The 56,158-nt window shown below is 68.0% G+C and carries 55 protein-coding genes (2 of these 55 cut by a window edge); 41 read left to right on the top strand and 14 right to left on the bottom strand.

Annotated features, from left to right (window positions below; all coding sequences use genetic code 11):
• Positions 1-5, bottom strand: the beginning of a protein-coding gene (leuD, locus tag ACE37B_RS16865) for a 3-isopropylmalate dehydratase small subunit (protein WP_409924499.1). Its footprint begins 580 nt before the window's first position; the window shows 5 of its 585 coding nt (coding positions 1-5); the start codon lies at positions 3-5; its stop codon lies beyond the left edge, outside the window.
• A complete protein-coding gene (leuC, locus tag ACE37B_RS16860) occupies positions 2-1,420 on the bottom strand; it encodes a 3-isopropylmalate dehydratase large subunit (protein WP_409924498.1) in 1,419 nt (472 codons plus the stop codon). Before leuC ends, leuD begins: the two co-directional genes overlap by 4 nt.
• A 57-nt stretch (positions 1,421-1,477) precedes the next feature.
• Between leuC and ACE37B_RS16855 the strand changes: the two genes are divergently transcribed.
• Together ACE37B_RS16855 and ACE37B_RS16850 are read left to right on the top strand one after the other, a co-directional pair.
• On the top strand, positions 1,478-2,119 hold the full coding sequence (locus tag ACE37B_RS16855) for an IclR family transcriptional regulator (RefSeq protein ID WP_409924497.1): 642 nt from the start codon (positions 1,478-1,480) through the stop codon (positions 2,117-2,119).
• 126 nt (positions 2,120-2,245) lie between these two features.
• Positions 2,246-3,088, top strand: a complete 843-nt coding sequence (locus ACE37B_RS16850; protein WP_409921328.1) for an IS5 family transposase — start codon at positions 2,246-2,248, stop codon at positions 3,086-3,088.
• Positions 3,089-3,113: 25 nt separating this feature from the next.
• Here ACE37B_RS16850 and ACE37B_RS16845 read toward each other — a convergent pair whose 3' ends face one another.
• From ACE37B_RS16845 to ACE37B_RS16830, 4 genes are read right to left on the bottom strand one after another with little or no spacing between them, the layout of a single operon-like run.
• Positions 3,114-3,878, bottom strand: coding sequence for an HpcH/HpaI aldolase family protein (locus ACE37B_RS16845; protein ID WP_409924496.1), 765 nt, complete (start codon positions 3,876-3,878; stop codon positions 3,114-3,116).
• Positions 3,875-4,300 carry a nuclear transport factor 2 family protein gene (locus tag ACE37B_RS16840; protein ID WP_409924495.1) on the bottom strand — a complete coding sequence of 142 codons (426 nt, stop codon included), beginning with the start codon at positions 4,298-4,300 and terminating at the stop codon, positions 3,875-3,877. Before ACE37B_RS16840 ends, ACE37B_RS16845 begins: the two co-directional genes overlap by 4 nt.
• A gap of 4 nt (positions 4,301-4,304) precedes the next feature.
• Positions 4,305-4,796 carry a VOC family protein gene (locus ACE37B_RS16835; protein WP_409924494.1) on the bottom strand — a complete coding sequence of 164 codons (492 nt, stop codon included), beginning with the start codon at positions 4,794-4,796 and terminating at the stop codon, positions 4,305-4,307.
• A 1-nt stretch (position 4,797) separates the two neighbouring features.
• Entirely contained in the window at positions 4,798-5,289 is a 492-nt protein-coding gene (locus ACE37B_RS16830; RefSeq protein WP_409924493.1) for a VOC family protein, read from the bottom strand.
• A gap of 152 nt (positions 5,290-5,441) precedes the next feature.
• Between ACE37B_RS16830 and ACE37B_RS16825 the strand changes: the two genes are divergently transcribed.
• The 10 genes from ACE37B_RS16825 to ACE37B_RS16780 all read left to right on the top strand — a co-directional run bounded on the left by ACE37B_RS16825 (position 5,442) and on the right by ACE37B_RS16780 (position 17,181).
• A complete protein-coding gene (locus ACE37B_RS16825; RefSeq protein ID WP_409924492.1) occupies positions 5,442-6,176 on the top strand; it encodes a FadR/GntR family transcriptional regulator in 735 nt (244 codons plus the stop codon).
• Between the two features lie 102 nt (positions 6,177-6,278).
• Positions 6,279-6,797, top strand: a complete 519-nt coding sequence (locus ACE37B_RS16820; RefSeq protein WP_409924491.1) for a VOC family protein — start codon at positions 6,279-6,281, stop codon at positions 6,795-6,797.
• On the top strand, positions 6,794-7,237 hold the full coding sequence (locus ACE37B_RS16815; protein WP_409924490.1) for a cupin domain-containing protein: 444 nt from the start codon (positions 6,794-6,796) through the stop codon (positions 7,235-7,237). The genes ACE37B_RS16820 and ACE37B_RS16815 overlap by 4 nt, the downstream gene beginning before the upstream one ends.
• Positions 7,234-9,318: a hydantoinase/oxoprolinase family protein gene (locus ACE37B_RS16810; RefSeq protein WP_409924489.1), complete on the top strand. Its 2,085-nt coding sequence runs from the start codon at positions 7,234-7,236 to the stop codon at positions 9,316-9,318. The genes ACE37B_RS16815 and ACE37B_RS16810 overlap by 4 nt, the downstream gene beginning before the upstream one ends.
• Complete coding sequence (locus ACE37B_RS16805; protein WP_409924488.1) at positions 9,315-10,874, top strand: hydantoinase B/oxoprolinase family protein; 1,560 nt, start codon at positions 9,315-9,317, stop codon at positions 10,872-10,874. The genes ACE37B_RS16810 and ACE37B_RS16805 overlap by 4 nt, the downstream gene beginning before the upstream one ends.
• Positions 10,875-10,939: 65 nt before the next feature.
• On the top strand, positions 10,940-12,115 hold the full coding sequence (locus ACE37B_RS16800) for an aromatic ring-hydroxylating oxygenase subunit alpha (RefSeq protein WP_409924487.1): 1,176 nt from the start codon (positions 10,940-10,942) through the stop codon (positions 12,113-12,115).
• Positions 12,116-12,193: 78 nt separating this feature from the next.
• On the top strand, positions 12,194-13,411 hold the full coding sequence (locus tag ACE37B_RS16795) for a BMP family protein (RefSeq protein ID WP_409924486.1): 1,218 nt from the start codon (positions 12,194-12,196) through the stop codon (positions 13,409-13,411).
• Entirely contained in the window at positions 13,404-15,023 is a 1,620-nt protein-coding gene (locus ACE37B_RS16790; RefSeq protein WP_409924485.1) for an ABC transporter ATP-binding protein, read from the top strand. Before ACE37B_RS16795 ends, ACE37B_RS16790 begins: the two co-directional genes overlap by 8 nt.
• Positions 15,020-16,243, top strand: coding sequence for an ABC transporter permease (locus ACE37B_RS16785; RefSeq protein WP_409924484.1), 1,224 nt, complete (start codon positions 15,020-15,022; stop codon positions 16,241-16,243). The genes ACE37B_RS16790 and ACE37B_RS16785 overlap by 4 nt, the downstream gene beginning before the upstream one ends.
• Positions 16,240-17,181 (top strand): ABC transporter permease, encoded by a 942-nt coding sequence (locus tag ACE37B_RS16780; protein WP_409924483.1) that lies wholly within the window; start codon positions 16,240-16,242, stop codon positions 17,179-17,181. The genes ACE37B_RS16785 and ACE37B_RS16780 overlap by 4 nt, the downstream gene beginning before the upstream one ends.
• A gap of 11 nt (positions 17,182-17,192) precedes the next feature.
• Here the strand turns inward: ACE37B_RS16780 and ACE37B_RS16775 are convergent, their stop codons facing one another.
• Positions 17,193-17,648 (bottom strand): VOC family protein, encoded by a 456-nt coding sequence (locus tag ACE37B_RS16775; protein WP_409924482.1) that lies wholly within the window; start codon positions 17,646-17,648, stop codon positions 17,193-17,195.
• Between the two features lie 68 nt (positions 17,649-17,716).
• Here ACE37B_RS16775 and ACE37B_RS16770 point away from each other — a divergent pair, with 68 nt between their 5' ends.
• From ACE37B_RS16770 to ACE37B_RS16725, 10 genes are all read left to right on the top strand, one after another.
• Positions 17,717-18,883 carry a mandelate racemase/muconate lactonizing enzyme family protein gene (locus ACE37B_RS16770; RefSeq protein WP_409924481.1) on the top strand — a complete coding sequence of 389 codons (1,167 nt, stop codon included), beginning with the start codon at positions 17,717-17,719 and terminating at the stop codon, positions 18,881-18,883.
• A 50-nt stretch (positions 18,884-18,933) separates the two neighbouring features.
• Positions 18,934-19,548, top strand: a complete 615-nt coding sequence (locus ACE37B_RS16765) for an HD domain-containing protein (RefSeq protein WP_409924480.1) — start codon at positions 18,934-18,936, stop codon at positions 19,546-19,548.
• A gap of 44 nt (positions 19,549-19,592) precedes the next feature.
• Positions 19,593-20,930: an amidohydrolase family protein gene (locus ACE37B_RS16760; RefSeq protein WP_409924479.1), complete on the top strand. Its 1,338-nt coding sequence runs from the start codon at positions 19,593-19,595 to the stop codon at positions 20,928-20,930.
• 5 nt (positions 20,931-20,935) lie between these two features.
• Positions 20,936-21,997 (top strand): aldo/keto reductase, encoded by a 1,062-nt coding sequence (locus ACE37B_RS16755; protein ID WP_409924478.1) that lies wholly within the window; start codon positions 20,936-20,938, stop codon positions 21,995-21,997.
• A gap of 11 nt (positions 21,998-22,008) precedes the next feature.
• A complete protein-coding gene (locus ACE37B_RS16750; protein ID WP_409924477.1) occupies positions 22,009-23,046 on the top strand; it encodes a zinc-binding dehydrogenase in 1,038 nt (345 codons plus the stop codon).
• Positions 23,046-24,176 carry a methyltransferase gene (locus tag ACE37B_RS16745; protein ID WP_409924476.1) on the top strand — a complete coding sequence of 377 codons (1,131 nt, stop codon included), beginning with the start codon at positions 23,046-23,048 and terminating at the stop codon, positions 24,174-24,176. The genes ACE37B_RS16750 and ACE37B_RS16745 overlap by 1 nt, the downstream gene beginning before the upstream one ends.
• Entirely contained in the window at positions 24,169-25,569 is a 1,401-nt protein-coding gene (locus tag ACE37B_RS16740) for an amidohydrolase family protein (RefSeq protein WP_409924475.1), read from the top strand. The genes ACE37B_RS16745 and ACE37B_RS16740 overlap by 8 nt, the downstream gene beginning before the upstream one ends.
• On the top strand, positions 25,569-26,303 hold the full coding sequence (locus ACE37B_RS16735) for a sulfite exporter TauE/SafE family protein (RefSeq protein WP_409924474.1): 735 nt from the start codon (positions 25,569-25,571) through the stop codon (positions 26,301-26,303). Before ACE37B_RS16740 ends, ACE37B_RS16735 begins: the two co-directional genes overlap by 1 nt.
• A gap of 81 nt (positions 26,304-26,384) precedes the next feature.
• Complete coding sequence (locus ACE37B_RS16730; RefSeq protein ID WP_409924473.1) at positions 26,385-26,987, top strand: ClpP family protease; 603 nt, start codon at positions 26,385-26,387, stop codon at positions 26,985-26,987.
• The gene (locus ACE37B_RS16725) at positions 26,984-27,613 is read left to right on the top strand and encodes a ClpP family protease (protein ID WP_409924472.1); all 630 of its coding nucleotides are present in this window, start codon (positions 26,984-26,986) and stop codon (positions 27,611-27,613) included. Before ACE37B_RS16730 ends, ACE37B_RS16725 begins: the two co-directional genes overlap by 4 nt.
• Here ACE37B_RS16725 and ACE37B_RS16720 read toward each other — a convergent pair.
• Positions 27,569-27,922: a helix-turn-helix domain-containing protein gene (locus tag ACE37B_RS16720; protein ID WP_409924471.1), complete on the bottom strand. Its 354-nt coding sequence runs from the start codon at positions 27,920-27,922 to the stop codon at positions 27,569-27,571. The two genes, ACE37B_RS16725 and ACE37B_RS16720, sit on opposite strands and share 45 nt — an antisense overlap.
• A 112-nt stretch (positions 27,923-28,034) precedes the next feature.
• Here ACE37B_RS16720 and ACE37B_RS16715 point away from each other — a divergent pair, with 112 nt between their 5' ends.
• The 9 genes from ACE37B_RS16715 (at position 28,035) to ACE37B_RS16675 (ending at position 35,986) form a co-directional block, all read left to right on the top strand.
• Complete coding sequence (locus ACE37B_RS16715; RefSeq protein ID WP_409924470.1) at positions 28,035-29,378, top strand: DUF222 domain-containing protein; 1,344 nt, start codon at positions 28,035-28,037, stop codon at positions 29,376-29,378.
• A 51-nt stretch (positions 29,379-29,429) separates the two neighbouring features.
• The gene (locus ACE37B_RS16710) at positions 29,430-30,371 is read left to right on the top strand and encodes an isopenicillin N synthase family dioxygenase (protein WP_409924469.1); all 942 of its coding nucleotides are present in this window, start codon (positions 29,430-29,432) and stop codon (positions 30,369-30,371) included.
• 83 nt (positions 30,372-30,454) lie between these two features.
• Positions 30,455-31,501 carry an acetamidase/formamidase family protein gene (locus ACE37B_RS16705; RefSeq protein ID WP_409924468.1) on the top strand — a complete coding sequence of 349 codons (1,047 nt, stop codon included), beginning with the start codon at positions 30,455-30,457 and terminating at the stop codon, positions 31,499-31,501.
• A 15-nt stretch (positions 31,502-31,516) separates the two neighbouring features.
• Entirely contained in the window at positions 31,517-31,828 is a 312-nt protein-coding gene (locus tag ACE37B_RS16700) for an urease subunit gamma (protein WP_409924467.1), read from the top strand.
• A complete protein-coding gene (locus ACE37B_RS16695) occupies positions 31,825-32,151 on the top strand; it encodes an urease subunit beta (RefSeq protein ID WP_409924466.1) in 327 nt (108 codons plus the stop codon). Before ACE37B_RS16700 ends, ACE37B_RS16695 begins: the two co-directional genes overlap by 4 nt.
• Positions 32,148-33,857: an urease subunit alpha gene (locus tag ACE37B_RS16690; RefSeq protein ID WP_409924465.1), complete on the top strand. Its 1,710-nt coding sequence runs from the start codon at positions 32,148-32,150 to the stop codon at positions 33,855-33,857. The genes ACE37B_RS16695 and ACE37B_RS16690 overlap by 4 nt, the downstream gene beginning before the upstream one ends.
• A 13-nt stretch (positions 33,858-33,870) precedes the next feature.
• The gene (locus ACE37B_RS16685; RefSeq protein ID WP_409924464.1) at positions 33,871-34,554 is read left to right on the top strand and encodes an urease accessory protein UreF; all 684 of its coding nucleotides are present in this window, start codon (positions 33,871-33,873) and stop codon (positions 34,552-34,554) included.
• A gap of 12 nt (positions 34,555-34,566) precedes the next feature.
• Positions 34,567-35,259, top strand: coding sequence for an urease accessory protein UreG (gene ureG, locus ACE37B_RS16680; RefSeq protein ID WP_409924463.1), 693 nt, complete (start codon positions 34,567-34,569; stop codon positions 35,257-35,259).
• 4 nt (positions 35,260-35,263) lie between these two features.
• Positions 35,264-35,986 (top strand): urease accessory protein UreD, encoded by a 723-nt coding sequence (locus ACE37B_RS16675; protein WP_409924462.1) that lies wholly within the window; start codon positions 35,264-35,266, stop codon positions 35,984-35,986.
• Here the strand turns inward: ACE37B_RS16675 and ACE37B_RS16670 are convergent.
• A complete protein-coding gene (locus ACE37B_RS16670; protein ID WP_409924461.1) occupies positions 35,977-37,356 on the bottom strand; it encodes an amidohydrolase family protein in 1,380 nt (459 codons plus the stop codon). The genes ACE37B_RS16675 and ACE37B_RS16670 overlap by 10 nt on opposite strands.
• Positions 37,357-37,447: 91 nt before the next feature.
• Here ACE37B_RS16670 and ACE37B_RS16665 point away from each other — a divergent pair, with 91 nt between their 5' ends.
• Positions 37,448-38,155, top strand: a complete 708-nt coding sequence (locus ACE37B_RS16665) for a hypothetical protein (RefSeq protein WP_409924460.1) — start codon at positions 37,448-37,450, stop codon at positions 38,153-38,155.
• 90 nt (positions 38,156-38,245) lie between these two features.
• Positions 38,246-39,229, top strand: a complete 984-nt coding sequence (locus ACE37B_RS16660) for a Rieske 2Fe-2S domain-containing protein (protein ID WP_409924459.1) — start codon at positions 38,246-38,248, stop codon at positions 39,227-39,229.
• Positions 39,230-39,233: 4 nt separating this feature from the next.
• On the opposite strand, the gene ACE37B_RS16655 is transcribed toward ACE37B_RS16660, so the two are convergent.
• Entirely contained in the window at positions 39,234-42,416 is a 3,183-nt protein-coding gene (locus ACE37B_RS16655) for a hypothetical protein (protein WP_409924458.1), read from the bottom strand.
• 73 nt (positions 42,417-42,489) lie between these two features.
• On the opposite strand from ACE37B_RS16655, the gene nadA reads away from it, so the two are divergent.
• From nadA to ACE37B_RS16635, 4 genes are all read left to right on the top strand, one after another.
• Complete coding sequence (gene nadA / locus ACE37B_RS16650) at positions 42,490-43,476, top strand: quinolinate synthase NadA (RefSeq protein WP_409924457.1); 987 nt, start codon at positions 42,490-42,492, stop codon at positions 43,474-43,476.
• Positions 43,477-43,483: 7 nt separating this feature from the next.
• On the top strand, positions 43,484-45,193 hold the full coding sequence (locus tag ACE37B_RS16645; RefSeq protein ID WP_409924456.1) for an L-aspartate oxidase: 1,710 nt from the start codon (positions 43,484-43,486) through the stop codon (positions 45,191-45,193).
• A 9-nt stretch (positions 45,194-45,202) separates the two neighbouring features.
• Complete coding sequence (nadC, locus tag ACE37B_RS16640) at positions 45,203-46,114, top strand: carboxylating nicotinate-nucleotide diphosphorylase (RefSeq protein ID WP_409924455.1); 912 nt, start codon at positions 45,203-45,205, stop codon at positions 46,112-46,114.
• A 150-nt stretch (positions 46,115-46,264) separates the two neighbouring features.
• A complete protein-coding gene (locus tag ACE37B_RS16635) occupies positions 46,265-47,989 on the top strand; it encodes a putative bifunctional diguanylate cyclase/phosphodiesterase (protein ID WP_409924454.1) in 1,725 nt (574 codons plus the stop codon).
• Positions 47,990-47,996: 7 nt separating this feature from the next.
• On the opposite strand, the gene ACE37B_RS16630 is transcribed toward ACE37B_RS16635, so the two are convergent.
• The 4 genes from ACE37B_RS16630 to greA are packed head-to-tail and all read right to left on the bottom strand — an operon-like array spanning position 47,997 to position 51,817.
• Positions 47,997-48,935, bottom strand: coding sequence for an FKBP-type peptidyl-prolyl cis-trans isomerase (locus ACE37B_RS16630; RefSeq protein ID WP_409924453.1), 939 nt, complete (start codon positions 48,933-48,935; stop codon positions 47,997-47,999).
• A gap of 37 nt (positions 48,936-48,972) precedes the next feature.
• Complete coding sequence (locus tag ACE37B_RS16625) at positions 48,973-50,463, bottom strand: ABC1 kinase family protein (RefSeq protein WP_409924452.1); 1,491 nt, start codon at positions 50,461-50,463, stop codon at positions 48,973-48,975.
• The gene (locus tag ACE37B_RS16620; protein ID WP_409924451.1) at positions 50,460-51,353 is read right to left on the bottom strand and encodes an alpha/beta fold hydrolase; all 894 of its coding nucleotides are present in this window, start codon (positions 51,351-51,353) and stop codon (positions 50,460-50,462) included. The genes ACE37B_RS16625 and ACE37B_RS16620 overlap by 4 nt, the downstream gene beginning before the upstream one ends.
• Before the next feature lie 14 nt (positions 51,354-51,367).
• The gene (gene greA / locus ACE37B_RS16615) at positions 51,368-51,817 is read right to left on the bottom strand and encodes a transcription elongation factor GreA (protein WP_409924450.1); all 450 of its coding nucleotides are present in this window, start codon (positions 51,815-51,817) and stop codon (positions 51,368-51,370) included.
• Positions 51,818-51,852: 35 nt separating this feature from the next.
• On the opposite strand from greA, the gene ACE37B_RS16610 reads away from it, so the two are divergent.
• The 4 genes from ACE37B_RS16610 to ACE37B_RS16595 all read left to right on the top strand — a co-directional run.
• A complete protein-coding gene (locus ACE37B_RS16610; RefSeq protein ID WP_409924449.1) occupies positions 51,853-53,655 on the top strand; it encodes a hypothetical protein in 1,803 nt (600 codons plus the stop codon).
• Positions 53,656-53,667: 12 nt separating this feature from the next.
• Positions 53,668-54,660, top strand: a complete 993-nt coding sequence (locus tag ACE37B_RS16605; protein WP_409924448.1) for a 3-isopropylmalate dehydrogenase — start codon at positions 53,668-53,670, stop codon at positions 54,658-54,660.
• 72 nt (positions 54,661-54,732) lie between these two features.
• On the top strand, positions 54,733-55,650 hold the full coding sequence (locus ACE37B_RS16600) for a branched-chain amino acid transaminase (protein WP_409924447.1): 918 nt from the start codon (positions 54,733-54,735) through the stop codon (positions 55,648-55,650).
• 38 nt (positions 55,651-55,688) lie between these two features.
• A protein-coding gene (locus ACE37B_RS16595; RefSeq protein WP_409924446.1) for an aromatic ring-hydroxylating oxygenase subunit alpha crosses the window boundary here: on the top strand, positions 55,689-56,158 show its start. It continues 1,003 nt past the right edge of the window; 470 of the gene's 1,473 nt are visible here — the first part of the coding sequence; the start codon lies at positions 55,689-55,691; its stop codon lies off the right edge, out of view.

The following is a 56,158-nucleotide window of genomic DNA, read 5'->3' as shown; positions in this document are numbered from 1 at the left end:
TTCATGACGTCACCCCTTCCAGGTCGGCAGGTGTACAGAACGTGCCCTTCACCGCGGTGGCGGCGGCGACCGCGGGGGAGACGAGGTGGGTGCGCCCGCCGGGGCCCTGGCGCCCTTCGAAGTTGCGGTTCGACGTGCTCGCCGCCCGCTCGCGCGGCGCGAGCTTGTCGGGGTTCATCGCCAGACACATCGAGCAGCCGGGTTCGCGCCAGTCGGCGCCTGCCGCGATGAAGATCTGATCGAGGCCTTCGGCGACGGCCTGATCCTTCACCCGGTGACTGCCGGGGACGATCATCACGCGCGGCACCGTGACCGTGCGCCCCTCGAGCACCGCGGCCGCGGCGCGCAGATCTTCGATGCGGCTGTTGGTGCACGAGCCGATGAACACGGTGTCGACGGCGACGTCGCTCATGGAGGTTCCGGGCTCGAGGCCCATGTACTCGAGTGCGCGCTGCACGGTTTCGCGAGTCGTCGGGTTGTCGAAGCTCGCCGGGTCGGGGATCGGCGTGTCGATCGACGACACCTGGCCCGGGTTGGTGCCCCACGTGACGTGCGGTGCGATCGTCGAGGCGTCGAGGACCACCTCTTTGTCCCAGGCGGCGCCTTCGTCGGTGAACAGCGTCGACCAGTCGGCCACGGCGGCGTCCCAGTCGGCGCCCTTCGGAGCGTGGTCGCGGCCCTGCAGGTAGTCGAAGGTGACCTGATCGGGTGCGATCAGCCCGGCCTTCGCCCCCGCCTCGATCGACATGTTGCACACCGTCATGCGGCCTTCCATCGACAGCGACGTGATCGCCGAGCCGCGGTACTCGATCACGTGGCCGATGCCGCCGGAGGTGCCGATCTCGCCGAGGATCGCGAGGATCACGTCCTTTGCGGTGACGCCGGGCTGTAGTTCGCCGTCGACGGTGACCGACATCCACTTGGGGCGTTCCTGAGGCAGCGTCTGGGTGGCGAGGACGTGCTCGACCTCGCTCGTGCCGATGCCGAACGCAATCGCTCCGAACGCGCCGTGCGTCGCCGTGTGTGAGTCGCCACACACGATGGTCATGCCGGGCATCGTGCGGCCCTGCTCGGGGCCGATGACGTGGACGATGCCCTGGTCGGGGTCGCCCATCGGGAAGTTGGTGATGCCGAACTCGGCGGTGTTGGCGCGCAAGGTGTCGACCTGCTTGGCGGAGATCGGATCGGCGATCGGCTGATCGATGTCGGCGGTCGGCACGTTGTGGTCTTCGGTCGCGATCGTCAACTCCGGCCGGCGGACCTTGCGTCCGGAGAGCCGAAGGCCATCGAACGCCTGTGGGCTCGTGACCTCGTGGACGAGGTGGAGGTCGATGTAGAGCAGGTCCGGTTCGCCCGGCGCGCTGCGCACCAGGTGGCGCTCCCACACCTTCTCGGGAAGTGTCTTGGCCGTGCTGCTCATTGGGTCCTCACTCGTTCCGTTGCGTCGTCTCAAATAATGGGATACTATTCCCTGGATATGGACATCGTAACCGGCGTCGGGGTTCTCGACAAGGCGATGACGGTGATGCGCTCGGTCGGTCGTGGGCCGCGCTCGCTCGCCGATCTCCAAGCCGACACCGGATTGCCCCGCGCGACCGCGCATCGGCTCGCGATGGCCCTGGAAGGACACGGTGTGTTGCGCCGCGACCTGGAGGGTCGCTTCGAGCTCGGCTACGCACTCGTCGCGCTGGGGCAGGCGGCGCAGTCGCGCTTCTCGCTGGTCGACACGGCCCGCCCGATCCTGGCCGAACTGCGCGACGAGACGGGTGAGAGTGTGCAGCTGTTCGTCAAGGAGGGGGAGCAGCGTCGGTGCCTGCTGTCGCTCGAGACGCCGCACGGGCTGCGGTGGATCGTTCCCGAGGGCGCGCTTTTCCCGCTCGACGCAGGATCGGCCGGCCGCGTGTTGACCGGTTCCGCGACCCGCATGGGCTGGATGCAGAGCGTCGGTGAACGCGAGTCCGGCGTGGCGTCGGTGAGCGCGCCGGTCACGAACGGCTCGGGCGTCGTGGCAGCGGTGTCGGTGAGCGGCCCGATCGAACGTCTCTCGAAACAGCCCGGCAAACGCTTCGGTGTTGCGGTCGTCGTCGCAGCGAACCGACTCGCTGATGCCCTGGACTGACCGGATGCGCGGCGTATCGGTTTGTGTCTGGAGGTCGCGCGGATAGGTGACCATCCACCGGTCGGTGGGTTGGCTCGGTTTTCATACCGAGTGCGACCCAACTAACCGACCGGGGAGGTCACCCATATGATGCGCGCGCTCGATTCTGAAGTCCACGATGCGGTGTTCGAAACGATCCGAGGCTTGCTCCCGGACCGGCCCGAACATCCGTTGGGTTGTCATCGGCCCCGTATCGACGACCTGGTTTGTTTGCGGGGTCTGTTGATTCGTCTCGTGACGGGCGCATCGTGGGAGACCGTCGAGTTCTTGATGGGCTACACCGTGTCCGACACCACCCTGCGGTCCCGTCGCGACGAGTGGATCGACGCCGGGGTGTTCGATCAACTGCTCGAGCAAGCACTGGCCGCGTACGACCGAATCATCGGTCTGGACCCGACCCATGTCACCATCGACGGCAGCGAACACTTTGCCCCGTGCGGGGGTGAAGGAACCGCTGCAGGCCCGAAAACCCACGGTCGTCTGGGCTGGAAGTGGTGCGCCGGCGTCGACGCCGACGGCATCCCGATCGGCTGGGTCATCGACGGCGCAAACCGCCAGGACTACCGACTGTTGCAACCCACCCTCAACGCGATCACCGCACATCCCGTCACCGCACGGATCGGCACCCTGCACCTCGACCGAGGATTCGGCTACAAATCACTCCCCGACAGACTCGCCGACTACACGATCGGCGACGTGAACGTGATCCCACGAAACCAGCCAGGTCAGGGCCGCATCCAACTCGTCGGATTCGGGCGCCGCTGGGTCGCTGAACGCACCCACTCCTGGTTCACCAACTACGGCCAAATCCAACGCAACACCGACCGCCGAGCAACACACCGCCACGCCGCCCTCTGCCTCGCAACCGTGTTCCTCATCACCGCACGACTCATCGACCACCGCAACACCAACTACCGCCCTATCCGCTGACGCTCCTGACACAAACCGATACGGGTCAGGGGCGGGCGGCGGCGACGTCGGCTGCTGCGCCGGCGGCGAGCGCGGTCAGGTCGGACGTGACCGTGACCATCCGGAACCCTTCGCTCAGGCGCTTGCTGCCGAGGCCCGGCACGGCGTGGATGCCGGCGACGATGCCGCGGGCCTCGCACGCCGCACGGACCGTTGCAAGCGCGTCGACGAAGCGCGGATCGGCGTGGTCGCTGCGCGGCGGCAGGCCCAGGGTCAGGCTCAGGTCGGCCGGGCCGACGTAGGCGGCATCGATGCCGGGCACGTCGAGGATGTCGTCGAGGTTGCCGAGTGCCTCGGCGGTCTCGATCATCGGGATGCAGGCGATCTCGTCGTTGGCGCGTTCGGCGTAGTCGGCCCCGAACAGGCGCCGAGCCCGGATCGGACCGAAACTGCGCGCGCCGTCGGGTGCATAGCGGCATGCTGCGACCGCACGTCGCGCGTCGTCTGCGGTGTTGACCATCGGCACGATCACGCCCATCGCTCCCGCGTCGAGCACCTTGCCGATGATGCCCGGTTCGTTCCAGGGCACGCGGCACACGAGCGTCGCCTCGGCCGCCTGCAGCGACTGGAACACGCGGACCGCGCCTGCATAGTCGACGACACCGTGCTGGAGGTCGACGGCGATGTAGTCGACGTCGAGGTCGCTCAACGCCTCGGCGTTCATCGGTGCGTCGCTCGACAGCCACGCACCGATCGCGGGGCGCCCTGCGTCCCACGCCTGTCGCAACCGCGGGCGTGCGCTCTTGGTCATGCCGTCGGATCCTGACCGGTCTGGCGCAGGTAGGTCAGCGAATCCCACGTGTCGAGGCGGCGCACCACGGCGCCGTGCTCGACGCTGATCCACATCACGCCGGGAATGTCGATGCGCACGTCGTCCGCGTCGGCGCCGAAGCGGTAGCGGACGATCACCTCGACGCGTTCCGAGCCGTCGGCGTGGGGGCCGACGAGCGCTCCGACGGCGGTCTCGGTCACTTCGTATCGACGATTCGGGAACGTCGCGAAGAAGCCGGGAAGGCGACGCCGGTACTCGTCCTGGCCGACGCAGCCGCTGCCGAGTTCGGCGTGGTGCTCGTTGCGGAAGTCGACCGAGACGAGATCGGCGACCGCGTCCGGATCGTCACCTCCGAGGGCGCGCAGATAGGCGAGAGCCACCTCGATCGCCGGGTCGCTCACGGCGTCAGCCCCAGACTTCCCGGACCTTTTCGTACACACCCTGATCGAAGGAAAACTCGACGAGGTTGCCGTCGGGGTCCTCGAGAAAGCAGATGTAGCCGATCGGGTCCGGCATCTGGCGCGCCGGCATCGCCAGGCAGCCGGCGGCTGCGCCGCGCGCCGCGATCTCGTCGACGTCGGCCTTGTTCGGCAGCTCGATGCCGAAGTGGTTGAACGGCGCCATCTTGGCCAGCGGTGTCGGCGCGAACGGGTCGCGTCCTTCGAAGAACTGTGCGAGCACGAGCACGAAGGGGAACTCGCCGGCGTCGGAGTGGCCGAGCCACGCGCCGTAGCCGTCCTCGTCCTCGCGCTTGTCGAGCAGTTCGAGCGTCGTGAACTCCTGGTACCAGGCGATCGTGGCGTCGATGTCGGAGACGCGCAGCGCGATGTGGGTCCAGCGCGCCGTGGTGGGGCGAAGGCTGTGCGTCGCCGACGCGGAGTCGTCGATGGCGGTCATGTCACTCACCGGTCCAGCCGTCGGGGATCGTCGGGTTCTCGCCGGCCTTGCCCCACAGGACGAACGTGTTGCCCCACGGGTCCTTGAACGCCGAGTTGAACCCGTTGAACTCGGCCCAGTAGTGATCGCGCCACAGGACTTCGCCGCCTCGTGCGTTCGCTTCGCCGAGGATGCGATCCATCGAGTCGTCGTCGCTCACGAGGATCCAGACGCGCGTGGCTCGGCCATCGGTGGCGAGGTGGCGGGGCTCGACGCCGTCGGGATCGGGATGGGGTCGGGCGTTGGCGGCGTTGTGGATGCCCATGTGCAGGTTGCCGGTGGGTCCGGAGGTGCCGTCATCGAGTTGGAAGCTGTCGCCGGGCACGATGCGGTGGAAGACCCCCGCTGGTCTGGGCTCGACCTCCCACCCGAACACGGCGGCGTAGAATTCGGCGCTCGCTTCCGGGTCGCTGGAGGGGAAATCGACGAAGATCAAGGTGTTCGGGTAGGCCATGGGCATACCGTAGCAAAGGTCTGATGGTCAGACCAGTAGCACCCTGTCGGGCCGGTCATCCAGTCGGTATGGCGACAGGGGGTACAGTTTGTCGATGGTCTGACCAACGGGCCGCCGGACCAAAGCGAGTGACCTCTGGGATGACCTCTGGAATGACCACCGACAGCATCACGACCGAGAGCCCCGCCTTCGCGCCGATGACCCGCGAGACGTTGAGCTCGCAGATCCGCGACCAATTACTCGAACGCATCACGTCGGGCGGGCTCGAGCCAGGCGCCAAGGTGCCGTCCGAGCGCGACCTGTCCGAGCAGTTCGGCGTCGCTCGCACGTCGGTGCGCGAGGCGATGCAGGGGCTCATCTCGCTGGGAGTCATCGTGCGGCGCGGCAATCGTTCCTACGTCGCCGAGCGCCTGCCCGATGTCTCCTTCGACGCGGTCGACGACCGCAAGGAGTTCGTCCGTCAACTGTTCGAGACCCGTCGTCTGCTGGAAGTGCCGATCATCGAACTCGCGACGCAACGGGCGACCGACGAACAACGTTGTGAGATCAGCACGATCGCGGCTCGATTCTCCGTCGACATGAGCCTGGAGACGTTCCGCGAGCTCGATCGTGCGTTCCACACCGCCATCTCGTCGGCGTGCGGCAACCCGCTGCTCGTCGAGGTGTACGGCAAGGTCATGGCCCGGCTGTTCCGTTCGGAAGGCATCGATTCGATGCTGTCCGACGATGCGAACCGCAGCGAGGTCGGCGTGATCGTGAGCGAAGCCGCTCGCCAGCACGCTGCGCTCGCCAGCGCGGTTGCCTGTGGTGACGTCGAGGCGGCCGCGCGTGAGGGTGTGGCGCACCTGCAAGCCGTCGAGCGCAGCCTCATCGACCGACTCGTCTGACCCCGTCGGCTCGATTCGAGCCGGACGTGTGGCGCGATCGCGCCGGGTGCGTTATGGTCTGACCATCAGACCGAACGAAGGGCTCACCACATGATCACCGGGATGAACCACGCGGTGTTGTACGTGCGCGATGCGCGCCGGCAACAGGCGTTCTACGAAGAGGTGCTCGGCTTCGAGACGATCGTCGCCGATCCGGCCGGCGGGTACGTGTTCATGCGGGCCCCCGGCTCGTCCAACCACCACGATCTGGCGTGCTTCACGATCGGTCCCGACGCCGGGCCGAGCACCGCCGGTCGTGCCCAGGTCGGGCTGTACCACCTCGCCTGGGAGGTGTCGACGCTGGAAGACCTCGAAGCGCATCGCGTCCGTCTGCAAGCAGCCGGAGCGCTGCACGGCATGTCGGATCACGGTGTCAACAAGAGCTTGTACGCCAAGGATCCGGACGGGATCGAGTTCGAGGTGATGTGGCTGACTCCGCCCCACCTCTGGGGCGACGAAGAACACCAGGCGATCATCAGAAGCCTGGACATCGCGAGCGACATGGCGCGCTACGGGGGCGACCTCGTGTCCACGACGCACGCTGCACCGGCGACCGGCACGAATTCGGAGGATTCGCAATGAAGCTCGATGAGCTGACCAACCAGTACTGCTACTTCTTCGAAGAGGACGCCTTCGAGGAGACGACTCGGGACGGGTTCCGTCGACGTGTGATCACCGGCGACCGCTTGCAGCTCTGTTTCTGGCGCATCGCCGGCGGGGCCACCGGCTCGTACATGCATCAGCACGACGCGCACGAACAGCTCGGCATCATCATGCGTGGTTCGCTCGACTTCCGAATCGGGGACGTCGCCGACGACACCCGCCAGGTCCTTCGCGCCGGCGAGATCTATCTCGCGCCGACCGGCATCTGGCACGGCGACTCGATCTTCGTCGGCGACGACGAGTACGACGAATGCTGGATCCTCGACGTCTTCTCGCCCCCGCGTGACGACCTGCGCGATGCGCAGGCCGAGCCCGAGGTCATCCGTCTTTCCGGAGAACTCTCTGGAGACGAGTCATGAGCGCGGACTGGCGCCTCGCCGTCGACATCGGCGGCACGTTCACCGATGTCGTCCTGCTCGACGCGGCGACCGGCGACGTCGTCGTCGACAAGACGCTGACGACGCCGTCCAACCCGCTCGACGGCGTGCGAACGGGTGTCGGCCAACTCCTCGCCCGAGCCGGCGTACGCCCCGCCGACGTCACGGCGCCGATCGTGCACGCGACGACGCTGATCACCAACGCGCTCATCGAAGGCAAGACGGGTCGCGCCGGCCTCGTGACGACCGCCGGATTCGGCGACACCTTGCTGATCCGCGACGAGCACCGCTACGACATGTACGACCTGCAGATCGAGTTCCCGGCCCCGCCGATCCCTCGTGACCGCACGATCGAGATCGTCGAGCGCACGAGCGCCGCCGGTGCGGTGCTCGCGGCGCCGAGCGACGACGCGATGGCCGCGGTCGTCGAGCAGTTGCGGGCGCTCGAGGTCGAGTCCGTCGGCATCTGCCTGCTGAACTCCTACGTCGACGCGACCAACGAGCGAACACTGGCCGCCTACATCGAGCGGGAGTTGGGCGTGCCGGTGTGCATCTCGGCCGACGTCTCACCGCAGATCCGCGAGTATCCACGCATGGTCACCACGGCCTGCAACGCGGCGACGATGCCGGTCATCGGCCCGTACCTCGACGAACTGCAGAAGTGGCTGTCGGGCGAAGGGTTCGGCGGCTCGGTACTGATGATGCTCTCCAACGGGGGTGTCGTGTCGGCCGACGACGCGGCGCGAGTGCCGATCCGTCTGGTCGAGAGCGGCCCGGCGGCCGGTGCGCTGGCGGGCAAGTGGTTCGCGGAGCGACTCGGTGAAGACCGTCTGTTGTGTTTCGACATGGGCGGCACCACGGCGAAGGCGTGTCTGATCGACGAGGGTGAACCCGAGCTCACCAACGTGTTCGAAGTGGCGCGCGCCTACCGGTTCAAGAAGGGCTCCGGATTCCCGGTGTCGGTGCCGTCGGTCGACCTCGTCGAGATCGGCGCCGGCGGCGGGTCGCTCGCCTGGACCGACCAGTTCGGTCTGCTCAAGGTCGGGCCAGAGTCGGCAGGGGCAGAACCGGGCCCGGCCTCCTATGGGCGAGGTGGCACGGTGCCAGCCGTCACCGACGCCGACGTCGTGCTCGGCATGCTCGACCCGGCCGCGTTCCTCGGCGGCGACATGCCGCTCGACGCCGACGCAGCGACGGACGCCGCGGCCGGCCTCGGTGAGCGGCTCGGCCTCGACGCGATGGCGGTCGCCGCCGGTATCCACGAGATCGTCAATCAGAACATGGCGGCGGCGGCGCGCATGCACGCCGTCGAGCAGGGCGTCGATCTGCGCGGCGTGTCGTTGCTCGCGTTCGGTGGAGCCGGACCCGTGCACGCCTGCGGTGTCGCCGAGTTGCTCGAATCCGATCGGGTGATCTTCCCGGTCAATGCGAGCGTGCTGTCGGCGTTCGGCACCCTGGTGTCGCCGGTGCGTATCGACCTCGCTCGGTCGATGCCGCGCCGTCTCGACGCGATCGATCCGGCCGAACGCGACGCGTTGCTCGACGACTTGCGCGACGAGGGCCGCCGCGTCCTCGCCGCAGCCGGCAGCAGCGCGGAGGCCGTCCGGTTCCGCTACGGCCTCGACGCTCGCTACGCCGGGCAGGGCAACGAGGTGACGGTGTGGATCGGCGAAGGCGACGACTTCCCGGCCGACGACGCGGCGGTGCTCGACGCGTTCGAAACCGAGTACCGGCGGATCTTCGGCCTCACGATTCCCGACGTCGCGATCGAGATCGTGACGTGGCGCCTCGCCGTGTCGGCCGACGGTGATCCCGTCGAGCCCGAACCCGTGGCAACCGGCTCGGGCGCCACGCCGATGGGTCGGCGCCCGATCGTGTTCGGCCGAGGGCTCGAACCGATCGACACGCCGGTGTACCGACGCGCCGACCTCGGCTCGGGAGCGAGCTTCGAGGGCCCGGCCGTGGTCGAAGAACGAGAGACCACCGCAGTGATCCGTCCGGGCTGGTCGGTCATCGTCGGCCCGGATGGCAGCCTGATCGCAACACGAGGAGCACGTTCATGAGCACGTTCGACCCGATCGAACTCGAGATCTGTTGGCAGAGCCTGATCGCGACCGTCAACGAACAGGCCAAGGCGCTGCAGCGCTCCGCGTTCAGCCCCATCGTGCGAGAAGCAGGCGACCTCGCCAACGCGGTGTTCGATCGCCGCGGCCGCATGGTCGCACAGGCGGTCACCGGCACGCCCGGTCACATCAACAGCCTGGCGATGGCGGTCGCCAACATCCTCGAGGAGTATCCGATCGACTCGCTCGTCGAAGGTGATGTCATCATCACCAACGACCCGTACAAGACCGCCGGGCAGTTGCTCGACGTCACCGTGCTCGTTCCGGTGTGGAAGGGCGGTCGGCTGATCGCACTGTTCGGGTCGACGATCCACCACACCGACGTCGGCGGGTACGGCATCGGGGCGGGTGGCCGCGACGTGTTCGAAGAAGGGCTGTGGATCCCGATCTGCAAGCTGATGAAGTCGGGTGAGCGCAACGACGACGTCTGGAAGTTCATCCTGTCGAACGTGCGCCAGCCTGATCACATGGCGGGCGACCTGCACGCGCAGATGGCCTCCGGTCAGATCGGCGCCCAACGGCTCCTCGCCCTGTGTGAGCGCCACGACCTCGACGACATCGAAGGGCTCGCCGACGAGATCATCGAGCGCTCGGAAGCCGCCACGCGTGCGGGCATCCGCGAGTTGCCCGCCGGCCGGTACGAGTCGTCAGCACTGCTCGACCTCGCCGACGGCAGCGAGATCGAGATCAAGTGCGCGCTGATCGTCGACAGCGACAGCGGCACGATCACCGTCGACTACACCGGGTCGGCCGACGCCAGCCGGTGGGGGATCAACGTCGTGCGGAACTACACCCACGCCTACACGACCTTCACCGTCCGCTCGGTGCTGAGCCCCGACATCCCGAACAACCACGGCAGCCTCGCGCCGATCGAGATGATCGCTCCCGAAGGCTCGATCGTCAACGCCGTGTCGCCCCAGCCGTGCACCGCTCGCCACGTCGTCGGGATGTTCCTGCCCAACGCACTGCTCAAGGCGCTCGCCCAGGTCCGTCCCGAAGGAGCGATGGCCGAGGGGTCGGGCGCCGTGTGGACGATGCAGGTCAGTGGCAATCACGACGACGGCAGCCCGTTCATCACGGCGATGTTCACCTACGCCGGCGGTGTCGGCGGACGGGCCACCAAGCCCGGTCTCGATGCGTGTTCGTATCCGACCGGCGTGGCAGCGGTCCCGATCGAGGTGGTCGAGGCGTCGGCGCCGATCCGTTTCACGACCAAGGCGTTGCGGCCCGGATCGGGCGGCGCCGGTGCCAACACCGGCGGGCTCGGCCAGACGATCGAGTTCGAGGTCGACACGACCCGCGAGTGGCAGCTCAACGCCGTCACCAGTCGACTCGCCGAGGCGCCGCAAGGGATATTCGGCGGCGAGCCGGGTGCGTCGGGTGCGTTCAGCGTGAACGGCGAAGCGGTGCGTACGCAGGAACGCATCACCTTGCAGCCGGGCGACAGCGTCCGCCTCGATCTTCCCGGTGGCGGCGGCTACGGCGCCGCGAACTGATTTGCCGCCATCTGACGCATAGCCATCTGATTCATCGCGAAGCCCACACAGCAGGAGCCGACACCATGACCCCGACCGCCTCTCTCCCCCCGTCGTTGCTCGATCAACTCGAGTCGTCGATCGTCGACGTCTCCGATGCGGCGACGATGCCCGCCGAGATGTACACGTCGCCGGAGGTGCTCGACGTCGAGCGCGAGGCGCTGTTCGCCCGCGAATGGTTGTGCGTCGGTCGCGTCGAGCGGATCCCGAACATCGGCGACTGGTTCACCGTCACGATCTGCGACGAGCCGATCATCGTCACGCGCGACAAGGCTGGCGAGATCCGTGCGATGTCGGCCGTCTGTCAGCACCGTGCGATGCAGGTGTGCGACGGCGAAGGCAACGGCACGACGTTCAAGTGTCCGTACCACCACTGGAACTACGCGCTCGACGGTCGGTTGCTCGGAGCGCCGGCGATGGAGCGCACCGCCGATTTCGACAAGTCGGAGTTCGGCCTGCCGCCCTTCGCCGTCGAGGTGTGGCAGGGGTTCGTCTTCGTCAACCTCGATGTCGACGCTGCGCCGTTGGCGCCCACGCTCACCGACTACGAGCCGTTTCTGGCGAACTACGACCTCGCCGACGCCGTGTGTCCCGGCACGTTCACGCTGGAGAACCTGCCGTGGAACTGGAAGGTGATGTTCGAGAACTTCAACGACGGCTACCACGCCAACCGACTCCATCAGTACGTGCAGGACTTCTGCCCGAGCGATCTCAGTGAGTTCCCCGTCGAGTGGAGCGATGACTCGAACGTGATCTTCCGCGCCGGCGGCTACACGCACATCGACGGCGGCTTCAACGCGACGCACCAGGCGATCATGCCGGTGTTCCCGAAGCTGACCGACGAGGAGCGGACGCGTTCGACGTTCGCGTTGGTCCCCCCGACGCTGTGTTTCGGCACGGCGCCCGACCAGTGCTTCTTCTTCCTCGTCCGCCCGACCGGCCCCGAGACGATCGACGTCGAGATCGGCTACATCTTTCACCCGTCGGCTCTCGAAGATCCGCTGTTCGAGTACAAGCTGAAGCTCGCCGACGTCGGCGTCCAGGTGTTCGTCGAACAGGACCAGGATGCGACCACGAAAGTCCAGCGGGGCCTGCGCTCGCGCTTTGCTCCTCGCGGGCGGTACTCGTGGCAGGAGGAGAGTCACGTGCGGTTCAACCGGTGGCTCGTGCAGCGCTATCGCGCACAAGCTGCGCGCTCGTAACACGCCGGAAATCTGGGGTGACTAACATCCGGTAAATGGTCTGACCATCGGACCAACTCAGGAGGAGGAACCGAGCTCATGCTCACCACGACACATGACCCAGCCCGCCGCTCACGGTTGCGGCGGTCCATCGCCGGACTCGCTGCGCTCTCGATCATCGTTGCCGCGTGCGGCAGCGACGACGAAGCCGAACCGGCAGCGACCGAGGCACCCGCCGAGGAACCAGCGGACGAGCCCGCCGAGGAACCAGCGGAGGAGCCCGCCGAGGAACCAGCGGGCGAGCCCGCCGAGGAACCAGCGGAGGAGCCCGCCGAGGAACCAGCCGGGTTGGACGCGAATGGTGACGGAGAGATTCGCATCGGCATCGCCGCCGCCGGTCCGCGCAACGACGGCGCCTATTACCAGGCGGTCGTCGACGCAGCGGAAGCCTTCTCCGAGGAGAACGGCTGGGGCGAGGTCATCGTCGTCGACAACATCCAGGCCGCCGACGCAGCGACGGAGCTCGCCAACCTCGCGCAGCAGCCGATCGACATCATGATCGTCGGTGCCAGCGAGATCGCCGAGCCGATGCCGGATCTCGCCGAGCAGTTCAGCGACATCTTCTGGTACTGCAACTGCGGCGCCGGTTTCCCGGAGTCGGAGTTCTACCTGCAGAGCCAGGACAACGGAGCCGGCATCGCCTACACCGCCGGCGTCGCGACCGGCATCCTCCTGCGCGACAGCGGCGGTGACGCCGTGTCGTTCATCGGCTGCTGCGACCTCGGCTTCGAGATCCAGCACTACCTGGCCTACGAGCTCGGCCTGAAGGCCGTCGACGAGGCGCTGACGTTCACGTACGTGCCGTCGGGCGACTTCCCGTTCGACTTCGACAACATCCAGAACGCCTCGGCCGCCTACGAGAACGCCGTCGCCGAGGGCGCCGACGCCATCTACCCGTACCTCGGTGGCGCTCACGAACCCGTCGTGCAGCTCGCCAACGCGGGCGGCCAGATCGTGTTGAGTGCCGGTGCGTCCGACGTGTGCACCCGTGACGGTGACCTCTCGTGGGACATCGCCGTGCGCTTCGACGGTGGCGACTACGTCCGGGAGATCTTCCCGCAGATCCTCGACGGGTCGGCCAGCGAAGGCGACATCATCGTGTACTCGCCGGGCGAGGAACCCGACGTTGCCGGTGCGCGGATCTGCAACGCTACGCCGGAGCAGGAAGCCGAACTCCAGGCGGCCTACGACCTGGTGGCGAGCGGTGAACTCGACGGTGAATTCGGGCGGATCGCCGGAGAGGCGTTCGGTGGCTGATGACGACGCCACATCGTTGACGCACGTCGGTGCGGCGTCCGGGCCCTCGGGTCCGGACGCCGCCCTGCGGACGCCGGCGATCTCGTTGCACGGCGTCTCCAAGACCTACGGCGCCGTCCGGGCGTGCGCCGGCGTCGACCTCGAACTCCATCGGGGTCGAATCCACGGGGTGCTGGGGGAGAACGGTGCGGGCAAGTCGACGTTGATGAAGATCATGATCGGCCTGGTCGCACCCGACTCGGGCTCGATCTTCATCGGTGGCGAACGCACGCATCTCTCGGATCCGACGGCGGCTGCTCGGCACGGCATCGGCATGGTCCATCAACACTTCAGCCTGGTCGAACCTCTCCGCGTGTGGGAGAACGTCGCGTTGGGTGACTCCGGAAAGCTCCGGCCCGCCGATGTGCGGACCAGAGTCGGGGAGATCTCCGAGCGGTACGGACTCGACATCGATCCCGACGCCGTGGTCGGCGATCTGCCAGTCGGTATGCGTCAGCGTGTCGAGATCATCAAGTGTCTTCGTCGAGATCCGTCGATCCTGATCTTCGACGAGCCGACGTCGGTCCTCACTCCGGCCGAGAGTGAGCAACTCTTCGAGACGCTGCGCCAGGTCGTCCACGACGAAGGTCGCGCGGTCGCGCTGGTCAGTCACAAGCTCGACGAGATCCTCCGAGCGACCGACGAGGTGACGATCATGCGTCAAGGCGTCGTCGTCGACGAGGTCGTCACGGCACGGACCACTGCGTCAGCGCTCGCCGCTGCCATGGTGGGTCGCAACGTGTCGTTGCGCTCCGAACGCGTGGCGCTCGGCGTCGTCGACGTGAGCCTGGACGGGACCGAGGTGCCCGACAACGAGCACGAGACCACGCCGATCGTGCTCGAACTCGAGTCGGTTTCGGTGCGCACCCGTGACGGGCGTGCGTTGCTCGACGACCTGAATCTGCACGTGCGGGCGGGTGAGATCGTCGGGGTCGCCGGCGTCGACGGCAACGGTCAGCGTCCACTGGCCGACGTGCTGTCGAGCCTCCTGGCGATCGACGGTGGCGCGGTGCGCGTCGACGGTGACGTCGTCGCTGCCGGCCGAGCCGGGGCGATGGCGCGTGCCGGTGTCGGCGTGATTCCGGAAGACCGACACGACTCCGGCGTCGTGCTCGACATGTCGATCGCCGAGAACCTCGCGCTCGTCGACCTGCACGAATCGAGCCGTTGGGGAGTCATCGACGTCGGCGCATTGCGCGGGCGCGCACAACACCTGATCGACGACTTCGAGATCTCGTGCTCCGGGCCGGACGCGCCACTCTCGTCGCTGTCGGGTGGTAACCAGCAGCGCGTCGTGCTCGCACGTGAACTGTCCCGTGAGCCGACGGTGCTGGTGGCCGCGCAGCCGACCCGTGGACTCGACGTCGGCGCGATCGAATACATGACCGATCGGCTCCGCCGCGTCGCTGAGAGCGGCGTCGGGGTGTTGCTGATCTCGAGCGAGCTCGAGGAGATCCTCGATCTCGCCCACCGGATCGTGGTCATCTCCGATGGCCGGATCATCGGGGAGATGGACCGCAACGACGCCGATCTCGATCGGATCGGATTGCTGATGGGAGGGCAGGCGGCATGACCACCGAGATCGAGTCCGACGGCACGCCAGCGGCGCCCGACACGACACCGGCCGAGCCGACCTCTCCGACGACCTCCCCCGCTCCGGAACCCGGCGAAGCGACGGCCACGTCGGGTCGACGCGTCGGCGCCAAGCTCGCGAAGCTCGGGTCGGTCAGCGAGACGTTCAGCCTCTACGCGGTCTGTATCGCCTCGGCGCTCGCGCTGTCCGCGATCCTGGTGGAGGCCACCGGCGGATCAGCGACCGAAGTGTTCTCCGCGCTGCTCGACGGCAGCCTTCGCGGGCCCGGTCGCATCGGTTCGTCGATCGGCGTCGCCGTGCCACTGCTGCTCGTCGCGCTCGGCACGATCGTCTCCAACCGGGCGGGTCTGGTCAACATCGGCCAAGAAGGCCAGGTGTTCCTCGGCGCCGCATTCGCTGCCTACGTCGGGGCCGAACTCGCCGGACCCGGGCCGCTCGTGCTGGTTGCGTTGCTCGTCGCCGGTGTCGTCGGCGGCGCGGTCTGGGCGGGCATCGCGGCAGCGTTGAAGTACGGCCGAAGCGTTCCCGAGGTGTTGAGCACGCTCCTGCTGGTCACGGTCGGTACTCAGTTGGTCGGCTATGGACTCAAGAACCAGTGGCTCCTGTTGGCGCCGAGCGAAGGTCGGGCGAACCGCCAGCAGATCTCCGAGCAACTGGCGCCCGACACCCGACTGCCTCGCATCACCTGGTTCGGCAACGAGTTCCCCACGTCGCTCTTTCTGGCGCTGGTGATCGCCGCCGCGCTGGCGTTCGTGCTGGCCCGGACGGTGTGGGGATTCCGACTCCAGATGCTCGGTCAGAACCCGCGCACTGCCCACCGCGCCGGTGTCGCTGCGCCGAAGTATGGCGGCGCTGCGCTCGTCGCGTCGGGAGCGTTCGCCGGTCTCGCCGGTGCCGTCATGCTGGCCGGCGGCGACTTCGGCAATTACACCCTCGTTCCCGGCTTCCCGGCGTCGATCGGCTGGACGGGCCTGCTGGTGGCGTTGGTCGCTCGCCAACGGGTGTCGGCGGCGATCGTCGTCGCCGTGGTGTTCGCTTGTCTGCGGACCGGCTCCGGGTTCTTGGCCGCGACCGGGGTGGAACGACGGGTGACCGACGTGGTCCAGGGTTTGTTGGTGCTCGCGTTGCTCATTCCGCCGGCGCTGTTGTTCTTGCGTCAGCGTCGTCGTCAACAGTCGGCAGCGGGAGCGGCGACGTGATCGTCGACGCCGTGACGGCGATCTTCGACGTGCTCACTTCCGAGGCGGCCTACATCAACGCGTTCACGTTCGCGGTGTTCCTCGCGTTCGGTGCGTCGGGGGAGTGGGTTGCGGAGAAGTCCGGGACGCTCAACATCTCGATCGAAGCGATGTTCCTGGCCGCAGCGTTCGCGGCTGCCGTGGGCTATGACCGATCCGGTGGCAATCAGGTCGTCGCGCTATTGGTCGGCGTGTCGGCGAGTCTGATGGTGGCGCTGGTGCAGGCGCAGATGAGTCATCGTCTCGTGGCGAACCAGTTCGTCGTCGGACTCACGCTCAACATCTTGGTGCTCGGCCTGGCGAGCTTCCTTGCGTCCGAACTGACGTTCACATCGAGCAAGTCCTCGACCATCGCGATTCCGTTGCTGTCCGATCTGCCGCTCGTCGGGACCGCACTGTTCGACCGGGCGTGGTTGTTCTACCTGATCTATCTCGTCGTGCCGGTCTGCTGGTGGATCGTGTTCCGTACTCGTTGGGGGTTGGAGTTGCGCTCCGCGGGCGAGAACCCGCAGTCGGCCGACGTGTCGGGCATCGACGTCAACCTGCGTCGCCGCCAGGGGATCTACGTCGCCGGCATCACGTCCGGCATCGGGGGCACGTACCTCGTGCTCGCAGCGGTCGGGCAGTTCGAGGACTCCATCGTCGGCGGGCGCGGTTTCATCGCGCTGATCGCGGTGATCTTCGGCGGTTGGACGCTGCGTGGCACGATCGCGGGCTGCGTGTTGTTCGGTGCGGTGCTCTCGTTCCGATTGTCGCTGCCGGCTCTGGGTTACGAACTCAACGGCGATCTCCTGGCGTCGCTGCCCTTCGTGGTGACCATCGTGGTGATGGCGGTGTTCGCGTCACGCGTTCGTTCGCCGAATGCCTTGGCGCAACCGTTCATCCGAGGGTTGAAGTAGCGGTGGCGCGCTCAGCCGAGGACCTGTTCGACGGAGAACTCGAGGTTGTTGCCGTCGGGGTCGGTGACGATGCAGATGTAGCCGACCACCTCGTTGCGGTACATCGGGCCGAGCAGCAGGCAGCCCTCCTCGCGAGCCATCTCGGCGATCGCGTCGACCTCCTCGCGAGTCTCGAGCGAGAGTCCGAGGTGGCTGATCGAGGTGAGGAACCCGTACGACTCTTCGATGTCGCCGGTGATGTTCGTCGGCAGTTTGCCCTCGATCAGCACGATGACGAAGCGGGCCGCTTCGTCGACCGTGCGGTCGCGTTCGTTGGCCAGCCACGCTGTGCGCATCTGCGTTTCGTCGTCGAATCGCTCGTGGATGACCGCGAGCGTCGTGTACTTCTCGTAGAACGCAAGCGTCGCGGAGAGGTCACGGACGGGCAATGCGATGTGGGTCAGCAGCGAGTTCGGAGTGGCAGGCATGTGCCGATCGTACCGAACTGGTGTCGGACGGCTCATGGAGTCGGCGAACTGGTGTGTGGAGGCGCTGCATGAGGGTCGCGTCGATCGAGCCGGTCGCGTGCAGCGTCGGCACCGATCGCGAACGCATGTCGTTCCTCTTCGTCAAAGTGACGACCGACGATGGGCAGATCGGATGGGGTGAAGCGTGCGACAGCTACGGCTGTTCGTACTCCTCGGTGTTGGCGACCGTGGTCACCGACGTGTTCGCGCCGTTGCTCGTCGGCGAGGACCTGGTTGCGGTCGACCCGCTGATCGACCGTGTTCGACTGTTCACCCGCCGTCGTCTCGGTGACTCGTGGGTCAGTGCCCAGGCTCGCTCAGCGGTCGAGATCGCGCTGTGGGATCTGCTCGGCCGATCGACGGGTCGATCGATCAGTTCGATGATCGGCCGGGTCCGCGACGACGTCGAGGTGTACGCCTCCTCGGCGTTCCTCGAAGAGGGTCCGGTGGAGCACCACCTCGCGATCCTCACGCCGTTGCTCGACCGGGGCATCCGCAAGGTGAAGGTCCGCACCGGACCCGAGTGGCGTGCCGATCTCGACACGCTGCGCGACCTTCGTCGTGCGCTCGGCGACGACGTCGAGGTGATGGTCGACGCCAGCGAGACCTACACGCTGCCGACCGCTCGGATGCTCGCCGCCGCCCTGGTCGAGTTCGATGTCCAATGGATCGAGGAGCCGTTGCCGCAGTTCGAGCGCGCCGGGATCGAAGCGCTGGTGGAACACTCCCCGATACCCGTGGCCTATGGCGAGCATCTCTTCGGCCTCCACGAGGCGATCGAGGCGATGCGTCGCCGCCAACTCGACGTGTTGCAGCCCGATGCCTCGACCGCTGGCGGGATCTCCGAGGCTCGACGCATGGCCGAGGCAGCGGTCTCGTTCGGGGTGCGGGTCGTGCCTCATGTCTGTTCCGGGCCGGTGTCGCTGGCAGCGAACTTGCACCTCGCGGCCACGGTGCCATCGATCCGCCTGATCGAGTATCCCCCGACCCTCGTCGACGTCTGGAACACGTTCGGTTCAGGGGCAGCGTTCGGACCCGAGACGATCGTCGACGGGCGCCTTGCGATTCCGGCGACCGACGGGCTCGGTGTCGCCGTCGACGAGGCCGCAGCGGCCGCCCACCCGTACGAACCGCCAGCGGCCCGCGTCGCTGGGACCACGGGCGGTCTCCCCGACCGCTTCGTCGGCGACCGATGAGCCAGGCCATCCACCAGAGCATCCATCAGAGCATTCATCAGGACGGAACCATGAGCGAGACGAGTACCACACCGGCGAACATGATCGACGAATCGGCCGGCGCCGCCGGGTTCGATGGCGAGATCGGCCCGAGCATGTCGACGTTCTCTGCCGAGTACATGAGCTACGTCGAAGGCCACCTCGACGAGGACCTGCGCCGCGTTCCCGACCGCATGCTCGCCTTGTTGCGTTCGATGGACGAACTGCACCAGGGCTTCGCCGTGAGCCAACTGCAGCACTGTCTGCAGACCGCGACGCGTGCCGAGCGCGACGGCGCCGATGTCGACATGATCGTCGCGTCGTTGTGCCATGACGTCGGCAAGACGTTCTCGAACATGAACCATCCGGCGATCGCCGCCGAGATGTTGCGCCCGTGGGTGAGCGACGAGGCGTACTGGGTCGTGAAATACCACCAGGACTTCCAAGGCCGTCACTACTACGGACGGATCGGAATGGATCCCGAGCTGCGGCGCCGCCATCTGGGCCACTCGCACTATGCGATGGCCGAACGCTTCGCCGACGTGTGGGACGAGACGGCGTTCGACCCCGACTACGACACCGAGCCGCTCGAGCACTTCGAACCGCTCGTGCGTGAGGTGTTCAGCCGCACGCCGCGGCGCAGCTGATGCCAGAGGGGAAACTGATCGTCCGTGGTGGCGATGTCGTCACGATGAACGCTCGCCGCGAGGTGCTGGTCGGTGGTTCGGTCGTCGTCGCCGGTGGTGCGATCGTCGAGGTCGGGTCGACCTCGGACCTCGACGCCCGGCATCCGGACGCGCGCGTCGTCGACGCCACGGGGTGTGTCGTCACGCCCGGGATGATCGACGCGCATCAACATCTGACCGGCGATCCGCTGATCCGCAGTTGCATTCCCGATCTGCTGCCACCCGGCGCGTCGATCTTCGAGTGGTCGGTACCCGTACACGGCGCGCACACGCCCGACGACGACCGAGTCGCCGCGGCGCTGTCGGCGGTCGAAGCACTGACCAACGGTGTCACGACGGTCGTCGAGGCCGGCACGGTCGCCCACGCGTCGGCGGTGGCCGAGTCGTTGCGCGAGGTCGGCATCCGCTCGACGCTCGGCGTGTGGGGCTGGGACATCGAGCAAGGGCCGTTCGCCGCACCGGCCGACGAGGTGCTCGATCGTCAACGCGCCGTCGTCGAACAGTTCGCAGCGGACGATCTCGTCGACGGCTGGGTCACGTTGGTCGGACACGACCTGGCCTCCGACGCCCTGCTCGCCGGTGCGGCCGACCTCGCTCGACGCCACGGCACGGGCCTCACGATGCACATGTCGCCGACGTCATCGGACCCCGAGCGCTACCTCGAACGCACCGGGAAGCGTCCGCTGGTACACCTCGGCGATCTCGGTGTGCTCGGCGACCACCTGCTGATCTCGCACGGCGTATGGCTCGACGACGCCGAGGTCGACCTCGTGCTCGACACCTCGACGTCGATCGCCTACTGCCCATGGGCGTACCTACGACTCGGGCAGGGTGTGTGCGGACACGGTCGCCACGCCGAGATCGTCGAGCGCGGCGGACGCGTCGCGCTCGGTTGTGATGCCACGAACGCGGGCGACGCGATGGACATCTTGCGGACGGCTGCGCTCGCGGCCGGTCTCGCACGCGACACGCGGATCGATCCCACCCGATTCGGGGCCCACGAGGTGTTCGCGTTGGCGACCATCGACGGCGCCCGTGCGATCGGAATGGGTGACCGCATCGGGTCGATCGAGGTGGGCAAGCAGGCCGATCTGGTCATCCATCGCACCGACACGCCGGGCTGGACACCGCGCGGCGACGTCGGTCTGCAGTTGGTCTGGGGGACCGACGGCCGCAGCGTGCGCGACGTGTTCGTCGCCGGACGCCAAGTGGTCGCCGACGGTCGGGTCACCACGATCGACGTCGTGGACCTGGCCGCCGAAGCCGCGCGACGTCAGGGATCGCTGCTGGCTTGCGCCGGCGTCGACAAGCGGCCGATCTGGCCGGAAATCGATGGGAGTTGAACGGGATGGAATTGCGAACGCTCGGCCGGACCGGCGTGAAGGTCTCACGTCTCGGACTCGGCACGATGGTGTTGGGTGCGTGGGGCAACCAGGACCACGATGCCTGTGCCCGGATCATCCACAAGGCGCTCGATGCCGGGATCAACCTCGTCGACACTGCCGACATGTACGCCCTCGGTGAGAGCGAGGAGATCGTCGGGGCCGCGCTGCACGGCCGTCGCGACGAGGTGGTGGTGGCGACGAAGTTTCACAACCCGATGGGTGACGATCCGAACCGGCGAGGGAACTCGCGGCGCTGGATCACCCAGGCGGTCGACGACAGTCTGCGCCGCCTGCGCACCGACCGGATCGATCTGTATCAAGTGCATCGTCCCGACCCGTCGACGGACATCGTCGAGACGGTGGACGCGCTGACCGACCTCGTTCGGGCCGGCAAGATCCTGGCGTGGGGGACCTCGACGTTCCCGGCGGAGGAACTGGTCGAGACGTGGCGCGCCGCCGACCGGCGCAGCGTCGCCGGGCCCCACACCGAGCAGCCTCCCTATTCGATCCTGTGTCGGGGGATCGAGCGCGACGTGTTGCCGGTATGCCGCCGCAACGGCATGGGCGTACTGGCCTGGAGCCCGCTGTCCGGAGGCTGGCTCACCGGCAAGTACCGTCGCGATACCCCGCCGCCGGCCGACTCGCGTGCCGTCAACAAGCCCGACCACTTCGACGGTTCGAACGAGACGAAGCTCGACGCCGTCGAACGGCTCGCGCAGATCGCCGACACGGCAGGGATCACGCTGACCGAACTCGCGCTCGCCTGGGCGGTCGAGCATCCCGGCGTCACGAGCGCGTTGATCGGACCACGCACCGAGGAACAACTCGACGACCTGCTCCGCGCCGGCGACCTTCGCCTCGACACCGACACGCTCGACGCGATCGACCTGGTCGTGGCGCCGGGCACCGACATCAATCCCGCCGACCGCGGCTGGACACCCCCGTCCCTGGCGACCGACCAGCGTCGACGACCTGTCGGGTCGCCGGTCCGGTCGCCCGACTCGTCCCCCGAAGACAGGAGCTGAACATGAAAGCCATGCGATACACCGAAACCGGAGGCAGCGAGGTACTGGAGTACGTCGACGTCGCCGATCCCGAGCCCGGCCCCGTCGACGTCGTCGTACGCGTGGAGGCGTGTTCGCTGAACCGTCTCGACGTCGTGCAGCGCAACGGGTGGTTCGCGCTCGACGGGTTCACCCTGCCTCACATCGCCGGCATGGACATCGCCGGCACCGTCGTGGCGGTCGGTGACGCCGTCGATCCCGCACAGTCGGCCGTCGGCGATCGAGTCGTCGTCGACCCGTCGCTCGCCGGGGTCGACGACCGATCGGTGCATGCCGGTCGGGGCGATCTGTACGGCGCGCTCGGCGTCCTCGGAGCGACCGCCGACGGTGGGTATGCGGAGTTGTGCGTCGTCCCGGCGTCGCACGTGTACCGCGTGCCCGCCTCGATGCCGATCGAACACGCGGCGACCTTCCCGACCGCGTACCTGACGGCGTCGCACGCGATGTTCGACGTCGGCAAGTTGGTGGCGGGGGAGACCGTGATGATCCACGCCGCTGGCAGCGGGGTGTCGGTCGCCGCGATCCAGCTCGCCAAAGCGGCGGGGGCGACCGTGCTGGCGACAGCCGGTTCGGAGGCCAAGCTCGAGCGGGCGGTCGAACTCGGCGCCGACCACGTGCTCAACAACCGGACGGGCGACGTGACCGGCTGGGCCCGCGAGGTCACCTCCGGTGCCGGCGTCGACGTCGTGCTCGATCACGTCGGTGCGGCCTTGTTCGCGCCGTCGCTGTTCTCGTTGGGGATCGGCGGTCGACTGGTCTCGTGTGGCAACACGTCGGGCGACGCTGCCGCGGTCCCGAGCCTCGGGTTCATGTTCCATCAGCGGGCCTCGATCCTGGGCTCCGATGCCTATCGTCCCGAGGAGTTCGGACCGGCGTGGGAGACGTTCTGCTCGGGCGACTTCGTCGTGCCGATCGAGCGGGAGTTCGCCCTCGCCGACGCCGCCGAGGCCCAGGAGCAGATGCTCGCCAACGACGTGTTCGGCAAACTCGTGTTGCGGCCCCAGACCTGATGGTCGACTCGGCCTACCCCGAACTGAAGAAGACGCACTCGATGGCCCGCAAGGGCCGACCGTTCACCGACTACAAGCCGCCGGTCGCCGCGCCGGTGTGGGACGTGATCGAAGGCTTCGGCCGCTTCCACGTGCTCGTGTCGGCGATCGAGCTCGACGTGTTCGACGTGCTCGACGAGATGGGTCCGTCGACGTCGGACGCGCTCGCCGAGCGGATCGGTGCGTCACCGACGCATCTGGCGACGCTGCTCGAAGGAGTGCTCGCCCTCGGCCTGCTCGACAAGCATCGTGGCCGTTTCGAACTCAACGACACGGCCCGTCGCTACCTGGTGTCGTCGTCGCCGGCGTCGATGGCGGCGCTGATCCCGGTGTCGCCGGGGCCGCTGTCGAACTGGACGTCGCTGACCGAGACGGTGCGCAACGGGATGCCGTCGGATCCGATCGAGAACGACCCGGCGAGCTTCTACGTGCCGCTCGTCGAGGGGACGTTCACGACGATCAACCGGTGTGCGCAACGCGCCGACCTGCAACTCCGCTACAGCGCACTCGACGCGCCGCGGGTGCTCGACCTCGGTGCCGGAGGTGCGCCGTGGGCGATCGCCGTGCTGGACGCGAACCCGACCGCCACCGCTGTCGTCAACGACCTCGACGGCGTGATCGACGTGGCCCGTCGCAAGGTCGCCGAACGCGAGCTCGACGGCCGGTGCGAGTTCCGGCCCGGTGACTTCCACGAGATCGACATCGAGCCAGCGGGCTACGACCTCGTCGTGCTCGGTCACATCTGTCGCACCGAAGGCGTCGACGGGAGCCGGCACCTGATCGGTCGCGCCTTCGACGCGCTGAGGCCGGGCGGGCGCGTCGTGCTCGGCGACTACTTCGTCGACGACGCACGCTCCGTCGCCACCCACTCGCTGATGATGGGCGTGACGATGATGGCGAGCACCCGGGTCGGCTCGACGTTCACGGCCGGCCAGGTGAGCGAGTGGCTCACCGCCGCCGGATTCGAAGCAGTCCGCCTGATCGAGCCGATCGGATACCAACAGGTCTTCGTCGCCACCAAACCCGTCGCCGTCACACCCGTCACCGCCAAACCCGTCTCCCCTGTCGAAAGGACCACCCCCGATGTCTGAGATGCAGCCCACCCCCGTCGATCTGATGATCGACGCCTGGTACGTCGTCACGATGAACGCGACCCGTGACATCATCCACCGCGGGTCGATCGCCGTGCACGACGGCCGCATCGTCGACGTCGGCAAGACCGTCGATCTGTCGCAGCGGTACGCCCCGGTGCGCCGTGTCGGTGGGGATCGTTTCGTGCTCACTCCGGGCATGGTGAACACGCACATCCACATCACCGGCGAGCCCCTCACCCGCGGGTACGTTCCCGACGACACCCCGTTCGAGGAGAACGTGTTCGTGTGGTTGACCAACCTGTACGCAGTGCACAACGCCGGCGACGAGCGGTGTTCGGCCCAGCTCGCCGCCACCGAGATGCTCCGCAGCGGCACCACCAGCTTCCTCGAGGCGGGCACGATCCTCTTCCTCGACGAGGTGATCGACGGTCTCGCCGAAGTGGGGATCCGGGGCAAGGTCGGGTCCTGGATCTGGGACCTGCCGCCGGAGCCCGACGTCTACAAGCAGACGACCGACGAAGCGATCGCTCGGATGCAGGATCAGCTCACCAAGTACCGCACCGCGGCCGACGGACGCATCGGTGCGTGGGCGACCGTGGTCGGCCACACCACCGCGTCCGACCCGCTGTGGAAGGCGACGCGTGAGCTCGCGGACGAACACGACGTCGGCGTGAGTTTCCACATGTCGCCTGCGAAGGTCGACCCCGACGGCTTCATCGCCGAGTTCGGGCAGCGTCCGATGGTGCACCTCGAGGAACTCGGCATCTTGCGCGACGACTGCGCGATCACGCATTGCGTCCACGTCGACGACCGCGAGATCGACATCATGGGTGGGCACGGACTGTCGGTCGCGCACTGCCCGACGACGGCGCTCAAGGTGAGTTATGGCGTGACCCAGATCGGCAAGATGCCCGAGATGGTCCAGCGTGGGGTCAACGTCACCATCGGCACCGACGGCAACAACGCCTCGAACTACTCGGATCTGATGCGCGCGACGTATCTCGTCGCCGGTCTGTTCAAGGACGGCCGCATCGATCCGCAGATGTTCCCTGCCGAGAAGGCCTATGAGATGGCGACGATCGGCGGCGCCAAGGCGATCGGCCTCGAGGACGAGATCGGGTCGCTCGAGGTCGGCAAGCGCGCCGACGCAGTGCTCCACGACACCGACCGCCCCGAGTGGCGGCCGTTGCTCAACGTGATCAACCAGCTGGTCTGGTCGGCCGATGGCCGCGGTGTCCACACCGTGGTGGTCGACGGCCGCGTCGTGGTGGAAGACGGCCGTATGACGACGATCGACGAGTCCGCACTCTGGCGCGAGGCGCAGCGACGCGGTGAGGCGATCGTCGCCCGGTCCGGGTTGCCGGACAAAGCCAAGTTCCCGATCGTCTGATGACGTTCTGGGAGGCCGTGCTGCTCGTCGTCGGCGGGACGGCAGCAGGCGTGATCAACACGATGGCGGGTGGCGGCTCGGCGCTGACCGTGCCGCTGCTCGTGCTCGCCGGCGTACCCGGCAACGAGGCGAACGGCTCGAACCGGGTCGGCGTGCTCGCCGCGAGCGGTTCGGCCGTCGCGTCGTTCCGGCAGTCGGGCGTCGACGGACTCACCGGCGTTCGGCCGATCCTCGTGCCGACCGTGATCGGCTCGCTCGTCGGCTCGTTCGGCATCAGCCAGATCGCCGACGAGACGTTCGAGACGATCTTCGGGTTCCTGCTCATCCCGGTGATCATCCTCACGATCTTCAAGCCGAAGCCCGCGCTCGACGCCGAGCCGTGGCCGCGGGGCGTGACGATCGCGGTGTTCTTGTGCATCGGGCTCTACGGCGGCGCCTTCCAGGCAGGCGTGGGGTTGGTGTTGCTCGCCGCGCTCACGCGTGCCGGTTTCGACCTCGTCACGGCGAACAGCGTCAAGGTGTTGATCAACCTCGTCGTCACCTGCTTCGCCCTGCCGGTGTTCATCGCCCAGGGCAACGTCGTGTGGCTGCCGGCGCTGGTGCTCGCGGCCGGTTTCCTCGCCGGTGGCTGGTTCGGTGCCAAGCTCGCCGTGAAGGGTGGCGAGCGACTGGTGCGTATCTTCATGGTCGGCGCCGCCCTGTACCTGGCAGGCCGCCTCATCGGCATCTGGTGACACGCGACGCCGGGTGAGACGCGAGTTCTGCCCTCGGCAGAATCGGGGGATTCGCCAGCGCGTCGGCGGCAAGCTCGCTCGATGACCTCTCTCCTGGATGGCCGCCTCGACGAGCGGCTGCTCGAGCATCGCATCGTGGTGCTCGGCGACGAAGTGACCGACGAACTGGCGAACCGGATCGTGTCGCAACTGCTCGTCCTGTCGACGGACGATCCCGAGTCCGACATCTCGCTGTTCGTCAACTCGCCCGGCGGCTCGGTGCTCGCCGGGTTGGCGATCTACGACGTGATGCAACTCGTCCCCAACGACGTCGGCACGGTCGCCGTCGGCATGGCGGCGAGCATGGGGCAGATCATCCTGTGTGGCGGCACCGCCGGCAAACGCTGTGCGCTGTCGAATGCGCAGGTGTTGATGCACGAGGGGTCGGCCGGCCTCGGCGGCTCGGCGGCGGATGTCGAGATCCAAGCGGCACACCTGTCTGCGACGCTCGATCGAATGCGAGCGATCATCGCTCACCACACCGGACGGTCGATCGACACGGTGGTCGATGACGTCGGACGAGATCGCTGGTTCGACGCGCGCGAGGCCCTCGAGTACGGCTTCGTCGATCGGGTGGTCACCTCGCTCGACGAGATCCGTCCGACACTCCGTCGTCGCCCGGTCGGACTCGGGGTGGCCCTGTGAGCAGCTACACGATTCCCTCGGTCATCGAAGCCACCGCACGCGGGGAGCGAGTCACCGACATCTACAGCCGTCTCCTCGGTGAGCGGATCGTGTTCCTCGGGACCCCGATCGACGACGGCGTCGCGAACGTGGTCGTCGCGCAGTTGTTGCATCTGGCGGCCGAGAAGTCGAATGCGGACATCCACCTCTACATCAACTCGCCGGGTGGTTCGTTCACGGCGATGATGGCGATCTACGACACGATGCAGTTCGTGGCGCCCGACGTGGCGACCATGTGCGTCGGCCACGCGGTGTCCGCGTCCGCGGTGCTCCTCGCGGCGGGAGCCCCCGGCAAGCGGGCGGTCCTTCCGCACGCTCGGGTCCTCCTCCACCAGCCGCACACCGACGTGCGGCGGGGAGCGATCAGCGACTTGGCGGTCGAGGCGTCGGAGTTGGCGCGCGTGCGGTCCGAAGCGGAGGCGATCGTGGCCCGCTGCACCGGCAAGGCGACCGAACAGATCCGACACGACACCGATCGTGCGCTCGTGCTGACCGGGCAGGCGGCCGTCGACTACGGCATCGCCGACAGCGTGCCGGATCCGTCAGGCGGCCCGGAGCTGGATGCCCGAGCCGCGCTGCGTCCGTAGGCGATCGAGGCTGCGTTCGAGCACCCGATCGAGCGGGAGGTCGAGCGCCTCGGTGACGGCGGCGAGCAGATCGCTCGAGACCTCCTTGCGACCGCGTTCGATCTCTGAGAGGTACGGGAGTGACACCGCTGCGCGCTCCGCCACGTCGGCGAGCGTGCGCCCCTGTGCCTGGCGTTCCTCGCGGAGCACGTCGCCGATCAGTGTCCGCAGCCGAGGGTCGGAGCGCCCCGGGCCGGGTTCGGTGTCGTTGCGCCGACCGTTGGAGGGAAACGCCAGCACGTCGGCTGCACGTTCGTCGTCGTTCGCCACGACCGCGAACGTAGCCGGTGCGGCGTCCGGCCGGAGTTCCCGCCACGAGCGGAGCGAGACAAAACCTCGCAGGAGTCTTGTAATACGAACGTATGTTCGCTATTATGTGTTGATGAAATTCTCGTCGGTGGTCGAGCAGGTGATGGAGTTGTCGCCTGACGAGATCACGGCGCGGTTGCGTGAGGTCGAGCTGGCGGAGCGGCGTCTGGCGGTGGAGAAGGCGGCGTTGGTCGCCGTTGCCGACGCCGTCGGCGCTGCGGCGGTGGACGGTCACGCGTCGACGATGGGGTGGTTGGTCGCCAACACGAATTGTTCGAAGGCGTCGGCGGTGCGGGTGCGTCAGGTGTCGCGTCTGTTGAATCAGATCGAGCAGATCGCCGATGCATTCGCCTCCGGTCGTTTCGGTGTGTCGCAGGTCGAGGTGCTGGCACGGGCGTTCGCGAAGCGTCGTGGTGGTGATCGGTTGGGTGAGGTCGCGGACACGTTGGTGACCGTGGCCGAACACATGGACGTCGAGGCGCTGCAGACCTGCGTGCGCCGGTGGGAGAGCAACGTCGACCCCGACGGGGCCTTCGACGACATCGACGCCTCGGTGGCGGGCCGGCGAGCGCACGTGGTCGAGTTGGGCGGCTCGATCGACATCGCAGCGTCGGGCGGCGACCCGATCGTGGCAGCGGAGATGGTCGCGATCTTCCAGCGCTACGTGCAGGCCGAGTTCGACGACGATGCCCGTGCGGCGCGTCGCGAGCACGGCCCGAGTTGTCCGGTGTCGTTGTTCGCCCGGACGGCGGAACAGCGTCGCTTCGATGCGTTGGCGGCGATCTTTCGTGACGCGGTCGTGGCGCGGGTCGGTGGTGTGGCGTCGTCGGCGTTGGCCGCCGTGATGGTCAATGTGGTGATCTCGCAGGATCGGTTCGAAGCGGCGCTGGCCGAACACGGGTTGTTCGACGTCGATGCGGTGAGCGCACCACTGCCGTTGGCCGAACAGCGGTGCGAGACCTCGACGGGCACGGTGATCCCGCCCTCGATGGCGATCACCGCGGCGTTGACCGGGCGGATCCGTCGGGTGCTGCTCGATCGGCGTGGCCGGGTGGTGAATCTGGGTCGAACGCAACGGTTGTTCACCGGCGCGGCGCGCGAGGCGGCGGCGTTGCTGCCGGCGAGTTGCTCGTGGTCGGGCTGCTTCGTTCCCGCAGAGTTGTGCGACATCGATCATCTCGAGGAGTGGGAGCGTGATCACGGTCCGACCGATCTCGACAACGCGGCGCCGACGTGTCGACGCCACAACCGGTTCAAGTCCGCGAAGCGCTACACCGCGAGGGTGACCGACCTGGCGACGATCGTGCACACCAGACCCGACGGCACCGACATGATTCCCGCCGGCGTCAGGCCCTTGCCCGATGTGTTGGTGGAGTCGTTCCCGGTCTTTCGGCTCCGCCTTCCCAATATCGCCTGACCCGCCCGCTGCTCTGGACTGATGGTCAGACCAGTTTGCTACGGTCTTGCCATGGCAACCCTCGACGACACGATCGTTCCGGTCATCGATCTCGCCGAGGCGCTGGCCGGCGACGAACACGCCCGCCGACGGTGCGCGCTCGAACTCGACGCCGCCGCGCAGGGAAGCGGATTCTTCGTGATCACCGGACACGGCATCCCGGACGCGCTGATCGACGACGCGGTGCGCGTGGCTCGAGCGTTCTTCGCCCTGCCGGTCGAACGCAAGCTCGAACTGACGACGCCGATGTCGTATCGCGGCTACCAGGGGATGAGCGCCACGGCGTTGGCCCAGACGCTCGGCGACGAGTCGTTGCCCGACTTGTCGGAGTCGTTCAACATCGGCCGCTACGACGACGAACCCGACGTCGACGGCAACCCGGACGCGGCCGCCATGTGCCACCCGAACCTGTGGCCCGATGAACCGGTCGAACTGCGCAGCGTGTTCCGGAGGTACTTCGAGGCGATGGATGCGTTGGCGGCCGAACTGCTTCGACTGCTCGCTCAGGCGCTCGGTGCCGCTCCCGAGACCTACGTGTCGCGCAACGAGTTCGCGAACTCGTCGATGATGCTCGTCAACTACTACCCGGCGGTCGACATCACGCCGCCGCCAGGGCAACTGCGTCGTGGGGCGCACAGCGACTACGGCACGATCACGCTGCTGTTCGCCGAGTCCGAACCCGGCCTGCAGATTCGCAACGGGGACGAGTGGTTCGACGTCCCTGCCGTCGAGGGTGGTCTGGTGGTCAACATCGGCGACCTGTTGGCCATGTGGAGCGAGGGCCGCTGGACCTCGACGGTGCATCGCGTGCTGGTTCCCGAAGGTCGAGCGGATCGTGACCGCGTGTCGATTCCGTTCTTCGTCCACCCGGACTTCTTCACCGATGTGCGCGGTGTTCGCGCCGGAGAGTGGATCGCTGCGAAATCCCGATCGATGATGGCGGACGACGACTGACTCGCGATGACTGACCCGCGATGACCGAGCTGTGACGCAGTGGAAATCTTCCGTTCACAGGATGGTCTTATGGTCAGACCATTATGAGCGATCTTCGACTGACTGCGACGCCGGACACCTGCTACTGGGGATATCTCGATGCCACGCAGGCACCAGTGCTGAGCGTCGACTCGGGGCAGACCATCACGATCGAGGCGGTCAGTCACCATTCCGGCGACGCGCCCGACCTGTTGATGGACGACGGGGTGCGGGCGATCTGGGACGGCATCGACCCGTCGCTGCGTGCACCCGGCGTCCACATCATGACCGGGCCGATCGAGGTGCGCGGCGCGATGCCCGGTGACACGCTGCGCGTCGAACTGCTCTCGATGCGGCCCCGGCTCCCGTACGGCTCGAACTGCGCGGCCAACTGGGGCTTGTTCCACGAGCGCTTCGGCAAGGAGCGCATCACGATCTACGAGTTGATCGACGACGCCGGTGCCACGGCGACCGGCGGTGAGTTCCCGGCGCTGGCTCGCCCGATGTTCGGCTTCGACTTCACCGCCCTCGAGTTGTACGACCAGCCCGGCATCATCTCCGAACCGAACCCCGCCGAACGCCAGCCGTTCGGTCGATCGGTGGAGGTGCCGGTGCGCCCGCACCTCGGCGTGATGGGCGTCGCGCCGGAAGGGGGCCGGATCAGCAGCATCCCGCCGGGCGTGTTCGGCGGCAACGTCGACAACTGGCGTTTCGGGCCCGGCGCGACCGTGCACTACCCGGTCTTCCACGAAGGAGCGGGCTTCTACGTCGGGGACCCGCACTTCGCCCAAGGTGACGGCGAGATCTGCGGCACGGCGATCGAAGCGTCGCTCGACGTCACCCTGCGCCTGTCGGTGGCCGACGACGTGTCGACGACGGCGCCACTCCTGCGCACCGACACGCACTGGTACACCCACGGCTTCGGCGCGGGGCTCGACGAGGCGATGGCCATGGCCGCCGAACAGATGCTCCAGCTGATGGTCGATCGGGGAGGGTTCACGATGGACGAGGCGTACTCGCTCGCGTCGGTGGCGATCGACCTCGGGATCACCCAGGTCGTCGACGGCACCGTCGGCTGCCACGCCGGAGTGGCGCACGCCCTCCTCGGCTGACGTACGGTCCGACGCATGCATCTTTCACCGCACGAGCAGGAACGCCTCCTGATCCACGTGGCCGCCGATGTCGCCCGGGCCCGACAGGCGCGAGGGCTGAAGCTCAACCACCCCGAAGCGGTTGCGATCCTCACCGACTGGGTCCTCGAGGCCGCCCGCGACGGACGGACCGTCGTCGACTTGATGGAAGCCGGGCGCCACGTGCTGACGCGCGACGACGTGATGGAGGGCATCGCCGAGATGATCCACGACGTCCAGGTCGAAGCGACGTTCCCGGACGGCACGAAGCTCGTCACCCTGCACGACCCGATCGGCTGGCCGGCATGATCCCCGGTCAGATCGCCGGACCCGACGACCCGGTCGAGATCAACGCCGGTCGTCCGGTCACGACGCTGCGCGTGGAGAACACCGGCGATCGGCCGATCCAGGTCGGCTCGCACTACCACTTCGCCGAATCCAACCCGGCCTTGTCGTTCGACCGAGACGCCGCGCACGGTCTGCGCCTCGACGTGCCCGCCGGGACGGCCATCCGCTTCGAACCGGGCATCGTCGCCGACGTCGACCTGGTGCCCTTCGCCGGTCAACGCATCATCGCCGGACTCCGCGGTGCCGTCGCCGGCCCCCTCGACGAGACAGCAGCAGACGCATGAGCTTCATCGACCGCAGCCGATACCGAGCGCTCTACGGGCCGACCGCCGGCGACCGAATCCGCCTCGCCGACACCGACATCTGGATCCGCGTCACCGAGGACCACTGTGTGGGCGGCGACGAGGCCGTGTTCGGCGGTGGCAAGGTCATCCGCGAATCGATGGGACAGTCCATCCGCACCCGCGCCGAGGGCGCACCCGACCTGGTCATCACCGGTGCGGTCATCCTCGACCACTGGGGCGTCGTCAAGGCCGACGTCGGCATCCGTGACGGCCGCATCGTCGGGATCGGCAAGGCCGGCAACCCGGAGACGACCGACGGCATCCACCCGGCGCTCGTGATCGGACCGTCGACCGAGATCCTCGCCGGCAACGGCAAGATCCTGACCGCGGGAGCCATCGACAGCCACGTGCACCTCATCTCGCCGACACTGCTCGACGAGGCGCTCACGTCGGGCATCACGACGATCATCGGCGGTGGCACCGGCCCCGCCGAAGGCACGAAGGCCACCACCGTGTCGGGCACCTGGTACCTGGAGCGGATGCACGAAGCACTCGACCACTGGCCGATCAACGTCGCGCTCATGGGCAAGGGCAACACGGTCAGCCACGAGGCGATGTGGGAGCAGTTGCGTGCCGGCGCGGCGGCGTTCAAGCTGCACGAAGACTGGGGCACCACGCCGGCGGTGATCGACGCCTGCCTCACCGTGGCCGACGCGTCGGGCGTGCAGGTCGCCATCCACACCGACACCCTCAACGAAGCCGGCTACGTCGACAGCACCCTCGCCGCGATCGCCGGACGTTCGATCCACACGTTCCACACCGAGGGTGCCGGCGGCGGGCACGCGCCCGACATCATGACGGTCGCGTCGCACGCCAACGTGTTGCCGTCGTCGACCAACCCGACCCGGCCGCACACGGTGAACACCGTCGCCGAGCACCTCGACATGTTGATGGTGTGCCATCACCTGAACGCCGCGGTGCCCGAGGATCTGGCGTTCGCCGAGAGTCGGATCCGTCCGTCGACCATCGCCGCCGAAGACATCCTCCACGACATGGGAGCGATCTCGATGATCGGCTCCGACTCGCAGGCGATGGGGCGCATCGGCGAGGTCGTGCTGCGGACGTGGCAGACCGCGCACGTGATGAAGGCCCGACGCGGCACCCTCGAGGGTGACGACGCCGGATCCGACAACCTGCGGGCTCGCCGCTACGTCGCCAAGTACACGATCTGCCCGGCGATCGCGCACGGCCTGCAGCGCGAGGTCGGCTCCGTCGAGGTCGGCAAGCTCGCCGACCTCGTACTGTACGACCCGGCGTTCTTCGGGGTCAGGCCCCACGTCGTGGTGAAGGGCGGCATGATCGCGTGGGCGCAGATGGGTGATGCCAACGCGTCGATCCCGACGCCGCAGCCGCAGCTTCCCCGGCCGATGTTCGGAGCTGCCCCCGGTGTCGCGCCGGGCCTGTCGGTGAGTTGGGTGTCGCAGGCGGCGATCGACGACGGGCTCGCCGATCGGCTGAACGTGCGGCGCTCGCTGGTGCCGATCGCCGACACCCGATCGGTCGGCAAGGTCGACATGGTGCTCAACGACGCCACCCCCGACATCGCCATCGACGCCGACACCTTCGCCGTGCACATCGACGGCGAACTGATCACCGAACAGCCCGCCGAGTCGCTGCCGATGGCGCAGCGCTACTTCCTCTACTGATGAGCCGGTTGGGATGAACGCGGCGCTGCTCCTGCTCGTCGACGGTCGGTTTCCGGCGGGCGGACACACGAACTCGGCGGGTGTCGAAGCGGCCATCCAGGCCGGTGACGTCGTCGACGAAGCGACCCTGGAGCGCTACCTGTACGGCCGTCTCGCCACGACGGGCGTGACCGAGGCGGCGTTCGCCGCCCACGTCGTGGGCCTCGCGAGCGAGTCGACCGCTGCGCAGCGAACCCTCGTCGTCCACGCCGACGCCGAGTACGAGGCACGTGTCCTGTCGCCGCACTTGCGTACCGTGAGCCGTCGCTTCGGCCGGCAGCTCGCTCGTGTCGGTCGACCCATCTGGAGCCATCCACTCGTCGGCGCGCTCGACGCCGTGCCGGGGGGTGCGCATCAACCGATCGTGCTCGGCGCGCTCGTCGCGGCCGCGGGTGGTTCGCCCGCCGACGCAGCGGCGATCGCGATGCACCATCTCGCGGCCGCCGTGACCACCGCCGGGGTGCGTTTGCTCGGCCTCGATCCGCTGGCCGTCGCTGCGATGCAGGCCCGGGCCGGGGTGGTCGCCGACGAATTGCGTTCCGACGCCGAGGGGTGGGCGACCCTGCCAGCCGCGTCGTTGCCTGCCGACGGCGGCTCGTTGACCGAGATCCTCGCCGAAGACCATGGGCGCTGGAACGCCCGCTTGTTCGTTGCCTGACAGGAGATCCCGATGCCCCCGCACGACGTGTCCGCCCCGCCCTTCGACAACGCACACGGCCGTCCGTCGGGTGGTTCGGCCCCGACCCGGCGCACGCTGCGCGTCGGTATCGGCGGCCCGGTCGGGAGCGGCAAGACCACCCTGGTCGGCTCGTTGTGCCGGCTGCTGCGCGACGAGATCTCGATGGTCGTCGTGACGAACGACATCTTCACGTCCGAGGACGCCGACGCGTTGCGGGCTGCGAACGTGTTGCCGACCGAGCGCATCGTCGCGGTCGAGACCGGCTGTTGCCCCCACACCGCGATCCGCGATGACATCGCGGCGAACCTCGACGCGGTGGAGGAGCTCGAAGCCCGACACGGCGACGTCGATCTCAGCCTGATCGAGTCGGGTGGCGACAACCTGACGGCGATCTTCAGCCGTGGGCTCGTCGACGTGCAGATCTTCGTGCTCGACACCGCCGGTGGTGACGACGTCCCGCGCAAGGGCGGGCCCGGCGTCGCGATGGCCGATCTGTTGGTGATCAACAAGGTCGACCTCGCGCCCTACGTCCGAGCCGACGTCGAGCGCATGCTGCGCGAGGCGGGGGAGCGTCGCAGCGGCGGGCCGGTCCTGCCGACCTCGCTGGTCGAGCCCGAGGGAGCGAGCGCGGTCGCCGGCTGGATCCGCGAGCAGATCGCTGCTCGCGTGGCGTCGCTCGGCTGACGCGATGCGAGGCCGCGGGGAGATCGTGGTGGGCGCGCCCGACGTGTTGCGCGTCGCCCGTTCGGAGCCGCCGTTCAGCGTTCGCAAGTGTGCCGATCGGATCCTGTTGGCGGCGTCGGCGGCCGGTCCGCTCGGTGGTGACGAACTCGAACTCGACGTCGTCGTCGAAGCCGGGGCGCGAGCCGACATCGGATCGGTCGCCGCGGTGATGATCCACCCGGATCCGACCGGTGCTGCGTCCACGCAACGATCTCGGCTGACCGTCGGGGCGGGCGGTCATCTCGATTGGCGACCGGAGCCGGCGGTGTCGATCGCCGGATCCGACCACTCGGTCGACACGACCATCGACCTCGCGGCTGATGCGACGTGTCGGATCGTCGAGGAGGTCTCCCTCGGACGGTCGGGGGAGCCGTCGGGTCGTCTCCGCCTCTCGTTCCGCGTGGTCCGCGCGGGCGTCACGCTGGTCCGTCACGCCGAGTCGTTCGGCCCCGACGTCCTCGGCGCCGGCAGCGTCGTGTCGGTCGGTGCCGGTCGACACGTCGTGTCGTGCGTCCTCGTCGGCGTCGACGCGAGCGACTCGCGAGTCGCCGCCGACGGTGCGTGCCGGGCCGCCTGGTTGCCGGTCGCCGCCGACGCCGCCGTCGTCTTGGTGGTGGCCCCCGATCGCCCGGCCGCGATCCGAGCGCTCGATACGGTCGCCCCCGAACTGGCTGGCGCTCAGCGCTGACCGAGGCGGGCGGCGGCGACGAGGCGATGGTGGCGTTCGGCCGCTTCGGCCGCGAGCGCGCGGCGATCGACGAGGGTCGGCTCGCCGTTGCGGACGATCACGCGTCCGGAGACGACGACGTCGCTGACGCTGCGGCCGTCGCTGGCCCAGATCAGTTGCAGGACCGGATCGGGGGAGCGGGGCACCCATTCGGGTCCGCTGGTGTCGATCAACACGACGTCGGCACGCTTGCCGACCTCGAGCGACCCGATCTCGTCGCCCATGCCGATCGCCTGCGCGGCGCCCAGGGTGGCGTGATGCAGTGCGTGGTGTGCGCCGAAGACGGTCGGGTCGCCCGACATGTCCTTGGCGAGTCCGGCGGCCAGGGCAGCGACGCCGAGGATGTCGATCGCGTCGCCGGCGTTCTCGGCGTCGCAGCCGAGCGCGACGCGTCCGCCGCGTCGGATGAACTCGACGTGGCGACCGGCCCGGGTCACTCCCTGGCCGAGGCGCAGATACGCCCACGGGCAGTACGCGATCGCGACGTCGGCGGCGAGGAGTCGATCGAGTTCTGCGTCGTCGAGGTGGACGCCGTGGCCGAGCAGGACGTGCGGGCCGAGTGCTCCGATGTCGTCGAGGTGGACCGCCGGTCGCTTGCCGGTTCGGGCGAGATAGCTGATCGGGTCGCTGTCGGTCGGGGCGAGGTGGAACGTCATGCCGGTCTGGCTGGATCGCGCCAGATCGCTCGCCGCGACGACCAGTTCGTCGCTCATCAGGTCGTGGCCGACCAGGGTGACCCAGCCGTCGATGAGTGGATGGTCGGCGGTGAGGTCGAGCACGTGGCGCTGCCGGTCGAGCACCTCGTCGACCGTGCCCGCCCACGGCTCACCCGCGACGTCCCATCCCCAACTGCCGAGCGTCCCGGACGCGCCGACCGCGTCGAAGCCGGCGAGCACACGATCGGGATGCGCGACCGTGCCGGCCTCGACGGTGAACGTGATGCCGTTGCACACCGCTTCGACGAGCGAGAGCGTGGCGGAGAGCTGGTCGTCGTCACCGGTGTGCGCAGCGTGCGCTGGCACGGCCCACTCGAAGATCGCTCGGCCCGATTCGAGGTCGTCGGGGATCATCGAGCGGATCAACCGGTCGCCGGTCAGGTGCTGATGCGCGTTGATCAGCCCAGGGATCGCGAGGTGCTCGGTGCTGCCGATCTCGGCGGTGCCGGGGTGACGCGACCGGACGTCGTCGAGTGGCCCGATCTCGACGATCCGGTCACCGCCCACGGCGATCCCCGTCGCCCCATCGATCGGTGCGACGCCGGGCACGAGTGTCAGCACCGTGCCAGCGACGACGATCAGTTCGGCGTGCGAGTCGGGCGAGGGAGTGTGCATGAGACGGTTGTGGGTAACGAACGCCGGGCCGTCGTATCGTCCTGCGCCGAGCCGAGCGGCGGGGCCTCGACTGCGGGTGTACGTTACAACGATGACGGTCCTGCCCGGTCGGTGGATGGTGGTCGGGTTGGTTGGGGTGCTCGTGGTGGTGGGGTGTGGGAGCGATGGTGAGCGTGCGTCGGGCGAGTCGTCGGGGGAGGTTGAGGTGACGTTGTCGTCGATTCCGTTCTGTGCTCCGATGGATCTGTCGCGAGGGAGTGATATCGGTCGGCCCGCCAATGTCGACTGGCCGTCCTCTGAGTTCGCAGGGCGGTACTCCGAGGCGTTGTGGGAGATCGGGGAGCGGTACGGGTCGAATCCGGCGTTCGCCGTGGTGGGGAATCGGCCGTTGGGCGACAACGTGATGGAGATCGTGGTGGGGTTGACCGGTGAGGATGCGGATCTGGAGGCGGAGATCGAGGCGTTGATCGCGCGGAAGGTGGGTGCGGAGTTCGTCGAGTTCGTTCAGGTGCGGTTCGAGCCCACCCGTTTCAGTGCTGTTGAGATGGACGCTGCGTCACGGCAGCTGTCGGATCGAAGCACCTGGGATCCACCTCTGCCATGGTCGGGCGGGATCCGACCGCAGGTGCTCCCGAGCGGCAGCATCATGGACGTGTATCGCATCGAGTTGTACGACGTGACCGATGCCGACAAGTTGGCTGAGCGGTTCGACATTCCTCCGCCGTATGACATCTACTGCATCGAGCCGGAACCACAATCCTTGGCCTCTGCTGAGTTGGGCGATCTCTCGGACGGCTGATCCCGCCGAATCGTGACGGTGACCGGGCCTGAGATTCGGTGAAGGGGCTATGGTAAGACCATCAGACCACCTGAAGGGACCACCAGCCTCATGTTGATCGAACAGGATGCACTCCGCCATCAGTGGTATGTCGTCGCGGAGTCCAACGACGTCGCTGGCGCGCCGGTGGCGGTGCGCTTGCTCGGGGAATCGTTGGTGCTGTGGCGCAGCGCCGACGGTGCGGTCGTGGCGGCGCCCGACCGCTGCCCGCATCGCGAGGCCCCACTCAGCGGTGGCACCGTCGACGACGGGTGCATCGTGTGTCCCTACCACGGCTGGCGCTTCGGCGACGCCGGACGCTGTGTCGAGGTCCCGTCATCCGGTGCTGGCCGACCGGTCCCGCCGACCAGCCACCTCACCACCGTGCACGTGGCGGAACGCTACGGCCTGGTCTGGGTGTGCCTGGACGAACCGCAGGGCACCATCCCGGCGATGGCGGCCGACGACGACCCGGCCTACCGGCGCATCAACACCGGTGTCGACACCTGGACCGTGTCGGCCACCCGGATGACCGACAACTTCCTCGACATCTCTCATTTCCCGTACGTGCACATCGGCACGTTCGGCATCCAGGAGAACCAGGACGTCCCGAAACTCGATCTCGGCCCGCTCGACGACGGCTACTTCGGCTACGAGTACGAGGTCGACGTGCGCAACGAGGCGGGTGCGGTCGCATCGGGCCTCGACGGCGACGTCATCACCCGTCGGATGACCACCAGCTTCCACCTGCCCTTCACGGTGCGCAGCACGATCCACTACGAAACCGGCCTCGACCACCTCATCTTGCTGTGTTCGACGCCGATCGACGACGTCACCTCGTACTTCACGTTCGTGGTGTGGCGCAACGACGACTTCTCGGTCCCCGCCGAGGACATCATCTCCTTCGACCGGGCGATCGGCGCAGAGGACAAGGCGATGCTCGAACGCATCCCCGGTGTGCTCCCGCTCGATCAGAAGGCGACGGTGAGCGTGCAGTCCGACAAGCCGTCGGTCGAGTGGCGCCGCCAGTTCGCGGCGATGCTCAGCCTGGTGTGACCGCTCAGCCGGTGAGGTAGCCGGTGGTGTCGACGACGAGGTGGGTGCCGGCTTCGGAGAAGAACGAGATCTGATCGCCGGTGCCGATCGGGAGGATCGCCGCGTTGGGTCGCGTGTCGTCGGGTCCACCCAGGTTGAGTGTGGCGCTCAGCGGCCGGTCGGTGCCGGTGGGGTAGCCGGTGACGAACCCGCGGTTGGTGGCTCGTACGCCGGCGACGTTGAGGATCGCGCCGGATGCGTCGTCGGGGATCCCGACGGCAGCGTCGACGAGTGCCTGGATCGTGTCGCCGGCGTCGATGAATCCTTTGGGTCCGGCGCCTTCCGAGCCGGGGCGGGTGTCGAAGACTCGTGTGGGTGTGAGTGGCACGAACAACCCGTCGAATCGGAGTGGCCCGCCGTCTGCGGTGACGTAGCCGGTGACGTCTCCTGACAGGTGCGCGCCACCGCTGGTGAACAGGCTGATCTTGCCGTCGGTGCTGACCGGCAGCATGACGAGGTTCGAGTTGGTGGCGCCGGGTTCGGTGAGGTTGAGTACTGCGGCGAGCGGTCGTGCTGCGCCGTCGGGGAAGGCGGTGACGAATCCGGGACCTGTGGCTTGGATGCCGGCGAGGTTGATGACGACGGCGGCGACGCCGGTGGACGGGATGCCGGCGACGCCGGTGACTTGGACGTCGATCGTGTCGCCCGCTGGGACTTTGCCTTTCGGACCGGAGCCCGGCTGGGACTCGCGGGTGTCGAACAGGCGTTGTGGATCCACCGTGACGATGCGGCCGTCGTCGGAGCCGAGGCCGACCTCGACGTAGTACCCGGCGACGTCGCCGGCGAAGTGCGCGCCGCCTTGGGTGTAGATCGACACCTTGCCGCCAGCCCCGATCGGAACGGTGACGAGATTGGGTCGGGTCTGGCCGGCCGCGACCAGGTTGTGTGTGGCGGCGAGCGGTCGATCGGCGCCGGTCGGCCACGTCGTGACGAACCCGGCGCCGGTCGAGTTGATGGCCGCGACGTTCATCACGACGGCGACGGCGTCGCTCGGGATGCCGGCGACCCCGGTGATCTGCACGTCGATCGAGGAGTCGGGAGCGACCTTGCCTTTCGGGCCCGGTGCCGCCTCGCTCTCGCGGGTGTCGAACAATCGCTCCGGCGGCAACGGCACGAACTTCGACGCCCCACCCGAGCCCGGAGACCCCGGGGGCGTGGTCGGTGGGCCGATGATGATGATCGGGTCGTCGGGATCGGGCGGGGGGTTGCGGATCCCGCCGATCTCGATGGCGCCGGGCTCGCAGCCATCCCCCGACGGTCGAGCGGTCCCCCACTGGTCGTTGGAGACCGGTCCGATGTTGAAGCCGGAGGTGCAGGCCGACACGGGGATGTGCGAGAACAGCGCCGAGCCGAGTTCGGGGCCTCGCCCGATGCCGTCAGAGTTCGGTTGGACATCGCCGTCTGGTCCGCCGACGATGGCGCCGAGCCCGGTCGGGCTGTTCGTCAGGTCGGTCGGCGCGCCGAAGCCGCAGGAGTCGCCCTGCTCGACGTTGTAGCCGCCGGACTGGGTCACGAAGGGGTCGGCGCAGTTCGCCCCGGCGTTGTCACCGATCACCGATGCGGTGACGAAGTCGAAGCCTCCCAAGCCGTTCCCGGTGAAGTCGAGCGCGGCGGGACCGCCGTTGTTGGTCATCGTCACGAACGTCAGGGTCACGTTGTCGGCGGCGACCGCCGCACCCCGAGCGCCGCCCCCGTCGCCGACCTCGTTGAACATGAAGGTCGTGTTGGTCGCGTCGAAGGCGCGGTTGAAGTTCGATTCGCCGTACACCCCTCCGCCGTGTCCGGCCGCTTGCCGGCCACCGAAGAGGGAACCGACCCCGCCGTCGCCGGTGACGTTGTCGTCGAACACGGTGGCGGTGACCGTGGCCGTCGCTGCGGGCGACACGATCGCCGCACCGCCGCCGTTGCCGCCGACGCCACCGGTCGTTCCGTCACCGCCTCGGCCGCTCCGGTTGTCGTGGACGTAGGAGTCGTCGAGGTCGAGGCGGCTGGTGATGTGCAGCCCCCCGCCGTCACCTCCTGCACCGCCGGTGCCGAAGCCACCGACACCGGCCGCCCCAGCACGGTTGTTGTCGAATTCACTGCCGGTGATGTCCGCACTGAACGCGGTCACGCCGCCGCCGTTGCCACCTCGTCCGCCGACCGCGGAGAAGGTCCCGCCGCCTGCACCGGCCGACGACGAGCTGACGTCGACCCCCGACAACGTCAACTCGGCGGCGCTGATCGAGCCGCCGGCGCCGCCCAGACCTCCCCCCGACGTGACGGACGATCCGCCGGCACCGGCACGGTTCGACCGGAAGATGCTGTCGGTGGCCGTGACCTCGTCACCCCTGATCGCGCCACCCGATCCGCCGAACCCTCCGGTCTGGTCGTTGCCCCCTCCGCCGTTGCCGGCATGGTTGGCCACGAACTCCGAACCGGAGATCGTCAGCGAGGAGAACCGTGTGCTGATCGCGCCACCGCTGCCTCCGCCCGACGGGACGTCGCCGTTGTCGTTGCCGTCGCCGCCGTTCCCCGCCCGATTGTTCGTGAACTCGGAGTCGATCACGATCACCGGGCCGGCGGAGAACACCGCCCCGCCGTCGCCTGCCACCTGCGCGTTGCCGAACCCGGCGACCGCGTCCGCGGCATCGGATGCCGCGTTGTCGCTGAACAACATGTCGACCAGTTCGAGGGTGCCGACCGCCGCGCGTACACCCGCGCCGGAGAAGTCACTCGTCAGCGCTCCCGTCCCGATCGGCACGTCGGCGAGGTCGTTGTCGCTCACGTTGAGATGCTCGAGCCGCAGCGTTCCCGAGCCTCGGTGGTCGATGGTGCGATCGCCGTCACACGACTGGACGATCACGGTCCGCGCTGCGCTGTTCCCGACGACCGTGAGGTCCTGGTCGCCGGTGAAGTCGAGGTCACCGGAGACGTTGGCGTTGTCGGGGTCGACCCCGAACGGCGGCACATTGCACCCGCCGATGGTGACCGACGAGGCGTTGATCACGATGCGATCGATGCTCGGGTTGCTGTTCGCCTCGCTGAACGCTGCGCGTAGCTCGGTGCCGTTCGTGACCGAACGGGTGACGGCATGGACGGGTGACGACGGAGCGATCACCGCGATCGAGGCGGTGACCAGCGTGACGACGGTCAGGTGGCGCAGCATGCTCACATCTTCGACGAGCCCCCACGGGAACGCATGAGTAGTCGCTACTCAGGCGCACGCCTACGATCGGCACATGGCCGAACCCGTGGACGTCCTGCCCTCCGACTGGCGCGAGCAGGTGCTCGAACTCGCTGCGCAGCGCGATGCGGTGATCCTGGCGCACAACTATCAGCTCCCCGAGATCCAAGACATCGCGCATCACACCGGCGATTCGCTCGGCTTGTCGAGAATCGCGGCCGAGGTCGACGCGTCGACGATCGTGTTCTGCGGGGTCCACTTCATGGCGGAATCGGCCAAGATCCTCAGCTACGACAAGACGGTGTTGATCCCCGACGAGCGAGCGGGCTGCTCACTCGCCGAGACGATCACCGCCGATCAGCTCCGAGCGTGGAAAGCCGAGCACCCCGGTGCCGCAGTCGTTTCCTATGTCAACACCACTGCAGCGGTGAAGGCCGAAACCGACATCTGCTGCACGTCGTCCAATGCGGTCGACGTCGTCGCGTCGATTCCGGCCGACCAGGAGATCCTGTTCTGCCCCGACCAGTTCCTCGGCGCGCACGTGCAACGGCTCACCGGCCGGGAGAACATGCACATCTGGATGGGGGAATGCCACGTTCACGCCGGGATCAACGGGGCCGACCTGAAGGATCGGGTCGACGCGGAGCCCGACGCCGAGTTGTTCGTGCATCCCGAGTGCGGCTGCGCCACGAGCGCGCTGTACCTCGTCGGCGCAGGCGTCGTGCCCGAGGAGCGCACGAAGATCCTGTCGACCGGCGGCATGATCCGAGCCGCTCGTGAGACCACGGCCTCGACGGTGCTGGTGGCGACCGAGACCGGGATGATCCATCAGCTTGCCAAGGCCGCCCCGCACGTCGACTTCCAACCGGTCAACCGCGCCGCCGTCTGCAAGTACATGAAGATGATCACGCCCGCCAAGCTCCTGCGATCGCTGCGCGACGGGCGCGACGAGGTCACCCTCGATCGAGAGATCGCCGATGCCGCCCGACAGTCGGTCGAGCGGATGATCGCGATCGGCACGCCCTCGCCGACAGCCGAGTGACGGATCGATGAGCCTGCCCCGGCAACTGGCGGCACCAGCCTCAACGTGGGAGCGCGACGTCGACATCGTCGTGCTCGGATCCGGCGCTGCCGGGTTGTCGGCCGCGCTCGCGGCGCGCCCGGTCCGCAGCGTGCTGGTCGTCACGAAGGACGTGCTGTCGGCCGGGTCCACGCAGTGGGCGCAAGGTGGACTCGCCGGCGTGCTCGACCCGGCAGACTCGCTGGAGCATCACGTCCGCGACACGCTGGAGGCGGGAGCGGGCCTCTGCGACGAGGCAGCGGTCCGGCAACTGGTGGCCGACGCGCCGACCTCGATCCGCTATCTGATGCGCCTCGGGGCGGCCTTCGATCCGAGCGCGACGGGCCAGCTCCGTGACGGCCTCGACCTCGACATCGCCCTCACTCGGGAAGGCGGACACAGCCACGATCGCATCGTCCACTCCGGTGGCGATCGTTCCGGAGCCGAGGTGCAACGCACACTCGACGAATCCGCGGTCGCCGCGGGCGTCGACGTCATGAACCACGCCTTCGCGCTCGACCTCGTGGTCGGCGTCGGCGTCGACGGCGTCGAGCAAGTGGCCGGCGTGCGTGTCGCACGCACCGACGCACACGGCGTCGTGCAGTCGGTCGGCACGATCACGGCTCGGGCCGTCGTGATGGCGAGCGGCGGCTACGGGCAGGTGTTCGCGTCGACCTCGAACCCGCCCGCGGTGACCGGCGACGGCATCGCGATGGCGTTGCGCGCCGGCGTCCCGGTGCGCGACATGGAGTTCGTCCAGTTCCATCCGACCGTTCTCTGGCGCGGACCCGAGGCACGCGGGCAGCAGGCGCTCGTGTCGGAGGCGGTGCGCGGAGAAGGCGCGATCCTCCTCGACGCAGCCGGCGACCGGATCATGACCGGGGTCCATCCGCAGGAAGATCTCGCGCCGCGCGACGTCGTCTCCGCGGCGATCAGCGACCGCATGGCGCTGGCGCCGGGTGGTGTCGACGACCACGTCTACCTCGATGCAACCCACCTCGGCGAGCGGTTTCACGAGCGGTTCCCGTCGATCACCGACGCGTGTCGCGAGATCGGTCTCGATCCGGCGACGGATCGGATCCCGGTCGCTCCGGCCGCGCACTATTCCTGCGGCGGCATCGTCGCCGGTCTCGACGGCGCGACGGCACTGCGCGGGCTCTACGCGGTCGGTGAGGTCGCCTCGACCGGCGTCCACGGAGCGAATCGGCTCGCCTCCAACAGCCTGACCGAATCGATCGTCGCCGGGACGCGAGTCGGCAGAGATCTCGCGTGGGAGTTGCCGACCCGGGCGCGGGTCATCCCCGATTCCGCCACCGACTTCGGCAACGTGCTCTCGTTCGAGTCGGTGCTCTTCGACCCGATCCGGTTGCGTGAGGTTCGGGCCGCGATGTCACGCCACGTCGGTGTGCTGCGCAGCGCATCCTCGCTTGCCGCCGCACTCGGAGCACTCGGGTCGATCGCTCGGCAACTCGGGCCAGACGTCGAACCCGACCGCCGGTCGTGGGAGGCGACCAACCTGCTCACCGTTGGTTCTGCGGTGGTGTCGAGCGCCCTCGCTCGCACCGAGAGCCGCGGCTGTCATCGACGCAGCGACCATCCGGCATCCGACCCGTCGTGGGTACGTCACCTCGGCGTCTGGCTCGACGCGACTGGTGCGATCGACGTCCAGCCCGGGTCCGCTCGACCGAGCGCGACCTAGGATCGCCTCGTGTTCGTGCTGCATCCGCTGTCGGAATCGACCCGGTCGATGCTCGGCGAGGCTGGTCTCGATCCGGATGCGGTGGCCTTTCTGATCCGCTCGACGGTCCAGGAGGACCTGCTGGGTGGCGTCGACGTCACGTCGATGGCCACGATTCCCGCACACCAACGAAGTGTGGCGACCTTCGGAGCTCGATCGCCGGGCGTCATCGCCGGCCTCGCAGTGGCCGCCGCGGTCATCGAGACGGTGTGCGGCGACGCAGCCAGTGAGTTCGAGCTCCTGGTCGACGACGGTGCGCGGGTCGACGCCGGCACCGACATCGCTCGTGTCACCGCTCCGACGCGGTCCATGCTCACGGCCGAGCGGACGGCGCTGAATCTGCTCTGTCATCTCTCCGGAGTGGCGACGCTGACGCGCCGTTGGGCCGATGCCTTGGTGGGCACGTCGGCGAGCGTCCGTGACACGCGCAAGACGATGCCCGGGCTGCGCGCACTCGAGAAGTACGCCGTGCGCTGCGGGGGTGGGGTCAATCACCGGATGGGTCTGTCGGACATGGCGTTGGTGAAAGACAACCACATCGCTGCGGCCGGCGGCGTCGCCGAAGCGTACGCACTGGTGCGTGCGCTCGTCGGCACGATGCCGGTCGAGATCGAAGTCGACTCGCTCGACGGGTTGCGTGAGGCCATCGCCGCCGGGGCCGACGAGGTGCTCATCGACAACTTCTCGCTCGACGCCATGCGCGAGGCGGTCGCGATTCGCAACGAGATGAACCCGGACGTGCGGCTCGAAGCGAGCGGCGGGCTCACGCTGGAAACGGCCCGGCGGGTCGCCGAGACGGGCGTCGACCTGATCGCCGTCGGTGAACTCACGCATTCGGCCAGCGTGCTCGACATCGGCCTCGACCTGCATTCGGTGTTCTGACAGTCTCACTCGCTCATGTCGGAGCGGGTTCGCGCCGATACCAACGCCGTGCCCGTTCGAACGTCACCGCCTTCGCAGGGTGGTGGCGCGCGCCCGCACACGAACGAGCTGCCCAATCCGTGGGAGCGGCGAGACCCGACCGTGCAGCGAGTGGTGCTCACGGTCACGATCTGCATGCTCGCGATGGTGCTGCCGCTCGGGCCGAATCGGTTCGCGCTCGCCGGGATCATCGTGGTCGTGCAGGTCGTGGCGACGCTGTTCATCAACCGTCGCACCGATCACGTCGTCGACCGCCTCGGCTTCATGCTCGTCGTCGAGCATTCGCTGGCGTTGCTCGCCGGGGTGCTGACCCCCGCCGCCTACGTGGGCGCGAACATCGTCACCGTCGGGTCGCTCGGCGCCAACGCGGCGTACCTCGATCGCCGATGGCTTCGCCGTGTCGCGATCCCGACCGTGCTGGCGGCCGTCGTCCCGCCGATGGTGACCGAGGTGTCGAACGCCGGCGTCGTCGTCTGCCTCGGGCTGGTGTTGTCGATCCACACCGTGCGCAACCGGAGCAGCGCCGTCCTGCAAGCCGAGGAGATCGCCAAGTCGGCACAGTGGCAAGCCGAGCACGACGCACTCACCGGACTCCCGAACCGGCGAGTCCTGCGCGCCGAACTCGATTCGCTCGGTGAGGACGACGACGTCGGCCTGCTGCTCGTCGACATGGACAACTTCAAGGAGATCAACGACACGCTCGGCCACGACTTCGGTGACGAGGTGCTGTGTTCGATCGCCGATCGCCTGGCCGGGCTCGACGACGACGTGCTGGTCGCGCGTCTCGGTGGTGACGAGTTCGCCGTGGTCGTGCCAGGGGGACGTCACGTCGCCGAGCGCATCGCCGCCGACGTCCACCGCATCTGGCGTGAGCCGATGATGGTCCGCAAACTGTCGATCGTGGCCGAAGGATCGATCGGCATCGCCCACACGACCGACGTCGACCACGAGCACCTGCTGCGGTGCGCCGACATCGCGATGTATCACGCCAAGCGGTCGGGCGTCGCGTCGTCGTGGTATCAGTCGAAAGACGACCCGCACAGCCGCCGACGTCTACAACTCGTGCTCGACCTTCCCGACGCGGTCGTCAACGGTGCGGTCCACCCATGGTTCCAGACGCAAGTCGACCTGCGAACCGGTGACGTCGTCGGCGTCGAAGCGCTCGCCCGATGGGAGCATGACGAGTTCGGCCTCGTCTCGGCCGGCGAACTGATCGACCTGGTCGACCTCACCGGTCTCCATCGTCGACTGACCGAGACGATGATGTCGCAGTCGATCCGTGCCGCCTGCGCATGGCCCGAACACCTTCGTCTGTCGGTCAACGTCGTCGTCGGCGACCTGTGCGACGCCAGCTTCGCCGCCCGGCTCACCGCGCTGCTCGGCTCGACCGGGTTCGACCCGTCGCGACTCACGATCGAGATCGTCGAGGTCGACACCGACATCGCGTCACCGATGGCGTTCGAGACGATCGCGATGGTGCGGGCCCTCGGGGTGTCGGTGTCGCTCGACGACTTCGGCACCGCGTACTCGTCGCTCGCCAGACTCGGTCTCTTCGACGTCGACGAGGTCAAGATCGACCGACACTTCATCTCGCGCATGCTCGACGACCATCGAGACGCAGCGATCGTCGATGCGATCGTCGCGCTCGCGCATCGACTCGGCATGCGCGTCGTCGCCGAAGGGGTGGAGACGGCGAGACTCGCGAACGCAGCCCGCCAGGCCGGTATCGATGTCGCGCAGGGCTACCTGTACTCGCGTCCGCGACGCGAGCCACGTTTCCCGATGGTGGCAGCGATCTGGCCCCTGGTCGAGCCCCGAGGAGCCGACGACCAGTAGTCGCTGGTCAGTACGTGCCGACGAGTTCGACGACGAAGATCATGTCGGTGTTGGCGGGCAGGCCGCCCTGGGGGTTGCCCGCATCGCCGAAGCCATCGGACGGCGGGATCGTGATCGCCCGCCGACCGCCCACCGCCATTCCGTCCATCCCGCTGAGCAGCCCGGGGATGAGCTGATCGGTGTACGGGATCTGCAGGGGATCATTGCTCCAGTTGGATTCGATGGCCACGCCGTTGTCACCGCGGAAGTTGACGTAGCGGATCAGCGCCGTCTTGCCGAGTTCGAGGACCGCACCGTCGCCGACGACGAGATCTTCGAAGGTCGTCTCGAGCGCACCCTCGGACAGTTCCACGCCGGGCTCGGTCGGGGCGTCCGCCGGGTCCGCCTGGCGGACCACGGAGCGGACATCGATCACGAACGTGAGGTCTTCGTTGGCTCGGATCACCTCGCTGCGCTCGGCGTCGCCGTACGCGAGTTCGCTGGGGATGTCGAGCTGGACTCGCTCACCGGGCAGCGCACCGAGGAGACCGTCTTCCCAACCGGCGATGACGCCGCCAGAGCCGAGAGTCACCGGGAACGGCGCGCGGTCGTAGCTGTTGTCGAACTCGACGCCATCCTCAGACCGGACGCCGATGTAGTCGACGATGAGCGTGTCGCCGGTTTCGGCCGGATCGCCCGCACCTTCGATCAGCACGGTGCGCACGAGTTCGGTCGGAGCCTCGGCGGGGATCTCGACCTCCGGCTTGTCAGGGCTGGTGGGCGGCGGCCCGACGTCTTCGAACGTCGTCTCGGGAGCCTCGTCGGTCGTGGGCGACTCGGCGCTGGATTCCTGGCCGGCCGATTCGCTCGTGTCGACGGGTCCGTCGTCGGCCGTCTCGCCGCCGTCGCTCCCACAGGCCGTCACAGCGAAGAGTCCGATGATGACGAAGTGAGCAGTTCGGCGCATTGCGACGACGCTACTGGCGACTTCGGCGTCGGCGGTGTCACGCGGGACGTGAGGCCAACCAGGCTGCCTCGGCTCGACCGAGTTCGGTACTCGGCGCCGCGTCGACGAACGGCCAGAGTTCGGAGGCGATGCGCCGGTAGTTGCCGGTGGCGCCGAGTTCGCCGAGGAGCGCGTAGAGGCCGAGGTTGATGCGCTGGATGAAGACGAACGCTCGCGGCACGGTCGCGTACTGACTGATCGGGCTGGTTCGGTCGAACGTGTGGCGCACGACCGAGTTCGCATACTCACGGGTCCAGGTCATCTCGGCATCGGTACGGACCGTCTCGTAGAACAGCGAGAAGTACTCGCCCACAGCGTCGGTGTCGACCGGAGCGTCCGCCAAGAGCATCCCCACGCGTTCGAGGATCCGTCGGAACTCCTCCGGATCGTGGTCGACGGCCGCCGCCTTCACCATCGACCCGAACGTGGTGAGCTCGTCGGGGGTGAAGTGTTTGACGAGCCCGAAGTCGAGGAACGTGACGGTGCCGTCGTCGTGGAACAGGTAGTTGCCGGGGTGCGGGTCGCCGTTGAACGCGCCGAAGCGGTACAGCGACCGGAACACGAATCGGAAGATGATCTCGCCGACGTGGTCGCGCGTCGCTTGGCCGCGCTCGAGCATCTCCGACCAGCGGTGCCCGGTGGCGAGTTCGGTGGTGAGCACCCGCGTCGTCGAGTAGGCGGCGACGACGTCGGGAACACGGATGAACGGGTGATCTCGGTAGTAGTCGGCGAAGCGCTGCTGGTTGGCGGCTTCGAGCGCGTAGTCGACCTCGTCGGCCAGGCGGATCTTGATCTCGTCGACCATCTCGGACGGGTCGAGGCCGCCGAACCCCTGCTTGAGCAGCAGGCCGAGCATGTCGGCGTTGCGCAAGTCCGAAGCGATCGCCTCACCCACGCCCGGGTACTGCACCTTGACGGCGACCGCCCGCTCGATCACCCGCCCGTCGGCATCGGTTGCTGCGATCAACGCACGGTGCACCTGCCCGATCGACGCGGCGGCGATCGGCTCGTCGTCGAACTCGATGAACAACTCGTCGATCGACCGACCCAACTCGGCCTCGATCGTTGCTCGGGCGAGGTCGGTCGACATCGGCGGAGCCTGGGACTGCAACTGAGACAGCGCGAGTCGCAGCGGCTCGGGCAACCCGTCGTCGAGATAGCTCGCCATCTGGCCGAGCTTCATCAGGGCGCCCTTCATCTGACCGAGTTCGGCCGCGACCTGCTCGGCGGTTCGGAACTCGCGGGCACGGTCGAGCTCGACGCGTCGCTCGGCCGACGCGAACGTCTTGCGCGCCGCCGTGGTCGCATACGTGCCGCCGACGCGGGCGCCCATCCGGGCGAGTCGAGCGCTTCGCCGAGTCCACGACCGGTCGAAGTGGCCAACGGCGGTAGGGCGGCGAGCGAGGGCGACGGCTCCGGCCGCGGCGCCGAGCACGCTCGCGGTGAGGAGCAGCCGGCGCCCGGCGGTCATGGCGGGCCTGGCGGTCATGGCGAGGTCGATCGTTGCACGACGGAGCCGACGGCGCGCAACAGTGCCGGGACGAACGCGTCGGATCCGGCGACCACGGCGTCGTGATCGCCGGGCACGCGGTGAACCTCGACGCCCGGGATCAACTCGAAGAGTTTCGTCTGTCGCCGCCGGCTGACCACTTGGTCGTCCATCGTGACGACCATCGACACGGGGACGTCGATCTGGCCGATCCACGGCACCGAACTGAAGTTGCCGATCTCGGTGCCTGCTTCGAGCAGCATCCGCCAATCGTGGGTCGCCGCCTGCTCGATCGCCCAGGGCTCCCACTGCTCGGCTTTGCGGTTCAGGTACAGCTGCTCGGTCAGCCAGGAACGCGCCTGTTCGGGCGTGACGCGAGCCAACGCTGCGAGCCCGGTGAGGCCGAGGAACGACCATCGTTCGGCTCGGCGCGAGCTGAAGAATGCGGCGGTGGCGCACAAGACGAGTCCGTCGACGCGAGCCGGGTGCCGGTGCCCGACGAGTTGTGCGATCGGACCACCCATCGAGTAGCCGACCGGGATGAACCGGTCGATGCCGAGTGCGTCGGCAACCGCCACGGCATCGTCGGCACAGTCCTCGAGTCGAAACCGCTTCTTCGTGCGCAGGCCGCTGCCGTGTCCACGATGGTCGTAGGAGACGACGCGGTACCGTTCCCCGAGCGCGTCGTAACACTTGAACCAGTTGAGGTCGCCAGTCGCCGTCCAGCCGTGCAGCAAGATCACCGCTGGCCCGTCGAGATTGCCGAATTCGCGCACGACGAGGTCGCCGAGGTCGGCGAGTTCGATCCGCCGCTCCGGCGGCAGGTCGGGGACCACGACGGGCGACGTGGGACGAGCCGGACGCGGCGATCGGACGTCGGTGTCGGCCACGTCAGGTGGGGCGCTCAGACGGATTCGACCTTCAGGACCTTGACCGTCAGCGAGCCGTTGGGAGCTTCGTAGGTGATCGTGTCACCGACGGACGCGCCTTCGAGCGCTGCGCCGAGCGGTGAGGTCGAGCTGATGACATCGGCGTCGGGTGCGTGTTCTTCCATGTTGCCGATCATGTAGCGCTCGGCCATGTCGTCGGAGTCGCCGTCGTAGACGATGGTGTAGATCGGACTCGCGTTGACGATCTCGGCGTTTTCGATGAGGTGCTCGAGCTGACGGATTCGGCCTTCCATGTGGCCTTGCTCGTCTTTGGCCGCGTGGTAGCCGGCGTTCTCCTTGAGGTCACCTTCTTCGCGGGCCCGCTCGATCTTGTTCGCCACCTCGATACGGCCACGAGTCGTCAGGTCGGTGAACTCCGCCTGCAACCGGTCGTACGCGGCTTGGGAGAGCTGCGGGTTTGCCATGACGAGCAAGGCTACCGAAACGTAGGCTCGACTCGGTGGGAGAGCTGCCAGACGAGTCGACGCGCTGGCCGCCGCCGGTCGGCGAGATGCAGCCACCCCCCGTCGTCGGTGCCGCGTTGCCGTTGCGTCGTCGCCGAGTCGTCGGTGGGGCACTCGCCGTCGCAGGAGCGCTCGGCGTCACCGGGCTGCTGTTGCTCGGTCTCGGGTCTCGTGCCCCGGGCGACTCGAGCCAGACGGCCGGGCTGGCATCGTCAGAGGTCGTGGTCACCGGCGACGTGCCCGTGACCACGACCTTCACGGCGTCGTCGAGCGCCACGTCCGTGCCGCCGACCGTCCCGACGAACGCGGCGCCCGTCGTGGCGAGCGAGGTCGAGCAGCCGGACGCCCGGTCGACACCTGTGACGGCGCCGGCGCAGGACGATGCTGCGCCGGCCGTGGTCGCCCGGCCGATCCCGGACGAACCTCCGCCACCGCCTCCGCCGGCCGCGCCGCCGCCACCATGGGCAGCGTCGAGAATCGTCAACGCTGCGGGCGACGTCTCGACCGATGTCGGTTGTGCGGCTGACACGTCGGCGGCCGGACTCGATGCGTTCTTCGCTGCTCGCGTCGGACCCGTGCTCGGTTGGGACTATCAGCATGTCTACGACCTCGGCGGCGGACGAGCGCTCTGGCTGTTCCAAGACACCTTCATCGACCAATCCGGCACCGCCGACTCGCTCGGGGGCGCGTCGTTCGTCCACAACGCTGCGCTGGTCCAGGACGGCGCGTGCTTCCGTCTCGTCCACGGCGGCACCCCCGAGCGTCCGGCCCCGTTCGAGGACGGGACCGGCACGACGACGTTGTCGCGATGGTTCTGGCCGATGGGGGGTGAGCGGCATGGGGATGTGCTCCACGTCTTCTGGGCCGAGATGCGCAAAGACGCCGACGATCCCGTCCCGCCCGACGGCCTCGGCTGGCATCCGGTTGCCACCCACCTCGCGACCTACGACCCGGTGACGCTCGCTCGCCTCGACTTCCGCCCGGCGCCGAACGCCGGCGCGGAGCCGATCTACGGGTACGCCGTCGTCAGCGACGACGAGCACACCTACCTGTTCGGCAACACCTTCGAACAGAACCTCGCCCGAGGCGGCGGCTGGGCGAACGGACCGCACAGTGGGACGCTGATGTTCTTGGCCCGCGTCCCGAGGGGACAGCTGAGCGTCGCCCCGGAGTACTGGCGAGCCGAAGGTTGGGATCGAGACCCGGCGGGCGCGCAACCGATCCTCGCTCGTCACTGGGCCGAGTTCCCGATGCAACCGCGCCTGATCGACGGGCAGTGGGTGGCGACGACTGCAGTCAACGGCTACTGGGGTGACGAGTTCACGCTCGACGTGGCTGCGCAGCCGTGGGGACCGTGGACGACGGTGGAGTCGCGTGCGCTCCTGCCTCGCGGCGCCGACCCGACGATGAACACCTACCACGCGCATCTGTTGCCGCAGCGCGACGCTGCAGGGAATCTGATCGTGACCGTGTCGAACAACGCACGCGACATGCTGCGCGACGCTTGGCCGAACCCGCGTCGATATCGACCCGAGGTGTTCACGTCGCCGTGGCAGACCGTGCCGCCTCCGACGACGACCACCAGCACCACCAGCACCACCAGCACCACCAGCACCACGACCACCACCAGCACGACCAGCACCACGACGACCAGCACCACGACGACCACCAGCACGACCGTCACCCCGACCACGAGCACGACGACGACCACCAGCACGACCGTCACCCCGACCACGAGCACGACGACCAGCACGGTGCCAACATCTGCGACCACCGTCGCCGGCACGACGATTCCCTAGGCTGTGGCGCCTATGGCGCACAACATTGCAGTGATCGGTGGAGACGGCATCGGACCGGACGTGACGGCGGAGGCGATCAAGGTCGTCCTCGCCGCCGGGGTGGACGTCGCCACGACCGACTTCGATCTGGGCGGCAGCCGCTACCTGCGCGACGGCGAGATCCTGTCGGACGACACGCTCGACCAGTTGCGCGAGTTCGACTCGATTCTGCTCGGCGCGGTCGGCCATCCCGACGTCGCTCCCGGTGTCATCGAGCGAGGACTACTGCTCAAGATGCGCTTCGACCTCGACCTGTACATCAACCAGCGGCCCTTCGTCGGCACCGCTCCCGGCGGCGACACCCCGCACGACTTCGTGGTCGTGCGCGAAAACACCGAAGGCCCGTACGTCGGCGAAGGCGGTTCGCTGCGCACCGGCACGCCCCAGGAGGTCGCGACCCAGGGTTCGTTCAACACCCGCTTCGGCGTCGAGCGGTGCATCCGCTATGCCTTCGACCTCGCGCAGCGCCGTGACCGCAAGCACCTGACGCTGGTGCACAAGACCAACGTGTTGCAGTTCGCCGGTGGACTGTGGGAGCGCACGTTCAACGAGGTCGCCGCCGAGTACCCGGACGTCAGCACCGCCTACAACCATGTCGACGCGGCCTGCATCTACTTCGTGCAGGACCCGCACCGCTACGACGTCGTCGTCACCGACAACCTCTTCGGTGACATCCTGACCGACCTCGGCGGAGCCGTGTCGGGCGGCATCGGCCTGGCGTCGTCGGCCAACCTCGACCCGACGCGTACGAGCCCGTCGATGTTCGAACCGGTGCACGGGTCTGCCCCCGACATCGCCGGCCAGAACCTGGCGAACCCGACCGCGGCGATCTTGTCCGCGGCGCTGATGCTCGATTTTCTCGGTGAAGCCGACGCCGCCGAACGAATTCGTGCAGCGTGTGTGGAGCCTGTCACCGGCAGCACCACAGACGTAGGTGACGCCATCGCCGCCCGCGTGCGAAACTGACCCGACGTCCACCCGTATCGGTTTGTGTCAGAGACAAACCGATACGCATCACCACCTGCGTACGGAGCCACGATGCCCATCACCCCCACCGACAAGATCTGGATGAACGGCGAACTCGTCGACTGGGACCAGGCGCAGGTGCACGTCCTGACACACGGCCTGCACTACGGCAGCGGTGTCTTCGAAGGCATCCGCGCGTACGAGACCTCGCAGGGTCCGGCGATCTTCCGGCTCACCGAGCACATCAACCGCCTGTTCAGCTCGGCGAAGATCCTCGGGATGGAGATCCCGTACACGGTCGCCGAACTCATCGACGCCACGAAGCAGGTCGTCGCGGTCAATGGTCTGCCGTCGTGTTACATCCGCCCGATCGCCTACCTCGGCTACGGCGAGATGGGCCTCAACACGCTGCCGTGCTCGGTCGACGTGTCGATCGCCTGCTGGCCGTGGGGCGCCTACCTCGGCGACGAAGCGGTGACCAAGGGCGTGCGGATGAAGATCTCGTCCTGGACCCGCCACGACCACAACACGATGCCGCCCGCGGCCAAGACCACCGGCAACTACGTCAACTCGTCGCTCGCGAAGGTCGAAGCGCTGAAAGCCGGCTATGACGAGGCGATCATGCTCGCCCCGAACGGCCTCGTTGCCGAGTGTTCGGGTGAGAACATCTTCGTCGCCCGTCACGGCAAGCTGATCGCCCCGCCCTTGTCGGCGGGCGCGCTCGAAGGCATCACGCAGAACACGGTGATGACGATCGCCCGTGACCTCGGCTTCGAGGTCACGCTCGACAACCTGGCGCGCAGCGATCTCTACATCGCCGAGGAGGCGTTCGTCTGCGGTACTGCGGCCGAGGTCAGCTCGGTCAACTCGGTCGACGACCGCTCGATCCCGTGCCCCGGACCGATGACGCTCGCGATCGCCGAGACGTACATGCAGACCGTCACCGGTCAGGACGACCGGTACAAGGATTGGTGCGAACTCGCGGTCTGATGGGAGCACGCCGCCGATCGGTTGCCAGACTGATCGTCATGACGGCGACAGAATCCGAACACGTCACCCCGGTCGAAGTCGGACACGCCCGGAGCGCGGGCCCGTCGGTGCAGGACTTCCTCGCTCGTGACACCCGGCCGGTCCCGGCGTCGATGCTCGACAACAGCGCGGCCCCGCAGGGGGCGGCCGACGTCCCCAAGTCTCGCTATGTCGACGCGCGCTTCGCCGAGTTGGAGAACGAGTACCTGTGGACCTCCACGTGGCAGATGGCGTGCATGGAGGTCGATCTCGAACAGCCGGGCGACCACGTCGTCTACGACGTCGCCGATCAGTCGCTGATCGTGGTGCGGACGAAGGCGGGCGAGATCAAGGCGTATCACAACGCGTGCCTGCACCGCGGGACGAAGCTGCGCGTCGATGATGGACGCGTCGCGTCGTTCCGTTGCCCGTTTCACGGATGGCGGTGGGACCTCGACGGCACGCTCACCGAGCTGCCCGCCGAGTGGGA

The sequence above is a fragment of the Ilumatobacter sp. genome (genome assembly GCF_046290335.1).
GTDB lineage: Bacteria > Actinomycetota > Acidimicrobiia > Acidimicrobiales > Ilumatobacteraceae > Ilumatobacter_A.
This window is presented reverse-complemented; position numbering and strand designations above follow the sequence as displayed.

What these genes read in the sequence shown, in the direction of transcription:
- ACE37B_RS16815 (WP_409924490.1), top strand. Translation starts at nt 6,794, where the DNA reads ATGAAGCTCGATGAGCTGACCAACCAGTACTGCTACTTCTTCGAAGAG.
- ACE37B_RS16755 (WP_409924478.1), top strand. Translation starts at nt 20,936, where the DNA reads ATGGAATTGCGAACGCTCGGCCGGACCGGCGTGAAGGTCTCACGTCTC.
- ACE37B_RS16675 (WP_409924462.1), top strand. Translation starts at nt 35,264, where the DNA reads ATGCGAGGCCGCGGGGAGATCGTGGTGGGCGCGCCCGACGTGTTGCGC.
- ACE37B_RS16810 (WP_409924489.1), top strand. Translation starts at nt 7,234, where the DNA reads ATGAGCGCGGACTGGCGCCTCGCCGTCGACATCGGCGGCACGTTCACC.
- ACE37B_RS16670 (WP_409924461.1), bottom strand. Translation starts at nt 37,356, where the DNA reads ATGCACACTCCCTCGCCCGACTCGCACGCCGAACTGATCGTCGTCGCT.
- ACE37B_RS16645 (WP_409924456.1), top strand. Translation starts at nt 43,484, where the DNA reads ATGAGCCTGCCCCGGCAACTGGCGGCACCAGCCTCAACGTGGGAGCGC.
- ACE37B_RS16805 (WP_409924488.1), top strand. Translation starts at nt 9,315, where the DNA reads ATGAGCACGTTCGACCCGATCGAACTCGAGATCTGTTGGCAGAGCCTG.
- ACE37B_RS16715 (WP_409924470.1), top strand. Translation starts at nt 28,035, where the DNA reads ATGAAATTCTCGTCGGTGGTCGAGCAGGTGATGGAGTTGTCGCCTGAC.
- ACE37B_RS16690 (WP_409924465.1), top strand. Translation starts at nt 32,148, where the DNA reads ATGAGCTTCATCGACCGCAGCCGATACCGAGCGCTCTACGGGCCGACC.
- ACE37B_RS16605 (WP_409924448.1), top strand. Translation starts at nt 53,668, where the DNA reads ATGGCGCACAACATTGCAGTGATCGGTGGAGACGGCATCGGACCGGAC.
- ACE37B_RS16600 (WP_409924447.1), top strand. Translation starts at nt 54,733, where the DNA reads ATGCCCATCACCCCCACCGACAAGATCTGGATGAACGGCGAACTCGTC.
- ACE37B_RS16775 (WP_409924482.1), bottom strand. Translation starts at nt 17,648, where the DNA reads ATGCCTGCCACTCCGAACTCGCTGCTGACCCACATCGCATTGCCCGTC.
- ACE37B_RS16700 (WP_409924467.1), top strand. Translation starts at nt 31,517, where the DNA reads ATGCATCTTTCACCGCACGAGCAGGAACGCCTCCTGATCCACGTGGCC.
- ACE37B_RS16655 (WP_409924458.1), bottom strand. Translation starts at nt 42,416, where the DNA reads ATGCTGCGCCACCTGACCGTCGTCACGCTGGTCACCGCCTCGATCGCG.
- ACE37B_RS16740 (WP_409924475.1), top strand. Translation starts at nt 24,169, where the DNA reads ATGTCTGAGATGCAGCCCACCCCCGTCGATCTGATGATCGACGCCTGG.
- ureG (WP_409924463.1), top strand. Translation starts at nt 34,567, where the DNA reads ATGCCCCCGCACGACGTGTCCGCCCCGCCCTTCGACAACGCACACGGC.
- ACE37B_RS16765 (WP_409924480.1), top strand. Translation starts at nt 18,934, where the DNA reads ATGAGCGAGACGAGTACCACACCGGCGAACATGATCGACGAATCGGCC.
- ACE37B_RS16685 (WP_409924464.1), top strand. Translation starts at nt 33,871, where the DNA reads ATGAACGCGGCGCTGCTCCTGCTCGTCGACGGTCGGTTTCCGGCGGGC.
- ACE37B_RS16760 (WP_409924479.1), top strand. Translation starts at nt 19,593, where the DNA reads ATGAACGCTCGCCGCGAGGTGCTGGTCGGTGGTTCGGTCGTCGTCGCC.
- ACE37B_RS16820 (WP_409924491.1), top strand. Translation starts at nt 6,279, where the DNA reads ATGAACCACGCGGTGTTGTACGTGCGCGATGCGCGCCGGCAACAGGCG.
- ACE37B_RS16835 (WP_409924494.1), bottom strand. Translation starts at nt 4,796, where the DNA reads ATGACCGCCATCGACGACTCCGCGTCGGCGACGCACAGCCTTCGCCCC.
- greA (WP_409924450.1), bottom strand. Translation starts at nt 51,817, where the DNA reads ATGGCAAACCCGCAGCTCTCCCAAGCCGCGTACGACCGGTTGCAGGCG.
- ACE37B_RS16710 (WP_409924469.1), top strand. Translation starts at nt 29,430, where the DNA reads ATGGCAACCCTCGACGACACGATCGTTCCGGTCATCGATCTCGCCGAG.
- ACE37B_RS16745 (WP_409924476.1), top strand. Translation starts at nt 23,046, where the DNA reads ATGGTCGACTCGGCCTACCCCGAACTGAAGAAGACGCACTCGATGGCC.
- ACE37B_RS16770 (WP_409924481.1), top strand. Translation starts at nt 17,717, where the DNA reads ATGAGGGTCGCGTCGATCGAGCCGGTCGCGTGCAGCGTCGGCACCGAT.
- ACE37B_RS16630 (WP_409924453.1), bottom strand. Translation starts at nt 48,935, where the DNA reads ATGCGCCGAACTGCTCACTTCGTCATCATCGGACTCTTCGCTGTGACG.
- ACE37B_RS16695 (WP_409924466.1), top strand. Translation starts at nt 31,825, where the DNA reads ATGATCCCCGGTCAGATCGCCGGACCCGACGACCCGGTCGAGATCAAC.
- ACE37B_RS16855 (WP_409924497.1), top strand. Translation starts at nt 1,478, where the DNA reads ATGGACATCGTAACCGGCGTCGGGGTTCTCGACAAGGCGATGACGGTG.
- leuC (WP_409924498.1), bottom strand. Translation starts at nt 1,420, where the DNA reads ATGAGCAGCACGGCCAAGACACTTCCCGAGAAGGTGTGGGAGCGCCAC.
- ACE37B_RS16730 (WP_409924473.1), top strand. Translation starts at nt 26,385, where the DNA reads ATGACCTCTCTCCTGGATGGCCGCCTCGACGAGCGGCTGCTCGAGCAT.
- ACE37B_RS16795 (WP_409924486.1), top strand. Translation starts at nt 12,194, where the DNA reads ATGCTCACCACGACACATGACCCAGCCCGCCGCTCACGGTTGCGGCGG.
- ACE37B_RS16785 (WP_409924484.1), top strand. Translation starts at nt 15,020, where the DNA reads ATGACCACCGAGATCGAGTCCGACGGCACGCCAGCGGCGCCCGACACG.
- ACE37B_RS16845 (WP_409924496.1), bottom strand. Translation starts at nt 3,878, where the DNA reads ATGACCAAGAGCGCACGCCCGCGGTTGCGACAGGCGTGGGACGCAGGG.
- ACE37B_RS16660 (WP_409924459.1), top strand. Translation starts at nt 38,246, where the DNA reads ATGTTGATCGAACAGGATGCACTCCGCCATCAGTGGTATGTCGTCGCG.
- ACE37B_RS16625 (WP_409924452.1), bottom strand. Translation starts at nt 50,463, where the DNA reads ATGACCGCCAGGCCCGCCATGACCGCCGGGCGCCGGCTGCTCCTCACC.
- ACE37B_RS16825 (WP_409924492.1), top strand. Translation starts at nt 5,442, where the DNA reads ATGACCACCGACAGCATCACGACCGAGAGCCCCGCCTTCGCGCCGATG.
- ACE37B_RS16750 (WP_409924477.1), top strand. Translation starts at nt 22,009, where the DNA reads ATGCGATACACCGAAACCGGAGGCAGCGAGGTACTGGAGTACGTCGAC.
- nadA (WP_409924457.1), top strand. Translation starts at nt 42,490, where the DNA reads ATGGCCGAACCCGTGGACGTCCTGCCCTCCGACTGGCGCGAGCAGGTG.
- ACE37B_RS16735 (WP_409924474.1), top strand. Translation starts at nt 25,569, where the DNA reads ATGACGTTCTGGGAGGCCGTGCTGCTCGTCGTCGGCGGGACGGCAGCA.
- ACE37B_RS16830 (WP_409924493.1), bottom strand. Translation starts at nt 5,289, where the DNA reads ATGGCCTACCCGAACACCTTGATCTTCGTCGATTTCCCCTCCAGCGAC.
- ACE37B_RS16665 (WP_409924460.1), top strand. Translation starts at nt 37,448, where the DNA reads ATGACGGTCCTGCCCGGTCGGTGGATGGTGGTCGGGTTGGTTGGGGTG.
- ACE37B_RS16800 (WP_409924487.1), top strand. Translation starts at nt 10,940, where the DNA reads ATGACCCCGACCGCCTCTCTCCCCCCGTCGTTGCTCGATCAACTCGAG.
- ACE37B_RS16850 (WP_409921328.1), top strand. Translation starts at nt 2,246, where the DNA reads ATGATGCGCGCGCTCGATTCTGAAGTCCACGATGCGGTGTTCGAAACG.
- ACE37B_RS16705 (WP_409924468.1), top strand. Translation starts at nt 30,455, where the DNA reads ATGAGCGATCTTCGACTGACTGCGACGCCGGACACCTGCTACTGGGGA.